Origin of the sequence: Pseudochelatococcus sp. G4_1912 (assembly GCF_047501465.1) — a bacterium.
Classification (GTDB): domain Bacteria; phylum Pseudomonadota; class Alphaproteobacteria; order Rhizobiales; family Beijerinckiaceae; genus Pseudochelatococcus.
The window spans coordinates 115344-173014 of sequence record NZ_JAZDRL010000002.1 but is presented as its reverse complement, the minus strand read 5'-3'; the positions used below and the strand labels follow the sequence as shown (position 1 = coordinate 173014).

General features: G+C 51.6%; 54 protein-coding genes and 1 pseudogene (2 of these 55 cut by a window edge). 20 read left to right on the top strand and 35 right to left on the bottom strand.

Going from position 1 to position 57671, the window contains the following annotated elements; genetic code table 11:
* Positions 1–350, top strand: the 3' end of a protein-coding gene (locus tag VRZ32_RS08005) for a YdcF family protein (RefSeq protein WP_414525226.1). 412 nt of this gene lie to the left of the window's left edge; 350 of the gene's 762 nt are visible here — the last part of the coding sequence; its start codon lies beyond the left edge, outside the window; the stop codon is at positions 348–350.
* Positions 351–465: 115 nt separating this feature from the next.
* The gene (gene hflX / locus VRZ32_RS08000; protein WP_414525225.1) at positions 466–1848 is read left to right on the top strand and encodes a GTPase HflX; all 1383 of its coding nucleotides are present in this window, start codon (positions 466–468) and stop codon (positions 1846–1848) included.
* Between the two features lie 70 nt (positions 1849–1918).
* Here the strand turns inward: hflX and mazG are convergent, their stop codons facing one another.
* From mazG to ssb, 3 genes are all read right to left on the bottom strand, one after another.
* Positions 1919–2734, bottom strand: a complete 816-nt coding sequence (gene mazG / locus VRZ32_RS07995; protein ID WP_414525224.1) for a nucleoside triphosphate pyrophosphohydrolase — start codon at positions 2732–2734, stop codon at positions 1919–1921.
* 140 nt (positions 2735–2874) lie between these two features.
* Positions 2875–3990, bottom strand: coding sequence for an NADH:flavin oxidoreductase/NADH oxidase (locus VRZ32_RS07990; RefSeq protein WP_414525223.1), 1116 nt, complete (start codon positions 3988–3990; stop codon positions 2875–2877).
* A gap of 222 nt (positions 3991–4212) precedes the next feature.
* Positions 4213–4734 (bottom strand): single-stranded DNA-binding protein, encoded by a 522-nt coding sequence (gene ssb / locus VRZ32_RS07985; RefSeq protein ID WP_414525222.1) that lies wholly within the window; start codon positions 4732–4734, stop codon positions 4213–4215.
* A gap of 336 nt (positions 4735–5070) precedes the next feature.
* On the opposite strand from ssb, the gene uvrA reads away from it, so the two are divergent.
* The 3 genes from uvrA (at position 5071) to trmFO (ending at position 9994) form a co-directional block, all read left to right on the top strand.
* Positions 5071–8001: an excinuclease ABC subunit UvrA gene (uvrA, locus tag VRZ32_RS07980; RefSeq protein ID WP_414525221.1), complete on the top strand. Its 2931-nt coding sequence runs from the start codon at positions 5071–5073 to the stop codon at positions 7999–8001.
* A 202-nt stretch (positions 8002–8203) separates the two neighbouring features.
* Positions 8204–8359 carry a DUF1127 domain-containing protein gene (locus tag VRZ32_RS07975; protein ID WP_414525220.1) on the top strand — a complete coding sequence of 52 codons (156 nt, stop codon included), beginning with the start codon at positions 8204–8206 and terminating at the stop codon, positions 8357–8359.
* A gap of 201 nt (positions 8360–8560) precedes the next feature.
* Entirely contained in the window at positions 8561–9994 is a 1434-nt protein-coding gene (trmFO, locus tag VRZ32_RS07970) for a methylenetetrahydrofolate--tRNA-(uracil(54)-C(5))-methyltransferase (FADH(2)-oxidizing) TrmFO (protein WP_414525219.1), read from the top strand.
* Here the strand turns inward: trmFO and VRZ32_RS07965 are convergent.
* The 5 genes from VRZ32_RS07965 to yajC form a co-directional block, all read right to left on the bottom strand.
* The gene (locus VRZ32_RS07965) at positions 9971–10861 is read right to left on the bottom strand and encodes a phytoene/squalene synthase family protein (protein ID WP_414525218.1); all 891 of its coding nucleotides are present in this window, start codon (positions 10859–10861) and stop codon (positions 9971–9973) included. The genes trmFO and VRZ32_RS07965 overlap by 24 nt on opposite strands.
* A 67-nt stretch (positions 10862–10928) precedes the next feature.
* Positions 10929–11315 carry an Mth938-like domain-containing protein gene (locus VRZ32_RS07960; protein WP_414525217.1) on the bottom strand — a complete coding sequence of 129 codons (387 nt, stop codon included), beginning with the start codon at positions 11313–11315 and terminating at the stop codon, positions 10929–10931.
* A 15-nt stretch (positions 11316–11330) separates the two neighbouring features.
* The gene (gene secF / locus VRZ32_RS07955) at positions 11331–12281 is read right to left on the bottom strand and encodes a protein translocase subunit SecF (protein ID WP_414525216.1); all 951 of its coding nucleotides are present in this window, start codon (positions 12279–12281) and stop codon (positions 11331–11333) included.
* Positions 12282–12335: 54 nt separating this feature from the next.
* Positions 12336–13943: a protein translocase subunit SecD gene (gene secD, locus VRZ32_RS07950; RefSeq protein ID WP_414525215.1), complete on the bottom strand. Its 1608-nt coding sequence runs from the start codon at positions 13941–13943 to the stop codon at positions 12336–12338.
* A gap of 117 nt (positions 13944–14060) precedes the next feature.
* Positions 14061–14444, bottom strand: a complete 384-nt coding sequence (gene yajC, locus VRZ32_RS07945) for a preprotein translocase subunit YajC (protein ID WP_414525214.1) — start codon at positions 14442–14444, stop codon at positions 14061–14063.
* A gap of 111 nt (positions 14445–14555) precedes the next feature.
* Between yajC and VRZ32_RS07940 the strand changes: the two genes are divergently transcribed.
* Positions 14556–15443: an ATP-binding protein gene (locus VRZ32_RS07940; RefSeq protein ID WP_414525213.1), complete on the top strand. Its 888-nt coding sequence runs from the start codon at positions 14556–14558 to the stop codon at positions 15441–15443.
* A 59-nt stretch (positions 15444–15502) separates the two neighbouring features.
* Here VRZ32_RS07940 and VRZ32_RS07935 read toward each other — a convergent pair whose 3' ends face one another.
* The 7 genes from VRZ32_RS07935 to VRZ32_RS07905 form a co-directional block, all read right to left on the bottom strand.
* The gene (locus tag VRZ32_RS07935) at positions 15503–16732 is read right to left on the bottom strand and encodes a peptidoglycan DD-metalloendopeptidase family protein (protein ID WP_414525212.1); all 1230 of its coding nucleotides are present in this window, start codon (positions 16730–16732) and stop codon (positions 15503–15505) included.
* A 185-nt stretch (positions 16733–16917) separates the two neighbouring features.
* The gene (locus tag VRZ32_RS07930) at positions 16918–17622 is read right to left on the bottom strand and encodes a protein-L-isoaspartate O-methyltransferase family protein (RefSeq protein ID WP_414525211.1); all 705 of its coding nucleotides are present in this window, start codon (positions 17620–17622) and stop codon (positions 16918–16920) included.
* A gap of 12 nt (positions 17623–17634) precedes the next feature.
* Positions 17635–18408, bottom strand: a complete 774-nt coding sequence (gene surE, locus VRZ32_RS07925) for a 5'/3'-nucleotidase SurE (protein WP_414525210.1) — start codon at positions 18406–18408, stop codon at positions 17635–17637.
* A 43-nt stretch (positions 18409–18451) separates the two neighbouring features.
* Complete coding sequence (gene serS, locus VRZ32_RS07920; RefSeq protein ID WP_414525209.1) at positions 18452–19747, bottom strand: serine--tRNA ligase; 1296 nt, start codon at positions 19745–19747, stop codon at positions 18452–18454.
* 86 nt (positions 19748–19833) lie between these two features.
* On the bottom strand, positions 19834–20676 hold the full coding sequence (gene tatC, locus VRZ32_RS07915) for a twin-arginine translocase subunit TatC (RefSeq protein WP_414525208.1): 843 nt from the start codon (positions 20674–20676) through the stop codon (positions 19834–19836).
* The gene (tatB, locus tag VRZ32_RS07910; RefSeq protein ID WP_414525207.1) at positions 20673–21365 is read right to left on the bottom strand and encodes a Sec-independent protein translocase protein TatB; all 693 of its coding nucleotides are present in this window, start codon (positions 21363–21365) and stop codon (positions 20673–20675) included. The genes tatC and tatB overlap by 4 nt, the downstream gene beginning before the upstream one ends.
* A 150-nt stretch (positions 21366–21515) precedes the next feature.
* Positions 21516–21755 (bottom strand): twin-arginine translocase TatA/TatE family subunit, encoded by a 240-nt coding sequence (locus tag VRZ32_RS07905; protein ID WP_414525206.1) that lies wholly within the window; start codon positions 21753–21755, stop codon positions 21516–21518.
* Positions 21756–22024: 269 nt separating this feature from the next.
* Between VRZ32_RS07905 and rpmG the strand changes: the two genes are divergently transcribed.
* Complete coding sequence (rpmG, locus tag VRZ32_RS07900) at positions 22025–22192, top strand: 50S ribosomal protein L33 (RefSeq protein WP_414525205.1); 168 nt, start codon at positions 22025–22027, stop codon at positions 22190–22192.
* A gap of 105 nt (positions 22193–22297) precedes the next feature.
* Here rpmG and VRZ32_RS07895 read toward each other — a convergent pair whose 3' ends face one another.
* The 4 genes from VRZ32_RS07895 to VRZ32_RS07880 form a co-directional block, all read right to left on the bottom strand.
* Positions 22298–23473 carry a GNAT family N-acetyltransferase gene (locus VRZ32_RS07895; protein WP_414525204.1) on the bottom strand — a complete coding sequence of 392 codons (1176 nt, stop codon included), beginning with the start codon at positions 23471–23473 and terminating at the stop codon, positions 22298–22300.
* Positions 23470–24213: a glycerophosphodiester phosphodiesterase family protein gene (locus VRZ32_RS07890; protein WP_414525203.1), complete on the bottom strand. Its 744-nt coding sequence runs from the start codon at positions 24211–24213 to the stop codon at positions 23470–23472. Before VRZ32_RS07890 ends, VRZ32_RS07895 begins: the two co-directional genes overlap by 4 nt.
* Positions 24213–24683 carry a RidA family protein gene (locus tag VRZ32_RS07885; protein ID WP_414525202.1) on the bottom strand — a complete coding sequence of 157 codons (471 nt, stop codon included), beginning with the start codon at positions 24681–24683 and terminating at the stop codon, positions 24213–24215. Before VRZ32_RS07885 ends, VRZ32_RS07890 begins: the two co-directional genes overlap by 1 nt.
* Before the next feature lie 261 nt (positions 24684–24944).
* Positions 24945–25250: a DUF3572 domain-containing protein gene (locus tag VRZ32_RS07880; RefSeq protein ID WP_414525201.1), complete on the bottom strand. Its 306-nt coding sequence runs from the start codon at positions 25248–25250 to the stop codon at positions 24945–24947.
* Between the two features lie 474 nt (positions 25251–25724).
* On the opposite strand from VRZ32_RS07880, the gene VRZ32_RS07875 reads away from it, so the two are divergent.
* From VRZ32_RS07875 to VRZ32_RS07860, 4 genes are all read left to right on the top strand, one after another.
* Complete coding sequence (locus tag VRZ32_RS07875) at positions 25725–26096, top strand: response regulator (RefSeq protein ID WP_414525200.1); 372 nt, start codon at positions 25725–25727, stop codon at positions 26094–26096.
* A gap of 247 nt (positions 26097–26343) precedes the next feature.
* Positions 26344–26778 carry an HIT family protein gene (locus VRZ32_RS07870; protein ID WP_414525199.1) on the top strand — a complete coding sequence of 145 codons (435 nt, stop codon included), beginning with the start codon at positions 26344–26346 and terminating at the stop codon, positions 26776–26778.
* Positions 26779–26890: 112 nt separating this feature from the next.
* Complete coding sequence (locus VRZ32_RS07865) at positions 26891–27349, top strand: type III secretion system chaperone (RefSeq protein ID WP_414525198.1); 459 nt, start codon at positions 26891–26893, stop codon at positions 27347–27349.
* Between the two features lie 298 nt (positions 27350–27647).
* Positions 27648–27911 carry a hypothetical protein gene (locus VRZ32_RS07860; protein ID WP_414525197.1) on the top strand — a complete coding sequence of 88 codons (264 nt, stop codon included), beginning with the start codon at positions 27648–27650 and terminating at the stop codon, positions 27909–27911.
* 22 nt (positions 27912–27933) lie between these two features.
* Here the strand turns inward: VRZ32_RS07860 and VRZ32_RS07855 are convergent, their stop codons facing one another.
* Together VRZ32_RS07855 and VRZ32_RS07850 are read right to left on the bottom strand one after the other, a co-directional pair.
* A complete protein-coding gene (locus VRZ32_RS07855; protein ID WP_414525196.1) occupies positions 27934–29154 on the bottom strand; it encodes a pyridoxal phosphate-dependent aminotransferase in 1221 nt (406 codons plus the stop codon).
* 231 nt (positions 29155–29385) lie between these two features.
* Positions 29386–30009: a nucleoside deaminase gene (locus VRZ32_RS07850; RefSeq protein WP_414525195.1), complete on the bottom strand. Its 624-nt coding sequence runs from the start codon at positions 30007–30009 to the stop codon at positions 29386–29388.
* 498 nt (positions 30010–30507) lie between these two features.
* On the opposite strand from VRZ32_RS07850, the gene VRZ32_RS07845 reads away from it, so the two are divergent.
* Positions 30508–34047 carry a NahK/ErcS family hybrid sensor histidine kinase/response regulator gene (locus VRZ32_RS07845; RefSeq protein WP_414525194.1) on the top strand — a complete coding sequence of 1180 codons (3540 nt, stop codon included), beginning with the start codon at positions 30508–30510 and terminating at the stop codon, positions 34045–34047.
* Positions 34048–34054: 7 nt separating this feature from the next.
* Here the strand turns inward: VRZ32_RS07845 and VRZ32_RS07840 are convergent, their stop codons facing one another.
* The 8 genes from VRZ32_RS07840 to def all read right to left on the bottom strand — a co-directional run bounded on the left by VRZ32_RS07840 (position 34055) and on the right by def (position 40296).
* The gene (locus tag VRZ32_RS07840; protein WP_414525193.1) at positions 34055–34600 is read right to left on the bottom strand and encodes a hypothetical protein; all 546 of its coding nucleotides are present in this window, start codon (positions 34598–34600) and stop codon (positions 34055–34057) included.
* A complete protein-coding gene (locus VRZ32_RS07835; protein WP_414525192.1) occupies positions 34597–35670 on the bottom strand; it encodes a mannosyltransferase family protein in 1074 nt (357 codons plus the stop codon). Before VRZ32_RS07835 ends, VRZ32_RS07840 begins: the two co-directional genes overlap by 4 nt.
* A 53-nt stretch (positions 35671–35723) precedes the next feature.
* Positions 35724–36407, bottom strand: a complete 684-nt coding sequence (gene nfi, locus VRZ32_RS07830) for a deoxyribonuclease V (RefSeq protein WP_414525191.1) — start codon at positions 36405–36407, stop codon at positions 35724–35726.
* Positions 36408–36432: 25 nt separating this feature from the next.
* Positions 36433–37530, bottom strand: coding sequence for a redox-regulated ATPase YchF (ychF, locus tag VRZ32_RS07825; protein WP_414525190.1), 1098 nt, complete (start codon positions 37528–37530; stop codon positions 36433–36435).
* Between the two features lie 108 nt (positions 37531–37638).
* Positions 37639–38253 carry an aminoacyl-tRNA hydrolase gene (gene pth, locus VRZ32_RS07820; RefSeq protein ID WP_414525189.1) on the bottom strand — a complete coding sequence of 205 codons (615 nt, stop codon included), beginning with the start codon at positions 38251–38253 and terminating at the stop codon, positions 37639–37641.
* A gap of 91 nt (positions 38254–38344) precedes the next feature.
* The gene (locus VRZ32_RS07815) at positions 38345–38953 is read right to left on the bottom strand and encodes a 50S ribosomal protein L25/general stress protein Ctc (protein WP_414525188.1); all 609 of its coding nucleotides are present in this window, start codon (positions 38951–38953) and stop codon (positions 38345–38347) included.
* A gap of 223 nt (positions 38954–39176) precedes the next feature.
* A complete protein-coding gene (locus VRZ32_RS07810; protein WP_414525187.1) occupies positions 39177–39734 on the bottom strand; it encodes a GNAT family N-acetyltransferase in 558 nt (185 codons plus the stop codon).
* 46 nt (positions 39735–39780) lie between these two features.
* The gene (gene def, locus VRZ32_RS07805; protein WP_414525186.1) at positions 39781–40296 is read right to left on the bottom strand and encodes a peptide deformylase; all 516 of its coding nucleotides are present in this window, start codon (positions 40294–40296) and stop codon (positions 39781–39783) included.
* 120 nt (positions 40297–40416) lie between these two features.
* Between def and VRZ32_RS07800 the strand changes: the two genes are divergently transcribed.
* Positions 40417–41535: a DNA recombination protein RmuC gene (locus tag VRZ32_RS07800; RefSeq protein ID WP_414525185.1), complete on the top strand. Its 1119-nt coding sequence runs from the start codon at positions 40417–40419 to the stop codon at positions 41533–41535.
* Positions 41536–41665: 130 nt separating this feature from the next.
* Here the strand turns inward: VRZ32_RS07800 and VRZ32_RS07795 are convergent, their stop codons facing one another.
* Both VRZ32_RS07795 and VRZ32_RS07790 read right to left on the bottom strand, forming a co-directional pair.
* A complete protein-coding gene (locus tag VRZ32_RS07795; RefSeq protein ID WP_414525184.1) occupies positions 41666–44002 on the bottom strand; it encodes a hypothetical protein in 2337 nt (778 codons plus the stop codon).
* A 354-nt stretch (positions 44003–44356) separates the two neighbouring features.
* Positions 44357–45856, bottom strand: coding sequence for a short-chain fatty acyl-CoA regulator family protein (locus tag VRZ32_RS07790; RefSeq protein WP_414525183.1), 1500 nt, complete (start codon positions 45854–45856; stop codon positions 44357–44359).
* A gap of 287 nt (positions 45857–46143) precedes the next feature.
* Between VRZ32_RS07790 and VRZ32_RS07785 the strand changes: the two genes are divergently transcribed.
* The 4 genes from VRZ32_RS07785 (at position 46144) to trxA (ending at position 50467) form a co-directional block, all read left to right on the top strand.
* Positions 46144–47664 carry an MmgE/PrpD family protein gene (locus VRZ32_RS07785; protein WP_414525182.1) on the top strand — a complete coding sequence of 507 codons (1521 nt, stop codon included), beginning with the start codon at positions 46144–46146 and terminating at the stop codon, positions 47662–47664.
* 3 nt (positions 47665–47667) lie between these two features.
* Positions 47668–48843 (top strand): 2-methylcitrate synthase, encoded by a 1176-nt coding sequence (prpC, locus tag VRZ32_RS07780; protein ID WP_414525181.1) that lies wholly within the window; start codon positions 47668–47670, stop codon positions 48841–48843.
* Positions 48844–49024: 181 nt separating this feature from the next.
* Positions 49025–49948, top strand: a complete 924-nt coding sequence (gene prpB / locus VRZ32_RS07775) for a methylisocitrate lyase (RefSeq protein ID WP_414525180.1) — start codon at positions 49025–49027, stop codon at positions 49946–49948.
* 198 nt (positions 49949–50146) lie between these two features.
* Complete coding sequence (gene trxA, locus VRZ32_RS07770) at positions 50147–50467, top strand: thioredoxin TrxA (RefSeq protein WP_414526167.1); 321 nt, start codon at positions 50147–50149, stop codon at positions 50465–50467.
* An 87-nt stretch (positions 50468–50554) separates the two neighbouring features.
* On the opposite strand, the gene miaA is transcribed toward trxA, so the two are convergent.
* A complete protein-coding gene (gene miaA / locus VRZ32_RS07765) occupies positions 50555–51454 on the bottom strand; it encodes a tRNA (adenosine(37)-N6)-dimethylallyltransferase MiaA (RefSeq protein WP_414525179.1) in 900 nt (299 codons plus the stop codon).
* An 11-nt stretch (positions 51455–51465) separates the two neighbouring features.
* On the opposite strand from miaA, the gene serB reads away from it, so the two are divergent.
* Positions 51466–52404 carry a phosphoserine phosphatase SerB gene (gene serB, locus VRZ32_RS07760; protein ID WP_414525178.1) on the top strand — a complete coding sequence of 313 codons (939 nt, stop codon included), beginning with the start codon at positions 51466–51468 and terminating at the stop codon, positions 52402–52404.
* Between the two features lie 156 nt (positions 52405–52560).
* Here the strand turns inward: serB and VRZ32_RS07755 are convergent, their stop codons facing one another.
* On the bottom strand, positions 52561–53889 hold the full coding sequence (locus VRZ32_RS07755) for a Do family serine endopeptidase (RefSeq protein ID WP_414525177.1): 1329 nt from the start codon (positions 53887–53889) through the stop codon (positions 52561–52563).
* On the opposite strand from VRZ32_RS07755, the gene VRZ32_RS07750 reads away from it, so the two are divergent.
* Complete coding sequence (locus tag VRZ32_RS07750) at positions 53870–54196, top strand: hypothetical protein (RefSeq protein ID WP_414525176.1); 327 nt, start codon at positions 53870–53872, stop codon at positions 54194–54196. The two genes, VRZ32_RS07755 and VRZ32_RS07750, sit on opposite strands and share 20 nt — an antisense overlap.
* Positions 54197–54218: 22 nt before the next feature.
* Here VRZ32_RS07750 and VRZ32_RS07745 read toward each other — a convergent pair whose 3' ends face one another.
* Both VRZ32_RS07745 and VRZ32_RS07740 read right to left on the bottom strand, forming a co-directional pair.
* Positions 54219–54416: a DUF2065 domain-containing protein gene (locus VRZ32_RS07745; protein WP_414525175.1), complete on the bottom strand. Its 198-nt coding sequence runs from the start codon at positions 54414–54416 to the stop codon at positions 54219–54221.
* Positions 54417–54725: 309 nt separating this feature from the next.
* Positions 54726–56720 (bottom strand): BCCT family transporter, encoded by a 1995-nt coding sequence (locus VRZ32_RS07740; RefSeq protein ID WP_414525174.1) that lies wholly within the window; start codon positions 56718–56720, stop codon positions 54726–54728.
* A gap of 377 nt (positions 56721–57097) precedes the next feature.
* Between VRZ32_RS07740 and VRZ32_RS07735 the strand changes: the two are divergent.
* Positions 57098–57671, top strand: a pseudogene (locus tag VRZ32_RS07735) (IS5 family transposase); its annotated part runs 154 nt beyond the window's last position; the annotation flags it as partial.

Below are 57671 nucleotides of genomic sequence, written 5' to 3'. Positions count from 1 at the left end.
TTCGTGCGGGTGTAGATTCTGCTAATGTGATAGCAGAAGCCGATAGTATGAATACTTGGCAGAACGCACAGTTTTCAAGCGCGATATTGCAGAAATATAATGCTGACAACATTCTGCTTGTATCATCTGGACTTCATTTGCACCGCAGTATGCTGTATTTTGAACACTTTGGCGTTAAGGTCAGTCCTATACGTTCAGACTATCTGGGTGCATTGCCGTCTTTGTTGCCATCATCGTTCAATCTTGCAGCTGCTGACTTTGCGATACATGAATATATCGGTATCATTCGCTATTATCTGTATAATGCATTTGGCAAGAATCCCGCACGAGTGTTACCAGGTGAAGCATGAGGTTTAAAAGTAGATATTTTTATCTATGAAAGACCTAATATAACGCTGCAATGGTGCTTCCTAAAATATTGAATCCATACCTTCTTTAGGTATGTTCGTTGATTGGCGATATGGAATGTCACTAACAGAACAACAAGCGCCGACTGCGAGCGGTACACGTACTTTCGTGGTCGGTCCCTATCTCACGCGCCGCAAAGTTCGAGTGGGTACTGTACCCCTTAGTGCGGATGAACTTGCTTCTGCGCGTGATCCTGAAGCGCGTATGGAAGAGGCAATAGGGCTCGCGCGTGCTATTGAGCTTGAGGTTGTGCGCTCTATTATCCTCAGCCTTGATGCCGTGCGACCCTCAACCTTTCTTGGCAAGGGGCGTGTTGAGGAGATAACCGAAGCTGTGAAGGCTGAGGAGATCGGCCTTGTAGTGATGGATTGCGCGCTTTCGCCTGTGCAGCAACGCAATCTTGAGCGTGCATGGGGCGTGAAAGTCATTGATCGCACAGGACTTATTCTTGAAATCTTTGGCAGTCGCGCGCACACGCGAGAAGGTACGCTTCAGGTGGAGCTTGCGCATCTGACTTATCAGAAGAGCCGTTTGGTGCGCTCATGGACCCACCTTGAGCGCCAACGCGGTGGTTTCGGGTTTCTTGGCGGTCCGGGTGAAACGCAGATAGAAGCGGACAGGCGGATTATTCTTGAGCGGATGACACGTCTTGAACGGGACCTTGATACAGTCAAGCGCACTCGTTCGCTGCATCGCGCTAGTCGTCGGCGTGTTCCTTATCCGATCGTGGCGCTTGTCGGCTATACAAATGCAGGCAAATCAACGCTTTTCAATCGGCTGTCTTCGGCAGAAGTCATGGCTGAGGATATGCTGTTTGCCACGCTTGACCCAACTGCGCGTTCCGTGAAACTGCCGCACGGTGGCAAGGCAATTCTGTCGGATACAGTCGGATTTATTTCCGACTTGCCGACAATGCTGGTCGCAGCTTTCCGTGCCACGCTGGAAGATGTTATTGAGGCTGATGTGCTGCTTCACGTGCGTGATGTATCGCATGGCGATACGCAGGCGCAAGCAGCTGATGTTAATGCCATCTTGCACGAACTTGGTATTGATGACACGGCAGATGCAGAAAATGGTGGCCGCATTATCGAGGTGTGGAACAAGGTTGATTTGTTAAATGAAGATGAGCGCACGCGTCTGATCAACATCGCTGAAGGACGGTCCGCTAATCAGCGTCCAGTATTAATTTCTGCCCAAACAGGTGAGGGGACTGAGCGCCTGCTGGCAGCCATAGAAGCGCGGATAGCGAAGGGCAGGCGGGTTTATCTTGTCAATTTGCAACCGACAGAAGGCGCCTTGCTGAATTGGCTGCATGAAGAAACGGAAGTGCTGGAACGGCGTACCGATGCAGAAGGACGCTTGATGGTTGTTGTGCGGATTGCGCCTGAAAAAGAGCCGCGCTTACTTAATCGCTGCCCGGATGCGCGTGCCATCCGTTAAAATAGAGTGAGTATTTTTCACTCTATTTTTCAATGTAATCAGATGAACTCAGCTAAAGCTCTGGGCTATGTTACGCGGCAGCAGTCGGCAGCTGTTTTTTAGCTTCACGCCAGAGGTTTTCCATCTCTTCCAGTGATGCCTCGTTAATTGTTTTTCCCGTTTTATCAATATGCTCTTCAATGTATTTAAAGCGTCTCTCGAATTTTCTGTTTGTCGAACGTGTGGCTTCTTCCGGGTCTATACCCAAGTGACGCGCCAGATTGGCAACGGAAAACAACAGGTCGCCAATTTCGTCTTTAACAGCTTTAGCATCACCGATTTGAATGGCTTCCTCAACCTCAGCCAGTTCTTCATGTACCTTGGCGATAACGTCATGAGTATCGGTCCAGTCAAAGCCCACCTGCGCTGCTTTGCTTTGCAGCTTTTCAGCGCGCATAAGGGCTGGCATGTTCTGCGGCACTCCGTCGAGTAGACTGTCGGGTGCGTCATCACTGCCTTTGCGCGCCTGCTTTTCCAGAGCCTTAATGTTCACCCAGAGTTCTTTTACCTCGTCTGGAGAGAGCGTGCCGATATCACCAAAGATATGAGGATGGCGCCGAATGAGCTTTTCGGTGATTGCTTCCACGACATCACCGAAATTAAATATTCCGCTTTCTTCGGCTATCCGAGAGTGGAATACGACCTGAAGTAGCAGGTCGCCTAATTCCTCGCGCAGGTCGTCGAGATTATCGCGGGCGATCGCATCAGCAACCTCGTAAGCTTCTTCGATGGTGTAGGGTGCGATGCTGGCAAAGTCCTGGTTGATATCCCAGGGGCAGCCCGTTTCAGGTTGACGCAATGCCTCCATAATGTCCAGCAGACGGGCAATGTCACGCGATGGGGTCATTCGAATATCCTTATACCGCTACCTTTGTAGCGCCAAATCAGTCAGTACATGCTCTCAAAGAATGAATCGCATAATCGTGATTATGGAACCATTAGGTTGGATTCTGTTATGATGAAAGACTTGCAATGGTATACATTCATTTATGAGGCGTCGTTAAGTGCGCTTGGACGATGCGCGCGGGCGTAGCGTGGGGGCTTGGGCAGATCGAAACCCAAACATTCCGCTGCGCGCCATCCCCAATGCGGATCAGTCAGAAATGGTCTCGCTAGCGCTACAAAGTCCGCTGCGCCACTTGTGAGGACGCTTTCGGCCTCATCTGGCGTGCGGATCATGCCAACGGCACGCGTTGTAATGCCCGATTGTTTGCGTACTTCGCGGGCCAGCGGAATTTGATACAGTGGTCCAACAGGAATATTGGCGCCAGGTGCAATCGAGCCACTGGAGACGCATACAAAAGCTAGCCCCGTATCTTTAAGTGCGCCAGCAAGGCTAACGGCGTCATCGACTGTGATGCCACCTTCAATCCAATCAGTTCCAGTGATCCGCGCGCCGAGTGGCATGCCCTTCGGCAATGCCTTGCGTACGGCTTCCGCGACGCGTAGAGGAAAAGCATGTCTGCGATCACGTATGCCGCCATAGGCGTCGTCACGATGGTTTGAGATGGCAGAGGTGAATGAATGCAACAGATAGCCATGCGCCAAATGAAGTTCGATAACATCAAATCCGATGCGGTGAGCGCGCAAGGCTGCGGCTACGAATGCATCTTCTATGCGCTGCAAACCTGGATCATCCAAGGCCAATGGCATCTGCCAGCCTTCATCAAACGGAATTGCTGAAGGAGCAAATGGATGCCAGGATTCCTCGCCCAGTGATGGATCTACAGACAGTGGGCCGCCGCCTTCCCAAGGTAGTTTACTGGCTGCCTTACGTCCTGCATGAGCAATCTGGATGCCAAAGCGTGTGCCTGGTAGTGCTACCGATTTAGCTGCTGCAAGAGTTCTTGCCAGCGCATATTCACATGCATCGTTATAGAGGCCGAGGCAGTGGCGTGAAATACGTCCGGCACGCTCAATAGCTGTAGCTTCAACCACTACAAGGCCCGCGCCCGACATTGCAAGGCTCATGAGATGTTGAAGATGCCAGTCGCTTGCAACCCCGTCATTGGCTGCATATTGGCACATTGGTGCAACAACAAGGCGATTAGGCAGCTCGACATCATCAAGCGCAATGGGCGAAAATAATGCTGACGTGGACATCCACTGTGCTCCTTGCATGCATCAATCTTCACGCTACGCTGATAGAGGCAGAAGTTTTTATGTATCCATGCCTCATGGATAGAAGTTTAATGCGCTCCGCTTCTCTAAAGCCGCCGATGCTCTAAACAGCGCTCATCATTACCGTATGCGCTTCAGTCCCAGCGTGCGAAACCGCACAGATCAGAAAATCTGCGGGTTCCGCAGCTTGAGACTTGATAACCCTTAGAACGGAATATCGTCGTCCAGATCATTTGAGTAGGATGGTTGGCTGCTGCCCTGCCCGCCGGATGATCTATCGCTCATAGCTGGACGTGAGGGCTCTGCACCGCCAAAGCTGCCGCCGCCATAACCGCCAGCGCCACCTGCACCCATATCGTCGCCACCCCCGCCGCTGCGGCTGTCGAGGATCGTCAATTCACCACGGAAGCGTTGCAGAACGACCTCTGTCGTGTAGCGCTCCTGGCCATCCTTATCCTGATACTTGCGGGTTTGCAGCTGGCCTTCAATATAAACCTTGGTGCCTTTACGCAGATATTGTTCTGCAATGCGAGCCAGGTTTTCGTTGAAAATGACAACGTTGTGCCATTCCGTCCGCTCCTTGCGCTCTCCAGAAGCCTTGTCACGCCATGTTTCAGACGTGGCAATGCGCATGCTGACAACTGGTTCGCCCGAATTCATGCGCCGTACTTCTGGATCGCGCCCCAGATTTCCGACGAGAATAACCTTGTTCACGCTGCCTGCCATACCAATCTCCTCCTGATGCGGATATCACTCATGATCCGGACAATACTCAAAACCCAGATGTCAGCTAGAGCCAACATGCAATTCAATGTGCTTATCCCCGCCCTGAATGCGCTTTATGCGCCATATCGAGCAAATAGGACGTGACGCTCTCAATCCATCTTCAGGTATTGCCAGAAAGCAGCCTGTGTAAAACGATGAAAATTGTTCTTGAAATGTTCCTAACTCAATGCAACATTGATTGCAAGGCCGCTTTTCAGCAAATGCACAGCGCAAGTTGATGCAAATGTCGTATAATTTGCGCCCTTGAGATGAATGAACGCAAACAGCCGGTGACCAATGGCCTCTCTTGATGACTTTTTCGATGGATCGACGCTGGCAGCTACGGCCTCTCGCCATGTTATCAGCATTCGTGGTGCACGTGAGCACAACCTTAAGAATGTCGATCTGACGATCCCGCGTGACAGGCTGGTTGTGTTTACGGGGCTTTCAGGTTCTGGAAAGTCGTCGCTTGCGTTTGATACCATCTATGCCGAGGGCCAGCGGCGCTATGTTGAGTCGCTTTCGGCTTATGCGCGTCAGTTTCTGGAAATGATGCAGAAGCCCGACGTTGATCAGATCGACGGGCTATCGCCCGCCATTTCCATCGAGCAGAAAACGACGTCGCGTAATCCGCGTTCGACCGTGGGAACGGTTACCGAGATTTATGACTACATGCGCCTTTTATGGGCGCGGGTAGGTATTCCCTACTCTCCCGCTACGGGCCTGCCGATTGAAAGCCAGACCATCAGTCAGATGGCGGATCGTGTTATGGCGTTGCCTGAAAAAACGCGCGTTTTCCTGCTCGCGCCTGTCGTCCGCGGGCGGAAGGGCGAATATCGCAAGGAGCTTGCGGATTTTCTCAAGCGCGGATTTCAGCGGGTGAAAATCGACGGCGAGTTCTATGAAATTGCAGATGCTCCAACACTCGATAAGAAGCTAAAGCACGATATTGATGTGGTGGTTGACCGCCTTGTGGTGCGGGCTGACATGTCGGCGCGTCTGTCTGAATCATTGGAGGCGGCGCTTGAATTGGCTGATGGCATTGCTGTGCTGGAATTTGCCGATGAGAAGGACGACAAGGGCGCCGCGCGGCGTATGATCTTGTCGTCCAAATTCGCATGCCCTGTTTCAGGCTTTACGATACCCGAGATTGAGCCACGGCTATTTTCATTCAACAACCCTTATGGCGCATGTCCCAAGTGCGATGGCTTGGGGCGGGAAATGCATGTATCGGCAGATCTTGTCGTGCCTGATGATACACGCACCTTACGCGATGGCGCTGTTGCACCGTGGGCTAAATCGACATCTCCCTATTACGGCCAGACGCTTGATGCGCTCTCAGCCCATTTCGGCGAGGATACCACAACGAAATGGTCGGAGCTTTCCGATGCACTGCGTAATGCGATATTATATGGCACGGGGCGTGAGAAAGTGCGCATCCTCTATGCGGATGGCAATAAGTCTTACGAGGTCAACAAGGCGTTTGAGGGTGTAATCCCTAACTTGCAACGCCGTTGGAAAGAAACGGATAGTGAGTGGGCGCGCGAGGATATTTCCCGCTTTATGTCGGAAACGCCTTGTGAGGCTTGTAATGGTTATCGGCTGAAGCCGGAAGCGCTTGCGGTGAAGATTGCCGGGCTGCACATTAGCCAAGTCGGGCAAATGTCAGTGAGTGAAGCGCGGGATTGGTTCGAGGCCACGCCAGCAACGCTTACTGAACAGCAAAATGCCATTGCGGTGCGCATTCTGAAGGAAATCCGCGATCGCCTGACCTTCCTGCTCGATGTTGGGCTTGAGTATCTGACATTATCCCGCGCATCTGGTTCGCTGTCAGGGGGCGAGAGTCAGCGCATCCGGCTGGCTTCCCAGATCGGCTCTGGGCTCACGGGTGTGCTTTATGTATTGGATGAGCCCTCGATCGGCTTGCACCAGCGCGACAACGAGCGGTTGCTGCAGACATTGAAGCGTCTGCGCGATCTCGGCAATACGGTTATCGTGGTGGAACATGACGAGGATGCCATTCTGCAGGCTGATTATGTTGTCGATGTTGGGCCAGGGGCCGGCATTCATGGCGGGCAGATTGTGGCGCAGGGCAAGCCAGAGGCGCTGCTGAAGGATACCAATTCGCTGACAGCCAAATATCTGACTGGTGAGTTGTCAGTGCCCGTGCCAGACAAACGCCGCAAGCCTAAGAAAGACCGCATGTTGACGCTTAGTGGCGCGCGCGGCAACAATCTCAAAAATGTGAAGGCGGCATTTCCGCTAGGCACTTTTACGTGCGTTTCAGGTGTATCTGGTGGTGGCAAATCAACGCTTGTCATTGATACGCTTTATCAGGCCGTTGCCAGGCGCTTGAACGGGGCGATAACCCACCCTGCCCCGTTTGATACCCTTGAAGGGCTTGAGCATCTCGATAAGGTAATCGACATTGATCAATCACCTATCGGCCGCACGCCGCGCTCCAATCCGGCGACCTATACGGGGGCGTTCACGCCTATCCGCGAATGGTTCGCTGGATTGCCTGAAGCAAAAGCGCGTGGCTATCAGGCAGGTCGCTTTTCATTCAACGTAAAGGGTGGACGGTGCGAGGCGTGTCAGGGGGATGGCCTCATCAAAATTGAGATGCATTTCCTGCCGGATGTTTACGTCACCTGCGATGTCTGCAAAGGCAAGCGGTATGATCGAGAGACGCTGGAGGTCAAGTATCGCAACAGCTCCATCGCTGATGTGCTCGATATGACGGTTGATGAGGGGCTTGAACTATTCAAGGCCGTGCCCGCTATCCGGGATCGCTTGCAGACACTTTCGCGCGTTGGTTTGGGTTATGTGAAAATCGGCCAGCCAGCGACTACCCTTTCCGGTGGGGAGGCGCAACGTGTCAAACTTTCAAAGGAATTATCAAAGCGTGCTACTGGCCGCACGCTTTATATTCTTGATGAACCCACTACCGGCCTTCATTTCCATGATGTCGCTAAATTGCTTGAAGTACTCCATGAGTTGGTGGAACAGGGCAATACTGTGATTGTCATCGAACATAATCTTGAAGTCATTAAAACCGCTGATTGGGTTATCGATATGGGGCCTGAAGGCGGCGATGGTGGAGGGCAGATCGTGGCGCAAGGAACGCCAGAAGCCATAGCCAGCAATGGTTTAAGCCATACAGGGCGGTTTTTGAACGAGGTGCTGGAACGACGCCCTCTTCGCAAGCGCACACAAGCTGCGGAATGACGTGAGTGCAATGCTTACAAGTGAAACTAAGCTTATTTTTGCCATCTATGTGAGCAAAATAAGTGTTAATTGCCTATTAGCCATGCAATAACTGCTTAACTGCTCTTCAAAATGCTCTCTCCTTAATCATGAGATGATGATGTATATTGCATTGCAATAGGGAATGGCATTTGGCCGCCCCTAGATGATTAAGGAGAGTGTAATGATCGTTTCTTATGTTTTGTCGAAGGTTCGTGCGTGGTTCTTGTATCGTGAGACCGTTCGTGAGCTGTCGCAGTTGTCGGATCGTGAACTGAGCGATGTTGGTCTTTCGCGTTGGGAAATCCCATACGTTGCAAAGAAGTACTCCAATGCATGATGCCCGCACGCGTAAGCGTGAAATCGGGTCCGTGAAGGATGCATCGAAACGCCCGTCCTGTTGAAGACGGGCGTTTCTCATTACTCATTATTGCGAACATTTATCGTTTTTTGATTGCGTTATGATGTATTGCTGACGGCAGGCATTTTCCGCTGCTTAAAGCCGCTTGACGTGTCCTCGCGCGCGAGACACAAAGACGGCATGACGAATCCGGTTCACATAATTGGTGGCGGCCTTGCTGGCTCGGAAGCTGCATGGCAGATCGCCTCACAGGGCGTGCCTGTCGTGCTGCACGAAATGCGCCCCGAAAACACCTCCCCTGCGCACAAGACCACGGCCTTGGCCGAGTTAGTGTGCTCCAACTCGTTCCGCTCGGATGATGCCGAGACGAATGCGGTTGGGCTGCTGCATCAGGAAATGCGCGCGCTCGGATCCTTGATCATGGCGCAAGCCGATGCGCATCAGGTGCCAGCCGGCGGGGCATTGGCCGTTGATCGTGATGGCTTTGCAAATGCTGTGACGGCGGCGCTTGAAGCGCATCCGCTGATCACTATTGTGCGTGAAGAAGTGAAGGGCCTGCCGCCTGAAGAATGGGGGCAGGTCATTATCGCAACAGGTCCCCTCACCTCACAAGCATTGGCCGAATCTGTGCATGAGGTAACGGGTGAAGGCGCACTTGCGTTCTTTGATGCTATTGCGCCAATCGTGCACGCCGATTCCATCAACCGTGATATCGTCTGGGCGCAATCGCGCTACGACAAGGCGGGACCTGGCGGCACGGGGGCGGATTATCTGAATTGCCCTATGAATGAAGAGCAGTATAACGCCTTTGTTGACGCACTACTGGCAGGTGAAAAGACCGAGTTTCGCGACTTCGAGAAGGACACGCCATATTTCAACGCCTGCCTGCCCATCGAAGTGATGGCAGAGCGTGGACGTGAAACGCTGCGCTTTGGCCCAATGAAGCCTGTGGGGCTAACCAATCCTAATGATCCGACCGTCAAATCGTACGCTATCGTGCAGCTGCGGCAGGATAATGCTTCGGCAACGCTCTATAATATCGTTGGGTTCCAGACCAAGCTGAAGTATGGCGCGCAGACGCATATCCTGCGGATGATACCAGGTCTCGAAAACGCGGAATTTGCGCGTCTTGGCGGTCTTCACCGTAATACGTTCATCAACTCGCCAAAGCTGCTGGATCGCACCTTGCGCCTCAAGGCGCTGCCGCGCTTGCGGTTCGCGGGACAGATGACGGGCTGTGAAGGCTATGTTGAAAGCGCTGCTGTTGGCCTGATGGCAGGGCGTTTTGCTGCGGCCGAACTGCTTGGCAACGCTTTGCCGATGCCACCGCAAACGACAGCTATTGGCGCGCTTATTGACTATATCACCGGTGGCCACGTTAGTGTTGAAACAGAAGCTGGCGAGACTGAAACTGCCAAGCCTTCATCATTCCAGCCGATGAACATTAACTTCGGCCTGTTTCCACCACTGACCGAGGCTTTGCGTTCGGAAGATGGCAAGCGCTTGCGTGGTTCAGCAAAGGCTGGTGCACGTAAAAAGGCCATGACCGACCGTGCGCGGGTTGATATGGCCGCGTGGCTCAATGCACTTTCAGAGCGCACGCCAGCGGCGTGAGGCGCGCCAAATCGTCCATAGCCGATGCCATTGCGGCAGATTAATAAGTGAACGACGAGGTGCATAGCCTCGTCGTTTTGTTTGCGACAGGTATGCGGGGATCGTTGCAATTGGCAGAAAAGCCGCGCGCGCTTCTGGTGCGACAGCGCTTATAGAATCTTGGGCTTCCATGAAATGCGCCTGCGCTATATCGCGCATCCGTGTCACAACCGGTAGCAAGGCGGCATCACTGGTAGAAGCCAAGATACTATCCCGATTAAGACCAGATTCTGCTAAAATATCGGCAGGCAAAAACACCTGCCCGCGCCGCAAGTGCCAAGGTAATGCACGCAGTAATCCGGTTATAGCGTAGGAAACGCCGGCATGTCCGGCAACGTCTGCGCCGCCTGGCTCATTGCCATTGCATAAAATGATACTCGCCAATCTGAAAAGTACTGACGATGTTTCACCGCAATAACCTTCAAGATCGTTGAGTGATGGCATCATGTCGTCGTAGAGGTCGAAAACGCGCGCGTCGATAAGGTCATGCAGGGCCTGTATAGGCAGCTGAAACTGCATGATAGTTGCAATCAGCGCTTCAGCAATCGGATGCGCTGCCCCATCTGCAGCATAATCACCGGGATCGCCTGAAGTGATACCATCCAGCACGTCACGCCACCATTGGTAGCGGATCTCACCCGGTAATGGCGCGCTGATGCAATCGCGAACACGCGAGATTTCGATACTGAAAGCGTATAGCGCAAACAAGTATGGGCGTTTGTCGGCCGGCGCGAATAAAGAGGACCAATACCGATCAGGATCTTGCTCGCGTACAAGTGCTTCACAATGGGAGAAGGCACTCTCCAGCCGCGATACTGCTGGCGCCATTGGTTGCGCACTCCCCCAAGCATTTTGTTAATTTACAATAAGAAGACGCCAATGCGCGCGGATAGTCTCAAACAGCAATAAGAATGGCAGCCACATGTCGATCTTCAGCAAGCAGAATATTGTAGGTGCGAATAGCCGCTCCCGTCTGCATAACCTCACAACGAACACCTGCCTCCAATAATAAAGTCCGCAGAGGTGTTGTTAGCGGGTGCAAGTTGTTACCTGTGCCTACAAGCAGCAGCTCAATAGAATCGCGCTCTTCAATCACCTTGGATAGCTGTTCTGCTGATAATTCTGCAACAGTATTTGCATCAATTGCCATGATACCGGATGGCAGCAATAGCAGAGAGCCGCGGTGCGACATCTCTGCAAAGCGAAAACCGCCATCACCATAAGCTGCTATTGGATGCTGCCCTGGCAAGAACCCCTCATAACGCGCTTCAGGCTTTGCCATCGGCAGAACCTTTCATTATGGCACCTGCTTGGCAGCGGCTGATTCCGTCGCGGTTTCGCTTACTGCATTTGGACGGGAGCGCAAGCCGAGGTATATCAGGATCGGCGATGATACGAAAACGGCCGAATATGTACAGATCACCACACCGAACAACATCACCTCAGCAAAGCCACGTATCGCCTCTCCGCCGAACAGCACGAGTGCCAATACTGCCAAAGATGTTGTCGTAGCGGTCATCGCAGTACGTGACATGGTGGTGTTGACGGATAGATCGAGCAGCTCTTCCACCGATATGGTCTTGTAGCGACGCATGAGCTCACGCGTACGGTCAAACACCACAACCGTTTCGTTCAGTGAGTAACCTACAATGGTCAAAATCGCTGCAATCGAGGTCATGTTGAATTCAGATTGCGTAACGATAAAGAAGCCAACAGTCAGGATAATATCATGAATGGTGCCGATAATAGCACCGATAGCGAGTTGTAGCTCAAATCTGAACCACAGATAGACCATCACCGCGCCAATCGCTAGCACAACGCCTAGTGTACCAGAACGCACAAGCTCACCCGATACGCGTGGACCAACCGTTTCCACACGGCGGAATTCGTAATCGGACTCGAACGTGTTGCGCGCCTGTTGCACGACATTGCTTTGTGCTGATTCGCCACCTTCCTGAATGGCAAAGCGCAGGGAAACACCACCTTGCGAGCCAAATTCCTGCACTTCGACGCCGCCGAATCCCAGCCCCTCAGCTGCCTGACGGATAGTGCCAACATCCGCATGGCCAGACTTGGCTTGCAACTCAATCAGAGTGCCGCCGCGAAAGTCGATGCCGAAATTCAGACCCGTGGTGAAACCAAGAATAATCGTCAAGATGACGAGTAGTGCCGAAAAAGGCAGCGTTACGCGCCGAAAACGGACAAAACCGAAACGGGTATTATCGGGGTAGATGCGAAGCAGGCGCACACTATTCTCCTTCACAGGATGCCCGCAGCGCGAGCATGCCCGTCAATATATAGATCAGAACGGCAGCTTTTTAGGCCGTGCCAGCCGATACCACAACGCCACCATCATGCGTGTCATCGTAACAGCCGTGATTACCGTTGTCAGAATGCCCAGAATGAAGACCACCGCAAACCCACGCACTGGCCCTGAACCTAGGAAGAACAGGATTAATGCAGCGATTAGCATGGTGGAGTTCGAATCGATGATGGTCGCAAATGCCCGGTTAAAGCCGGCTTCTAGAGACATCACCAACGAGCGCCCACTGCGAAACTCTTCACGCATCCGCTCATAAATCAGCACGTTCGAGTCCACCGCTGTACCGATGGTGAGCACGATACCTGCAATACCTGGAAGAGTGAGTGTCGCACCAAGCAATGACATCAGTGCGAAAATGAACACCACATGGACGATAAGCGCGATGTTGGCGATAATGCCGAAAGTGCCGTATGTCGCAAACATGAACAGCGCGACGAGAACCGTCGATACCGCTACAGCGGCCTTACCAGCCTCAATGGAATCCTGGCCAAGACCAGGGCCGACAGTACGTTCTTCGACAATCGTGAGTTTGGCAGGAAGCGCGCCTGCACGCAGAAGAATCGACAGGTTATTGGCCTGCTCAACCGTAAAGCTGCCCGAAATCATCCCAGAACCGCCGGTAATTGGTGTCTGGATACGTGGGGCGGAGATCACTTCATTGTCGAGAACAATTGCCATCAATCGACCAACGTTCTCCGTGGTTGCTTGCCCAAAACGCTGTGCGCCACGCATGTTAAAGCGGAAATTGACAATTGGACGACCGGATTGAGGATCAAACGATGGCTGTGCATCAACCAGATCGGCACCATCAACAGCTTGTTGACGTTCTACCGGGAATGTCTGGCCGGGGAATTCTTGCGAAGGAATGTTATCGACATCACCAGAGCCGGTTTCCGATACAAAACGGAACTCAAGCTTTGCGGTACGGCCAAGAATTTCTTTCAGGCGTTGCGGGTCCTGAAGGCCGGGCACTTGCACCTGCACACGGTCAGCGCCTTCGCGCTGAATGTTTGGCTCAGTCGTGCCGAGGGCGTCAACGCGCCTACGCAACACCTCAATAGCCTGATCGACAGCACGACGAACCCGCTCGTTAATACCGGCTTCGGAAAGTGACAGCTGGATCAGCCCATCGCTCGTGGTGTTAATGTTGATGCTTGTTGCGCCCGTCTGCCCCAGCATGGGGTTGCCAACTGGCTGAGCCAACTCACGCAGGCGCGGCAGCACCTTATTACGTGCAGCCTCATCCGTGAGGCGGATCTGTACGCCGCGCGGCTGGATGACGATACCGCCCTGGGCTGTAACGCGCTCATCACGTAGGATCGCACGCACGTCATCGCGTAACAGATTGATCTGCGTACGCAGCAGGTCGTTGGTATCAACCTCTAGCACAACATGGGAACCGCCTTGCAGGTCAAGCCCAAGCACGATGCCACGATGAGGCACCAGCACCCGTGGAATCCACGAAGGCACTGCTTCAATGAAAGCGTCGCGTTGTTCGGGCGTGAACAGACTGGGAGCTGCGAACAAAAAGCCGAGCAGGGTCAGTACGAGAACGGCAACGACCTTGCCGGTCGAATAACGAAGCATTATCGGACGGCCTTCCTTACGATGCCGATTGACGTTCTACCCCGACAAACCAGTTTGCCGGGGCGGAGTTTTATCATTGGCTGGCGAGGTTCATATCAAATATGACCTCCACGATTATCAGGCCGCAGGCGTATCGGTCTTCACCGGCTCGCTCTTTGTGCGAACGTCTGCAATGGTTGAACGCACGATGCGAACCTTGACGCCATCAGCGATTTCGGCCTCGATTTCGCTGTCGTCAACAATCTTTGTGACCTTGGCGATAAAACCGCCTGAGGTCACAATCACGTCGCCGCGGCGCACGCCCTTGACCAGTTCTTGATGCGCCTTGGCGCGCTTTTGTTGTGGACGCAGGATCAGGAACCACATCACCACGAAGATAAGGATGAAGGGAATGAACTGGATCAACATGTCGCCGCCACCGGCAGCTGGGGTTGCGCCTTGGGCGAAGGCTTGCGAGATCACGGATAGTCCTCCAAAAGAAACGGCTCGTCCATCCAACATGGATATGGAGTCGGAAAGTTGCGCGGACTATAACCATCGCGCAAGCGAAATCAAACGCCACGTACGCGCTTTTGATGGCCGGAAGGAAATTATCATGCGGAAGTATGCATCATGACGGGTCAGCGTTCCGATACGGCAGCCATTTTGGAGCAGCTGCAGCGCCTCACAAATGCTATTGAGCGACTGACGCCCCCTCTCCCCAAAGCGCCCGATATCAAGGCAGCAGATGCATTTGTCTGGCAACCACCTGGTACGCTGCATCCTGTGCCGCACGTTAATCGTGTTGAGATGGGGCTTTTGCGGGGCATTGATCGGCTGCGCGATACGCTTGCCGATAACACGCAGCGTTTTGCCAATGGACTGCCCGCGAACAATGCCCTGCTATGGGGCGCGCGAGGTATGGGCAAGTCGTCCCTGGTGAAGGCTGTGCATGCAGAAATTAATGGGCGACGGCAATCCGATTCCTTGCCACTGAAACTTGTGGAAATTCATCGAGAGGACATCGAGACCCTGCCCGCACTCATGGGAATTCTGCGCGCTGACGCACATCGCTTCATCGTATTTTGCGATGATCTATCGTTTGATTCTGATGATACGTCGTACAAATCGTTGAAGGCGGTGCTGGAAGGCGGCATTGAAGGACGCCCCGTGAACGTCATTTTTTATGCGACATCAAACAGGCGGCATTTATTGCCCCGCGACATGATGGAGAATGAGCGCTCTACGGCAATCAATCCCGGGGAAGCAGCTGAGGAGAAGATTTCTCTCTCTGACCGTTTTGGATTATGGCTCGGATTTCACAAATGCAGCCAAGACGAATATCTTGAAATGATAAATACTTATGCTGATGAATTTAAGCTATCTGACAAGATTGATGCAGAGCAATTGCGGGCTGAAGCGCTAGAGTGGTCTACCACGCGTGGGGCGCGTTCGGGACGAACTGCATGGCAGTATATATCTGATCTCGCAGGCCGCATGGGTGTTCGGATCGAAATGTAGTCAGCGCATGAAAAAGGCCGCGGACTGAACGCGGCCTTTTCAATTGATAAGATAGATAATTACAGGCCGGCAAGATGTGGCAGCGGATCAACTGGTTTGGAGCCCTTGCGTAACTCAAAATGCAGCTGTGGCGAGGTTACGTTGCCGGTCTGGCCGGATTTTGCGATGGTCTGGCCGCGTGCGACTGTTTCTCCGCGCTTAACGTTCAGTTCGCCATTGTTGGCATATGCACTAACCCAACCATTTTCGTGACGGATCAGCACCAGATTGCCGTAGCCCTTCAATTCATTGCCAGCATAAGCAACCACCCCACCTTCCGCCGCTTTCACGGGGGTGCCTTCTGGAACGGCGATGTTGATGCCTTCATTTCCACTGCCAAAGCCATTGATCACGCGTCCACGTGCTGGCCAACGGAAGCCCGCTTTTTCTTCCGTTGCGGCTGATTTTTCAGATGCAGCAGCTTGTTCTGCAACTGGCTGTGCTGGCTTGGTGGGCGTGGGGGCAACTGCAACGGCGGCTTTCTGTTCAACTGGCTTAGGCAGCGCAGCTTCTGTCGCTGGCGGTAGAGCGGCTACCACTTGGCGAGCCGGCGCCTGTGGTGCAAGCGGAGCGTTAGCCTTCGAAATCCTTGATGCCTGTTCGTTAAGAGAGACCCCTGCTGTTTCAACGCGTTGAACGGGCTTTGCCATTGCCGGAGGCATGGGGGCCGCTGCCTGCATAGGCGCCTTGCCAGCGGTTGCCACTGGGTATGAAGCCGATGTCGGAGTTGCTGCAGTAGCCACAGGCATCGTGCTGCCAGCAGGATTATAAACCGGGATAACCAGTTTCTGGCCTGGAGCGATCTGTGATGGATTTGTCATGCCATTCGCTGCCAGAATCGCTGCAGTCGGCACGTTATAGCGGCCGGATAGCGTTGCCAACGTGTCTCCCGTGCCCACGTACACGGCTGATCCGCCCTGCGCTGACCAGCCTTTAGCCGAGCCGCTGACGGCCTCAACGGCCTGTGTTGTGTGCATCACCGCCGGTTGAGATGTCGGATAAGCAGCTTGTTGAGGTGGTGCAAGCGGCGCTGATTGTACAGGCAATGTTGGTGAATAACCGATGCTGCCTGTGGGATTCGTATCAGCAACACGCGTCTCGTTGAAGGGGTTTGAGAATGGGTTGTCGCCAAAGCGCATGGTGTCCGAACTGCATGCCGCAACCGTGCTCGCAAGCAAGCTCGCAACTGCAAGACGCTTGATTGTTCCTGCATTAACCATTGGCAGTAACGTTTTTTCGATACCCGGCATCGTCCCACCTTACCCATACACGTGAATCTTGATGTCGCTGATTAGATCGGATTTTGGTTAAGCAAGCGTTGCCAAACCCTATAAAGGAGCGATTTGATTCACCTTGATCAGTGATTTTTACTGAAATGGCACTTATGCCATCGAATGGGCGTTTTATAAGGCGAGCTGATTGCGAGAAATGGGCTTTAAAGAACCTGCGCAACCCCGTGCGCTAAAGGTGGCAGCCGAACAGAGCCTAGAATCTCTTGCGTAAATTCGGAAGAATCATCTTCTGATTCCATATTCTCCGCATCTTCCCGGCGCGTAATGCGGATGAGCTTTGAGGCACCGTAGATCATCTTTGCCCCTACAAGCAAGCCGCCCGGCTTGAGGCTATCAAGCAGTGCAGCGGGCACGTCGCCAGAAATGGTGCCGTTAAGGAGGATACGATCAAAGCGTTGATCGGCAACCGTCTGTGCAGCCAGACCATCTGCGGGCAGCAGAACGACGTTCGAAAGGTTAATCGTTGCAATGCGCTCAGAGGCTGCCAGCGCTAGCGTTCGGTAACGTTCAACCGACACAACATGCCCAGCCATGCGCCCCAAAACAGCGGAGACGTAACCGGAGCCTGATCCAACCTCGAATACCTTATGCTCCGGCTTTATCTTAAGTGCCAGTAGCATGTTGGCGATGATTCTGGGGGCTGTCATCGTCTGCCCGCATGAAAGTGGCAACGAGATATCAGCACGCGCCAGATCGCTGAAACGGCGTGGTGCGAAGAGATCCCGTGGAACCATCTCCATGGCGCGCAAGAGAGCGATATCGCGAATGCCTCTCTCGCGCAGACTCAGCAAAAATGCGACTGTGTCTTCTGCTATTGATGCCTGATGGTGAGATGAATAGTCGGTCATTCGCTGCTCAAATCAATCGCTTAAACCATGAAAAAGACTAGCGTAACGCGTCATGCTGGGTTCGTGCGTGAGGTTGATTTGCAGGGGAGTAACGGCGATGTGGTTATCGCGCACAGCCCATAAATCCGTGCCATCCTTCGTATCATGAGGCAGGCGTGCGCCCATCAGCCAGTAGTAGGGATGGCCACGACCATCCTGACGTTCTTCAACCTTCATGAAGGCAACATTCCGCCGCCCCTGCGCCGTTACGGCAATGCCTGCTACTTCATCCGGAGTGCAGTTGGGAAAGTTGATGTTCACCAGAATGCCGGGTTCAATACCCGCCTCAAGAATGCGTCGTATCACGCCTGCCGCATGCGCTTCGCTACATTCCCAATGCATCGCATCCCGGCCGTGCGGGCCATATACCTGCGACATGGCAATGGATGGAATGCCCAGAATGGTGCCTTCCATCGCCCCGGCAACTGTGCCGGAATAGATCACATCCTCTGCAACATTCTGCCCGACATTAATGCCAGAGAGCACAAGATCAGGCGGTGCATCTTTGAAGAGGTGACGCACTGCCATAATCACGCAGTCGGTCGGGGTGCCAGATACGGCAAACCGTTTTTCGCCCAGCTGCCGCATGCGCAATGGGGAATGCAGCGATAGTGAGTGAGAAACGCCGCTTTGGTCTGTTTCTGGCGCCACCACCCACACATCATCGGAAAGTTCTGATGCCACTCTCTCCAGCACTGCAAGGCCTTCGGCGTTGATGCCGTCGTCATTGGTCAGGAGAATGCGCATCGTCGGATCCCTTGCGTTTTATAATTGATGCCATGAAGGCCGTTTAATTGGCGGCCTCGATGGTTTCTATGCCGCCCATATAGGGACGCAGTGCGGGAGGAACAGTGACTGTACCATCGCCGTTTTGCCAGGTTTCCATCACCGCGATAAGCGCGCGCCCGACAGCCGTGCCGGAGCCATTGAGCGTGTGCACGAACCGTGGCCCTTTGCCGAAGGTCTTTTCATCATTGGGGCGGTAGCGCGTATTCATGCGCCGTGCCTGGAAATCACCGCAAACGGAGCAGCTTGAAATCTCGCGATAGGCATCCTGCCCTGGCATCCAGACTTCGATGTCGTAAGTTTTCTGCGAGGCAAAGCCCATATCGCCCGTGCAAAGTGTCACAACGCGATAGTGCAGATCGAGCGCTTTCAGCACAGCTTCCGCGCAGGAAAGCATGCGCTCATGCTCTTCAAGCGAAGCCTCAGGCGTGGTGATCGACACCAGCTCAACCTTGGAGAACTGGTGCTGACGCAGCATGCCGCGCGTATCACGACCTGCTGATCCAGCTTCACGGCGGAAGCATGGGGTGAGCGCTGTAAACCGCAGTGGCAACTCGCCTTCTGGCAGAATAAGCTCGCGCACCAGATTGGTTAGCGGCACTTCAGCTGTAGGGATGAGCCATTTGTTGTCAGAAACCGCAAACTGATCATCAAAGAATTTTGGCAATTGCGCCGTGCCAAACATGGCATCGTCACCCACCAGCAGTGGCGGGTTTATTTCGGTGTAGCCGTGATGCTGGGTATGCATATCGAGCATGAACTGGCCGATAGCGCGCTCAAGACGGGCCAGGTGGCCCTTCAACACCACAAAACGTGAGCCTGATAGCTTCGCTGCCGTCTCAAAATCCATTTGCGAAAGCTGTTCGCCGATTTCGAAATGCTGGCGGGGAGTAAAATCATAGCTGCGTTTGGCGCCAAACTGATGGTGTTCAACATTGGCGGTTTCATCCGGCCCATTCGGCACTTCTGCAAGCGGCAGGTTGGGAATCGCAGCAAGAACGATATCAAGCTCGGCAATTGCCGCTTTTTGCACGTCGTCCGCCTGCTGCATGGCATCTTTAAGGGCGGCAACTTCTGCCATCAGCGCCTGTGCGCGTGGCTCGTCCTTAGCCGCCTTTGCCTGCCCGACTTCTTTCGAGATTGCGTTGCGCTTTTCCTGCATCACCTGCAGCGAAGCGATGGCAGACTTGCGACTATCATCAATCGCCAGAACTGATTGTGCCGCAGGCGCCAGACCGCGACGCGCAAGCGCAGCATCAAAGCTCTCAGGATTATCGCGAATGGTACGGATGTCGTGCATGACGTTCCTGAACAGCGCAGCATTATAGTGCGCCGTTTCTCCCTAAATTTACCCTTGCCAAATCGCACCGGGGCGGCAAAACGGGATCAATCTTTCTCCCGTGCAGCCTCCTCGGCGGCGCGCTTTTTCTCGATCATACGGACCGAGACTATAGAAAGCTCGTAAAGGAGCAACGTTGGTACTGCAAGGGCGATCTGACTGATGACATCAGGTGGCGTTAAAACAGCAGCAACAGCAAAAACGATAACAATTGCATAGCGGCGCTTCGATTTCAGGTAATTGGAGTCAATTACCCCCGCGCGTGCAAGCAAATTGAGAATGACCGGTAGCTGAAAACAGATTCCAAAGGCAAAAATCAGCGTTGTGATCAATGAGAGATATTCACTGACTTTTGGCAATAACTGGATTGCTGCCTGCCCTGCTTCAGCCACTTGCTGCTGGCCGATAGAAAACCGCATCACGATTGGCATGGCGATGAAATACACCACCAACGCGCCTAATATGAAGAAGAAGGGTGTGGCAAAAAGATAGGGCAAAAATGCCCGCCTTTCATTGCGATATAGCCCGGGCGCAACGAATTTGTAGATCTGGATGGCAACGATAGGGAACGACAGAAAAGATGCGCCAAAGGCTGCTATCTTGATCTGTGTAAACAGATATTCCAGCGGTGCTGTATAGATCAGCACCACATCCGCCCCCTCGCCTGCTGCGAAAATATAGGGCCAGACAAGGATGTTGTAGATCTCCTTTGCAAAGGCAAAAGAGATGAAAAACATCACGATGAACGCTATGAGTGCTTTAATCAGACGTGAGCGCAGCTCAATGAGATGCTCAATGAGCGGGGCCTTCGTGGACTCGATCTCATCATCTTCGCTGGGAGACTTGGCGCTCAATGTTTCGCTCGCATCAAAATGGACAGGCGTGCTCATTCGTTGCCCTCTCCATCGCTAACAGGGATTGTTTGCGGCGCGCGGCGGTTGCGCGCAGGAAATGCAGCGAACTTTGTTCTTTTATATAGTCGCGAAGTTCCCAAAGATGGTCGCATGAGCGGTTTTACAGCATCCCTGGGGGCTGCGATAATCACACGCTTTGCTTTCCGAGGAGAGACTTTTTTCGGAGGTGTGGCGCTATAAGACGTCAGCGGCGGGTGTTCTTGCGCAAATGTATGCTCCAGCTCCACGTTAGGGGCGGTTTGATCAAACCTGGGGATTGGAGAGACCGCAGCCAGAGAATTTTCAACCTTCTGCCCCAGAGCAATATCCAATGTTGGATCAACACTGTAGGTTGTTGGAGCTGGTGTTGTTCCCGCGTCAGTCTTCTGAAGCGCATTCTTCAGTTCATCACGCGCCGTCCGCAAGGGGTTAAAGGCCGCGCTGACATCTGTGGCCATGGCTTGGCTTGCAGTTTGTTGCACGTCACGCACTGTTTGGCGCAACTCATCAAGCTCTGCCTCGCGCATTGCGGCATTAAACTGCGTTTGGAATTCCCCCGCCATGCGGCGTACTTTTGACAATGTTTGCCCAACCGTCCGCAAAACACGTGGCAATTCCCGCGGGCCGATGACGACCAGCGCGATGGCCCCCACGAGCAGAATTTCACTCCAACTTAAATCGAACATGCCGCGCTCAATCGCCTCATTATTTGATGCATAACATCAAAATGACGTCGTAACTCATTGCTTATGAATGTTTTATGCGTAGAGAAAGTATGCCGGAAATTGCTTCCGGCTATCAATTACTCAGCGCTATCTATTGCTACGGCTACCGAGTCAGCTAATTTTGCTGCTTTCAGGTGCCGGGGCTTTTGCAGTTTCCTGATGTGTGACAGGCTTCTTCACCTCGGTTTCGGCGACAGTTGGCTTGTCATCGTCCGACAGGCCTTTCTTGAACGCCTTGATGCCCTTGGCTACATCGCCCATCAGATCAGAAACCTTGCCACGGCCGCCGAACAGCAACAGAACAAGGCCACCGACGATGATCCAGTGCCATATGCTGCCAAACCCACCCATGCCAATTCCTCCGAAACGAATCAAAACTGCATCGGCTTGCGCACCGATGACATCTCATGTGTTCTTTAAACTAGGTATGTCATGTGGTGAAAACAAGAATTTCATCATCATACGCTTTTTTGTTAGCATAATCCCTACGACAGAGGCTGACGCGCTCTTGACACTGGCGGCTTGATGCGGCATGTCACAACTCATGAATGGCCGGGTTTCCGGCTTTTTCCATTTTTTCTGGACGCCCCCTGTGGCGTCGACCTGATAGAGGTTACGCCATGGCTAAGGCCACCACGATCAAGATCAAGCTCGCGTCGACTGCCGACACCGGCTTCTTCTATGTGACCAAGAAGAACTCCCGTACGATGACCGAGAAGCTCTCGCTCAAGAAGTATGATCCAGTTGCGCGCAAGCACGTTGAGTTCAAGGAAACCAAGATCAAGTAAGATCTTTGTTTTTGAGAGAATCATAAAAGCACCCTTGTGAAGTCATCACAGGGGTGTTTTTTATTGGCTTGAGAGTTTTGCTGACCAGTTATGTGAAGGGATGTATCAGATTTTGACGGGCTGACGAAACGGCGTTTCTTCGTTTAGCTGGGCGGCTTCAAGCTCAACGGCAGGTCGCTCGCGCTCCAGATATTCTGCAACAGCGCGTTTGAAGTTAGGATCAGCAATGTTGTGGGCCGAGCGTGTCAGCACAGGTCGGTATCCGCGCGCTAACTTGTGATCTCCCTGCGCGCCAGCCTCTACCCGCTTGAGCCCCCGCTCAATGGCGAATTCGATGGCTTGATAGTAGCAAACTTCGAAATGAAGAAAGGGGTGATCCTCGATCGTGCCCCAATGCCGGCCGAAGAGAGTTTCGCGACCAATGAAGTTGATTGCACCGGCGATATAACGGCCTTCCCGCTTTGCCATTACCAGTAATACACGGTCTGCAAATTTATCGGCTATATCGTCATAAAAAGAGCGGGAAATATAGGCTTTTCCCCACTTACGATGGCCAGTATCCTGGTAAAAGTCATAGAACGCATCCCAATGCTCACGCGTTATCGCGTCGCCATTCAGGCGCTCAATAGTAATGTCTGCATCCAGCACTTCGCGCCGCTCGCGGTTGAGAGCTTTGCGTTTGCGTGAAGTGAGCGTCGATAGGAAGTCATTGAAAGTGCTGAAGCCCTCGTTACTCCAGTGATACTGACAATCAATGCGAGGGAGAAAGCCGTTATGCTTCAGACGCTGGGATTCCCATTCCGTAATGAAATTGACGTGGGTGGAGGATGCGAGCGTTTCATCTTGCAGCATGCGCAATCCATCAATCAACGCTGTTGCGACCTCGCCTGCCTGCGGACCATCTCGCACCATAAGCCGGGGACCCGTTACGGGTGTAAAAGGAATGGCCACGAGCAACTTGGGATAATAGCTTCCCCCTGCCCGTTCATAGGCATCTGCCCAATAATGATCGAAGACATATTCACCGCGCGAGTGCCCCTTGAGATAACATGGGGCAGCGCCGACAAGTGACCCGACGTCATCATGAACAACAAGATGCAATGGCTGCCAGCCCGTGCGCGCATTGACCGAGCCGGATTCTTCAAGGGCCCGCAAAAACGTATGGCGTAGAAATGGATTATCCGGGTCAGTCCCGGGAGAACGTGCCGCAGCATCGAGAACGCAAGCGTCCCAGTCTTGTGCGGGAATATCGTTGATGCAGTCTGCTATGCTGACTTTCAAGGACGAAAACCCTCGAAGATTATCTGATCGGCAAACTGTGCAGCCTGTGCCCGATCGTCAGGGGTGCGCACGGTCCATGTCAAAACGGGTAGCCCAAAGTGACGTACGAGAGTTGGCGTGGCGGCAGGGAAATCACGTACATTCCATGCAAGGAAATCTGGCTGGCTATGCTTAATATGGGTGAAGTGGGTGAAATCGCTACGCTGTTCTGCGCTTAATATTTCCCACTCTCCATGCTCATAAGACGTTTCAGCGACAATCCCGCGTGGCAGATGAGGTGCTAACTCTCGCAGTGCCTGTATGATATTGGGATCGAACGACATCAGTGCAACATGGCTTGCCCAGCTGTTCGCAATTTCAGCTACACGGCGCGCCAGACGTAGATCGCCATCAAACCGGCTTTTAATCTCGATGATGAGCGGGACGCGCCTGGCAATCTGATGAAGATAAGTAGCCAGCGGGATAATCCGATCATCGCAGTTCTTATAGGAAAGAGCAGCAAGTGCAGAGACAGAAAGAGCATCAACGCGCCCTTGCCCGCTTGTCAGACGGTCGAGAGTGAAGTCGTGGAACACCACAGCCTCACCATCTGCCGATAGCTGCACATCACATTCAATGGCAAAACCCGCCTGCGCCGCAGCCTCGCCTGCAGTCAAGGTGTTCTCGATCACGCCGAGGCGTGCGTCATGAAGACCGCGATGGGCGATAGGTTGTGCAGTTAGCCAGGCGGGTGCGCGCATTATGCGATCTCGATCATCGCTTCAACTTCAACTGCTGCGCCAAGCGGCAGTTCTGCAACGCCAACTGTTGAGCGCGCATGTCTACCCGCGTCGCCAAGCACTGCAACGACGAGATCTGAAGCGCCATTCATTACCGGTGCAACAGCTGTAAAACCGGGAGCTGTGTTGATGAAGCCGCCAAGCCGGACAATACGCACAATGCGTGACAGATCGCCAACTGCGGCTTGTGCTTGCGCCAGAATGTTGATGGCAGCAAGGCGTGCAGCTTCAGCGGCGACTTCAGGCGTAACATTGCCACCAACTTTGCCCTTATGCTGTTCAGCGAGCGTACCATCACTTCCAAGAGGCAATTGACCAGAGATGACAAGCATAGAGCCCGACTGAACGAATGAAACGTAATTGGCAACGGGGGTTGCTGGCGTTGGCAGGGTAATACCAAGTTCTGCGAGTCTTGTATTGATAGCGTTCATTTTCGTTCTCTCATTGTATCTAGTCGTTGAAGGACGCGGATTTTTAGCTTCTTGCATCCTTGGCGCATAAATGCGCTACAGGATCGCGAATGAAAAACCCGAACAATGACGGTTTTGGCCCATGCAACCAAACGATGCAAGGCGTGAAAGTTCACGGTGACCGTCGAAAATGCCAATCCACCCATACGATTGCGATCTTGTGTGGCTTTTCAGTTAACCAGCATACAGGCGCATTTGTAGCAATGCTGCCATCCATAAGTCTTAAATGTCGTCTGTCTGGCGACTGGCACTCAGCGTTTGCAGCCGCATATGCGCCTGGGCAACTTTTTCAGGAGCTAGGCCTGCATTGGCAGCGAAAGCGACAAGCAAAGTTTCATCGTTAGCCAGATAATCCAGAACCGCTACCAGAAAACCCGGATTTGAAGCGGCTTTACGAATCGTCTCTGGACCAAGACCCGTAATCGCAAGAAACCGCCCAAGTCTCTCAGGATCGCTCGCCAGGAATGCCAGTGCCTTGATGGCAAGGGATTCAGCCTCCAAGACTGGCTGTGCATCGGGCTGGCGCATAATTTCCACTTTCTATTCATGGTTGAATGAGAATTAGATGCGATTATAAACTCTTTTCATGTCAATGGGATATCAGACTCGCATCTAGCAGTGGATATCGCCATGATTGCAGTAAAAGCAGCGGGTTTTGAGCCTATATTTGTGCCGAAATAAGGAATCGGCAATTTACTTGTCATATGCAATGATGCTGATCGCCATAATGAAGCGCGGGTAACACTTTATCGACAACTTGGCTGCTATAATGAACCTTGAAGAAGGCTATACAGATGGTGAAGATCGCATAGGCTGGCGTGATATATTAAGCGTGAACTGTGCAGAGCGGGTGTAAAAATTCTTATCCAAATATAAGTTTTTCCTGAATGTTGAGAGAAAGCGTAAAAAGTAGAGAGTGCATTTTGGTTTAAAAGCTGAAATTTGCCTTGTAGAGGTAGTTAAGTGTCTGATGCGTTTGAGTTTTGAAAATAAGGAGTGGGTATGACCAGCACAGTGCTGATCGTCGAGGACAATGAGTTGAATATGAAGCTCTTCGGCGATCTGTTGGAGGCCCACGGCTATGCCACACTCAAAGCCACCAATGGGCGCGATGCTATGGATATTGCAGCCGAGCATCTGCCTGATCTGATCATTATGGATATTCAGCTGCCTGAGATATCGGGAATTGAGGTGACGGAATGGCTCAAGGCTGATGCGAAACTGCGCGATATCCCTGTTATTGCAGTGACAGCTTTTGCCATGAAAGGGGATGAGGAACGTATCCGCGCCAGTGGTTGCGAGGCGTATCTGTCTAAGCCAATCTCGGTCGCAAAATTCCTTGAGACCGTGCGCACTTATGCGCCAAAGAGCTGATTGAAAGCGCTGTTTCCAAGAGAGATAAACAAATCAGCCTTATTTATTTCTCTTATGGCTATGCATGGTGTTATGCATAGCTGTCGTTCGTAGGCCTATTATCTTCTCATTTTCTATTTTCCCATTGTTTCAGACATGAAATCATCCATCCCCGTTGACGGGCGAGCGCTGAGTTGCGATGCCTTTTCAGAGCATTCTGCGAAGCGAGTTTTCTTCGTTCAACCGCGCGATTAGGAGTAAACGCATCATGGTCAGCTATGATTCCGCGAATATTTTTGCGAAAATTATCCGGGGCGAGATTCCTGCTGTCAAAGTCTATGAAGACGATGATATCCTGGCATTTATGGATGTTATGCCGCAAAGTGATGGTCATACATTGGTGGTGCCTAAAGCGCCGTCTCGTAATTTACTTGATGCTGATCCAGAAACTGTGACTACGCTTTTTGCTGCTGTCCAACGCATCGCCAGTGCTGTAAAAAATGCATTCAATGCTGATGGATTAATGATCGTACAATATAACGAAGCGCCAGCGGGACAAACCGTTTTTCATCTGCATGTTCATATTGTGCCGTGCTTCGAAGGCATAGAATTGCGCGGCCATGCAACGGGTGGATTCGCTGATCCTGATATATTGGCCAAGCATGCGGCACGCATTCGCGCAGCCTTGCAGAAAGACAGTTAAGCGAATTCCTGGCCAATGCGGAGTATTTCCTCCTGGTGGGGGAAGTGTTGCACTTGGTTTAATTGCAGAATTCGTGTAAAATAAATATTATTTATTAACTTGGGGCTTGATTATGTTGCCGTCAGAACATGCGGTTTATCTCGTATCTCAACTGGGCTCCCGCTTGGGGATGTGGCAGTTGTCTTTTGACGAGAATAATCTGTTGCAAGTGCGTGTTGGCGAAACATTCCTTGATATTCAATTTGACGCGAAAAAAGATCTGTTCCTGATTTCGTCAGAGGTTGCTGTTCTCTCTTCGTCGAGCATTGCAGAAGTCTATGCACACATCCTTGAGTTCAATCTTGTTGCAGGGCTGCTAGCACGTCAGGGGTTTATTGGCCTTAACCGGAATAGTGAGCAATTATTTTACATTGATCATATCGTAGCCTCGCATCTTACGGCTGATGCTTTTGAGGACTTTGTGCGTCACGCAGCGAAAATCGCTACTGCCTGGAGCAAGCTAATCAGCTCGCCAGAGTTTTTGAAGGATGCATTGGCGATTAATGCCGCGCCTGCCGGAAATGTTGGGTAAATTATTTTATAGCTCAACTTATGTCGTTATTGGCTTTAAGGCGAAGCCGACCATGGTTTTCAATCAATACGCCTTTATCTGCTCCCTTCTGAAAGCGCTATATAACGTCGAAAAAGCATATTGGTTCCAATTTCGTTATTGCATTGCAATGAAAAGAGCGTAAACTTTATTTACGATGTAGTAAAATCTTACTGCATGGCCGCTTTGAGGAAGCGCCCTTTAAGGGGTTCCGGTTAGAAAATGCTTCATGCGGTGTCGATAAGTGTTTGATTTAGTTTTATCTTTCTGGAGTGATGGTATGATACATGCGCTGCGCGGTTCTGCTCCTCTTCCAACAACAGATTATACAAGTGTTCCGCGTGCACCGGGTCTTTCAGCGTTTGTTGTGAGTACAAAGGTAGAAACCGGACAAACTGCTGCAAAGGCAGTTAGTACTGCTTTTGATGGAGAGCGCCCTCTTCCCAAGGCGGCATTGTTCAGTGGTAACTCTGCGGTTATTGGTTTACGGACTGCGTATGCAGATAGCGCAGCGGCAAATAGCCTGCGTGCATATTTCATGTAATCGCGACAAAATCACAGCCACTTTAATGGTTGGCTGTGATAAATCCGTGCAATCGCGTGACTGCTTCCCGACAATCCGTGAGGGATCCAGCATATGACAGGCGTATGTAAGCGGCACCATTCTCAGGATCAAAATCAAGTCCAGGCGTAACAGCAACTCCTGCTTTATTGAGGAGGTTTTGGCTAAGCGTGAGTGAATTATCGCTCAAATGGCTAACGTCGATGTATAGATAGAAGGCGCCATTGGCTATCGGACCCCGGCCCAGCCCGATTTTGGGTAGTTCGTTCAACAGCAAATCACGGTTTGCGGCATATCCAGCTTTAATCACTTCCAACTCGTCAGTTGCATCGAATGCTGCTTCAGCAGCAATCTGCGATAGCAATGGCGGAGATATGTAGAGATTTTGCGCCAAGCGCTCCACCCCTCTTACCAGTTCCTCTGGTAGTACGAGCCAACCAATACGCCAGCCAGTCATGCAATAGTATTTCGAAAACGAATTGACGATGATGGCTTCATCATCAAAAGCGAGGGCCGTTTCTGCCTGCATGCCATAGGTCAGGCCATGATATATTTCATCGGAAATCAGCCATATGCCGAGGGATCGGCAGTTTTGCGCTAATGCGGCAAGTGTCGCTCGTTCCATTGTGACGCCAGAGGGATTTGCCGGGCTCATGGCGAGGACGCCATCGAGTGGCTTTTGCGCGTGGAGACGTGCGATTGCTGCGCCGGTAAGCATCCAGCCATTGCTGTCATCAAGCGGTACGGGTACAGCTTCCAGTCCTAATGCTGTGAAGATATTGCGATAAGCGGGATATCCTGGTGCAGATACAGCAATCCGCGCACCTGGTTCAAATAACGCCAGAAACGATAGCACAAAGCCAGCTGATGAGCCTGTTGTGATAACAATGCGGGCTGGATGAACGTGTACGTTATGGATGTCACGATAATAACGACTGATCCGCTCGCGCAGGGAATCGCGCCCAAGGGCCTCGGTGTAGCTGATCTTGCCTATCTCAAGTGCACGCTGTGCTGCCTCACGGATGACACGTGGCGTTGGGGATGACGGCTCTCCAAGTTCCATGTGAATAACACTGCCACCTGCCCGTTCAATACTTTTTGCGGCTGACAGAACGTCCATCGCCAGAAATGGAGACACATGTGACAGGCGTTCTGCGGCACGGCGTTGGCGTGCAGGGTTGCGGCTATCGAATAGCCTGATATCCGATGCTTTTATATCCGACATGGCGGATGGAACCTTTCAGTGTGACTTTCCAGGTGCAATCCCGTCGCTCAAAAAACTGCACGAAGTCAGAAAGCAGTGACCATAACACCGGTATGCTGCGGCTTAAAGCTTCCTGTAATTGATAGAGACATGAATATAACAAAAGGCCGTGCGTTTATGAGATCGCACGGCCATAATATTTTAGAAGCTGGCTGTACCGATGCCAACAATGCTTAACCTTACTGCGGTGCTTTAGTATCGGGTCTTTTGGGGTAGCTCGCGATATTCCAGCCATACTTTCTGTGCATCTTGCTGCATAATCTGTTCAATTTTTACAGTACGATCTGCGTAGGGTCTCTCCAGATCAACGCTGATATTATAATCATCAAACAGATCTGCATAATCTGACCATGCGGCAGCATAATAGATTTTATCAACACGTGCCCAATAGGCTGTTGAGTAACACATCGGACACGGCTCGCAGCTTGAAAACATAACGGCGCCTTCCAGATTTGGGGCCCCGATTTTTTTGCAGGCAGCGCGCATTGCGTTGACTTCGGCATGTGCGGAAGGATCATTATCGCGTAGTACGCTATTGCCAGTTGCGGCCAAGACCTCACCATTACGCACAATCACAGCGCCGAAGGGACCGCCTGTCTTATCCACGACCCCAGCTTTGCGCATGAGTTGGATTGCCTCGCTCATATATTTGCGATCAGCATCGCTAACGGCTTGGCGTACATTTGTGTCTTCTGCAACCGCAGCATGCGCTCCTGTAAGAGAGCCTGCTAACATGGTTGTGCTTGCGATAAGGAAGTCGCGACGCTGTAGCACGTGCGCAGAAGAAAAAAGAGCATCCAATGGAGAGTCGGTCATTTTTGAAGTATCCATGTTGTTTTAGATAAACTTCAGCAATTCGTGCTGCTCGATAGAACCCAATAGCTGGTCCACAGCTTATATTTTTATTTTTTATGCAGGACGATGTAGCCCTGCATAAACGCGCCAATTTAAAGTGCTCAAGTTACTTCATGGCCTAAGTATATCGCTCACTATAGTATGCTACACGTTTTTGGCACGAGCGCTAGCTTGTTTTAATATGTCGCTAAATTAAAGCATTAATTGCAATTAATATTATCAATGTTTGCGATAAGTGAATGACATTTTCTTTGCGCACGTAAATTTACTGACTGATTATTAAAGTGGTTTAGCAATGCAAGAGCGAGATAAGCTCTGGAGCGAGCAGGCTTGCTGAAGCAGATATGGTATTGTGCATTACAATCAAACCAGCCCGTGTATAATTTTCATAGTCGCTGAGTTATGCTTCAGTTTGGTATTCAGGGATGTGTTAAGGTTCGCGTCAGGGCATGAATATTGATGCATTCCAAAGTGATGGTAGGTCTTGTCATGGCCGGATGGATGGTCGTTCTTATTGCCCTGCTTTACTTGTGCGGTCTTTTCGCAGTTGCGCATGCGGGTGACACGTTTGGAAAGCGACTGATAGGCGGCAATGCGCGCGCCAGCATTTATGCACTCACTTTGGCAGTTTATTGCACATCATGGACATTCTTCGGGTCCGTTGGACTTGCAGGGCGCTCCGGGCTTGATTTTCTGACCGTTTATATAGGCCCGATTCTTTTGCTAGGATTGGGCTTTCGTTTTATCGGGCGCATTGTTGGGCTTGCGAAAGCACAAAATATAACGTCGATTGCCGACTTTATGGCCGCCCGCTATGGCAAGAACGACCGTGTGGCGGTGCTGGTGACGATTATCGCTGCCATAGGCGTCATTCCTTATATCGCATTGCAGCTTAAGGCTGTTTCATCATCTTTGATGGTATTTTTCGATGCAGCCCCAGAGGTTACTTTCTTTCCTCCGGCGGCCCTTGGCGTTGATCTTGCTTTTGTTGTTGCGGCTGTATTGGCGCTCTTTGCTGTCGCGTTCGGTACGCGTCACGTAGATGCAACTGAGCATCAGGATGGCCTGGTTCTGGCTATTGCGCTTGAGTCTCTGGTCAAATTAATCGCATTTTTGACGGTTGGTGTGTTTGTTACCTACTTCATGTTTGATGGTGTTGGAGACATTCTGCTAAAGGCCGCTATCTACCACCCCGAGAATGATATCCAGCACAAAACTTCCGACATTATCACTTTTCTGACCCTTACTTTGTTATCGCTGAGCATGGCTATTCTGCTCCCGCGCCAGTTCCACATGACGATTGTCGAAAATCGCAATATCACTGATGTGCGCCGTGCTGCGTGGATGTTTCCGCTTTATCTTATAGCGATAAATCTTTTCGTTCTGCCATTAGCTATCGCTGGGCAGGTAACCTTCGCACAGGGTGCTATTGATCCGGATATGACAGTGCTCGCCCTGCCGCTTGCAGCTGGTGCGCATCTTATAGCGTTAATCGCTTTCATCGGCGGATTATCAGCTGCAACAGCGATGGTAATCGTGGACTCGGTTGCGTTGGCTATTATGATTTCGAATGATCTGGTAATTCCACTGGTGCTCCGCCAGCGCGCCCGTGCCAATACGCATAACACTGGTGATTTGAGTGGGTTTGTTCTTTTAGTGCGGCGCGGATCGATCATCAGTGTGATCCTGCTGGCCTATCTTTACTACCGTATATCAGGTGAAGCAGCCCTGGCATCAATTGGGTTTCTTTCGTTTGCGGCAATTGCGCAATTAGGCCCGGCTTTTGTTGGCGGCTTCATTTGGCGTCGTGGTACAGCGCTTGGCGCTAGTGCGGGGTTGATTGCGGGCTTTGCGATGTGGGCATATACGCTCCTGTTGCCAAGCTTCGCGAGTACTGAGGGCGAATGGGCCGCATTTATCGCACAAGGGCCGTTCGCAGTAGAAGCGTTGCGCCCGACCGCATTATTCGGCACCAATCTACCCGAGCTGACTCACGGTGTGCTCTGGAGCTTGCTGATCAATCTGGCTGCCTACATTCTTTTCTCTCTTCTACGTCCTGAAACAGCTTTGGAGCGTCTTCAGGCGAATGTGTTTGTGGGATCGGATGGTATTCCACTGGGCATGGTGCAGACATTCTGGTTACGGACATCCCCTGTTTCCGTGGAAGATCTGAAGGCCGCTGTTGCGCGCTACTTGGGGCAGGAGCGAACCGAGCGCGCCTTTGAGAGCTTTAGTGCTCATCGTGGCGGCCCGGTTTCTGGCGAGGCGGATATCCACCTGCTTCGCCATGCGGAGCATCTGCTGGCGTCTGCGATTGGTGCGGCATCTTCACGGCTTGTGCTGTCCTTGCTGTTGCGTGGGCGCAATCTATCCACGCGTGATGCCTTGCGCCTCCTTGATGATGCTTCAGCTGCTATCCAATACAACCGCGATATCCTCCAGCATGGTCTTGATCACGCACGACAAGGTATCACCATTCTGGATCGTGATTTACGGCTGATTGGTTGGAACCGTGCCTTTCGCGATCTTTATGATTTGCCCTCACACCTGGTGCGCTTTGGTGTCGGCATTGATGAAATCCTGCGTTACAACGCTGAGCGTGGCTCTTACGGTCCTGGTGATGCGGAGGAGCTTGTTGCTGTGCGGTTAGCAAGCCTCGTTACAGATATTGAGTCCGTACGTTTGCGACTATTCCCCGCCAACAGAGTGATCGAAGTGCGTTCAAACCATCTGCCCGATGGCGGTGTGGTAACGACCTATACTGACATTACGGAAGCCGCGGCCGAAGAAGAGGCGCTTGAGCAGCGTGTGCGAGAGCGAACGGAAGAACTAATGCACCTCAACCTCGCCCTCACCCGCGCCAAGGCTGAAGCCGATGAGGCCAATGCCTCAAAAACCCGTTTTCTAGCTGCCGCAAGTCATGACATTCTGCAACCATTAAACGCAGCACGTCTTTATGTTACTTCTCTTGTGGAGCGTGATCGCAAATCAGACAACGCGGCAATGGCCGAAAATGTTGAAGCTTCGCTTGATGCTGTTGAGGAAATTCTGACTGCCTTGCTCGACATTTCGCGTCTCGACAGTGGCGTGATGCAGCCCGAGATTTCCAGTCTACGCATTGATGATATGTTGCGGCAGATGCAACGTGAGTACAGCGGTGCTGCGCAGGAGAAGGGCATCAAGCTAGTTGTTATCGCGCCGTCATTAACCGTTCGTTCAGACCGGCGGCTGTTGCGACGCATGCTTCAGAACCTTGTTTCCAACGCTATCAAATACACGCCGTCTGGGCGCGTTTTAGTGGGGGCACGCAGACGGGGGGCGAATTTACGTATCGAAATCTGGGATACAGGCCTTGGCATTCCCGCTAATCAGCAGCACCTGGTCTTTCGCGAATTTCAGCGTTTGCAGCAGGGTGCAAAAGTGGCGCGTGGCCTTGGATTGGGATTGTCTATTGTTGAACGCATCAGTCGTGTATTAGGACATCCCGTCGCCCTTCGCTCTCGTCCCGGTGATGGCACGGTGTTTACTGTGAATGTGCCTCTTGCTCCATCAGTCGCGGCTGAACAACCTTCTGTTCCACTTCCCACGCAGCCTTTAACTGGGCTTGAAGGGCTCACTGTTCTGGCAATAGATAATGAGCCCGCCATTATTAAGGGTATGCAGCAATTGCTCGGTGGTTGGGGGTGCACAGTGCTGGCTGCAGATAGTCTTGAAACCGCAGTTACTACGTTGGCGCATTCAGTGCAGACTCCGCGCGTGTTGATCGCGGATTTTCATCTTGATCAAGGTGACGGCCTCACTGCCATCATCACTCTTCGTGAGCGCTTGCGAGAGCAGGTGCCGGCCATTCTACTGACGGCAGATCGTTCACCTGCTGTGCGGCAATTGGCGGAGGCGGCTGGCATTCACGTGCTGAACAAACCTTTGAAACCAGCTGCGTTACGCGCTCTGTTAACGCGCTGGCGTGCAGTTGAAGCTTTAGATGTGGTCGGTAATTGATTGCACTCTATTCAACGGTAACATGGCGAATGCCTATGCCCATAATGCGCTCATCGTTCCATGATGCACGGCCGGCGCCAGGGATATCGAGCGTTAAGCTATTATGCTGTGCCAGCAGCGTTTTAGGTATGCTTAATGTCAACGTTCCGCTCTGCATTAATTCATGCGTTTCGAGTGGCACATGATTAAAGCTGAACTTCACTTCATGTGGTTTATCATGGATCACATAATCAATTGTGATCTTGCCTTGTGCCCGCGCCAGATCTTCCTCGGTCAGGTCAAAGCGCAGTCTTGATCGCTTGCGGCGCGACCGGCGTTCGCCTTCAATCGGGTCCCACCAGCCGTCGAAAAATATGCGCTGGCTGGTAACATCTTCCCGCTGTCCCAGAATAATTGGATCGAACTGCAGTGCGCGAGAAGCCAGAATGCTGATGTCTGTTTCGTTGTCCATGTAATACGCGCGATATTGCGCGCTAACCATCGGCATTGCGATGAGATATAACACATAGAGATAGTAAAAACTAAGTCCAGCCAGTAAAAGAAGCTTGCTCATATCACAAACCACTCTCCGCCAAACCATCCGCGATACATAAACAGCAACCCTGCCAGCATCAGCGGAAGCATCATCATAGCCAGCCATCGCCGCTGCAATACTTGCGCTGCGGCCAGAAGAATGGGGGCCTGCCACCAGATATAACGCGGTAACGACCATACACCGGTAGAGAGCGGGATAAGAATGCTGATCACCGAAAACAGCGCCAATTCCGGCGTTCTGTTCCAGAGCAATTTGATGATCAACGCAGTAGCGATGACGAGATTGAATTGGTAGATCATATAGATCCGGTTGGGGCCGATACTGTCGATGAGCACTCTAAGCGGGTTTTGAAGTGAACGATCCCATGCGCGCTGGATGTGCGAAAATGCCATGGCATCGCCCATGGTGTAGTGAAGGTATGTCATGAATAATGTCATGCCAAGCGGGATCAACATGAAGCCTAACGCGATGTTCAGTCGTTCTTCATGATGTATGAAGAAGCGCTTTAGATTCACCAAGGTATATGGGAACAGCAGCACTACACCTACGGCGCGCACGCCAGATAATGCGCCGCCGAAAATCCCAGCCAAAATCGGTTGCCCACGATATATAAATATCAGCGATAAGCAGGTGAGCAACAGATACAGCGGCTCCGTATATCCGGTGTGTGCATAGATTGCATAGGGATTGAGAACGAGAACCAGCCCGCAAATCAGCGGATTAATGCGTGGCACGTAAGTGGTGCAAAATTTGATAAAAACCATGATGGCAAGGAAGTAAATGACTTTCCCTGTTATGGGCAGCGCCATTTCCGCGGGCAAGTCAAACACCCGGGATACCGCCCCTCCTATCAATGGAAACAGGGGGAAAAAGGCCCAATTTGCCGCCTCAGCGAAGTCATGTACCCGCGATTGGGGATGATAACCCCCGTTGATGATGCCAGCATACCATTCGCAATCCCACGCGCACAGGCCGGCAAAGGAGCCTCCAAACAAGTGAATCGCGATGAATTCGATCAGTAAACTGAGAAGAAACAAGACCATCGACAGAGCAATGATTTTTCTGTCGGCTACATCAAGTGGCCTCACATACGCCTCCAGGCATAAGCGCAAGAGCTCATTGTCAAGATTTCGGCCTTATTTTAAGGCGCTAACCGGCCTGCAGCCTGATGCGCTAATCGAATAGGTTCAGGCAGGCGATAACGTGTAGTGCAACGCATTGTCAACGCAACAGAAGTCGGGATATCAGCCCGATGCCCTGGTGAGACGAATACAGGTGAGACATTTGCTCGTGTCCGCACAACCATCCCGATGATTTCTTCCTGCCCACCCAGCCTCTTTACAGGTGTCCGCACCTTATCGTGCAAGGGTGTGAAAGAGCCTTTCTCAGGACCAGGTTCACCATGATAGCCGCATAACCGCGTTTTTCCGCAACCTACGCTGGGACGATCAAGTAGCAATCCCATATGTGCTGCTACGCCTATCCGACGCGGATGCGCTATCCCCTGACCGTCAAAAAGGAAAGCATCTGGCTCATGGCGTAGCTGTGAAAAGGCTTCGATGAGCACTGGCCCTTCGCGAAATGTAAGTAGACCCGGCACATATGGAAAAGGTGTTGGCAGCGTAGCGAGAGCCACTTCGATCACCTTAAAATTTGGCAAAGCGCAGACAACAACAGCCGCCTGCGATATGCCATTTTTAACACTCACATCAACACCAGCCACAAGCGCCACCGCATCAACATCGATGGGCTCATGGATGATCTGCGCCTGCAATTCTTTTTGCAGCGCAATGGCTTGAGTGGGCGTTAGGTCCCAATTATGCAATTTGCGAAGGTGCACAGCAGCTTTACTAGTTAGCAAAACGGAAGTGCAGCACGTCTCCGTCTGCAACAACGTAATCTTTACCCTCAAGCCGGAATTTGCCAGCCTCACGCGCTCCAGATTCACCCTTAAATGCTACGTAATCGTCATAGGCAATTGTTTCAGAGCGGATGAAGCCTTTTTCGAAATCCGAATGGATCACGCCAGCTGCTTGCGGTGCGCGTGTGCCGGCCGTAATTGTCCAGGCGCGTGCTTCTTTCGGGCCAATTGTGAAATAGGTCACAAGTCCAAGCAGCCCATAGCCTGCGCGGATAACCCGATTCAGGCCAGGCTCTTCAAGGCCAATGGCATCAAGATAATCTTTCTGCTCTTCAAGGGGTAAAACTGCGATTTCGCTCTCGATCTTTGCGGATACAACGACAGCCACAGCCCCTTCCTCCTTGGCACGTGCAAACACCCGCGCCGAGAACTCATTACCTGCCTCAGCCGAACCTTCATCGACATTGCATACATAAAGTACTGGCTTTGAGGTTAGCAGGCCAAGTCCTGCGAATGTGCGCTCTTCTTCCGGCTTTAGCTCGACAAGGCGAGCGGGTTTGCCGTCACGCAGCAATGGCAGGGTGCGATTAATGAGATCAAGCGCCTCTTTCGCTTCCTTATCCTGCCCGCGTGCTTTTTTCTCCAGCGCAATGACGCGCTTCTCAAGACTATCGAGATCGGCCAGCATCAGCTCGGTCTCAATCGTCTCAATATCGTTGATCGGATCTATCTTGCCTTCAACATGCGTAATGTCGCCATCTTCAAAGCAACGTACAACGTGGGCAATGGCATCAACTTCGCGGATATTTCCCAGGAACTGGTTCCCAAGCCCCTCCCCGCGCGATGCGCCCCGTACGAGGCCAGCGATATCAACAAACGTCAGGCGCGTTGGGATAATCTGCCCGGATGATGCGATGTTTGCTAGGATATCGAGGCGAGAATCTGGAACCGCAACATCGCCCACATTAGGCTCAATTGTGCAGAACGGATAGTTTGCTGCCTGCGCTGCCGCTGTCTGCGTCAGTGCGTTGAAGAGAGTGGACTTGCCAACATTAGGCAGTCCAACAATGCCGCATTTGAAACCCATGATCCTCAACAGCGACGCCCGCCGCCGCCCCTTTCGTTAAAGCAAAGCCCCAGCGGAGCTCTTATACGTGATTAATAATCAATTTTGTGGGGCGCACTTCAGTTAACGTCAACCTGATGCACGTTCACTGATGTTTTTGACATCTCCCCAACCGCGTCCTTCCATAGCCAGATGTACACGGTTTTGGAAAGTGACGTCATCGCCCTTGGCTAACAACGCTGCGTTGTCGGCAATAGCACGGGTAAGGTCATCTACCCAGTCAAATTCTGTTTTTGCAAAGTCGCCCAGTACATAACCATGAACGCGCGCCTTATCGCCAGGGTGTCCGATACCAAGGCGCACACGCCGGTATTCGTTGCCTACTTGTGCGGTAATCGAGCGCAATCCGTTATGGCCGGCATTGCCACCGCCTGTCTTGATGCGCAGCTTTGCAGGAGCCAAATCAAGCTCATCGTGCAAGACGGCGATATCATTGAGCGGTATTTTATAGAACTGTGCAGCTTCACTGACGGCGCGACCGGATTCGTTCATATAGGTTTGCGGCAATAGCAACAGCGTTCGCTCTGTCCCCAGCACAACCTCTGTTGTCATGCCCAGAAAACGTTTGCGCCATGGCGGCGCATTATGGGCGCGGGCAATTGCCTCTACCGCCATAAAGCCGATATTGTGGCGGTTGCGCGCATAGCGGTCGCCCGGGTTTCCCAGTCCGACGATGAGCTGCATAACGCCCCCTCAAGGCTTATTTATATATGGAATGCTCTATCTTTATAAAGCAGGAACAGGCGCGTTGTTTAACGCGCCTGTCCATTAGCGATTACGCTTCAGCGGTTTCCGTCGTTGCGCTAGCAATCGGAGCTGTCACGGTTACAACAGTGAAGTCGCTTTCGATTGCGCCGAACTCCGCGCCCTTAGGCAGCACGAGGCCGTCAGCGTGGATCGAAGAGCCGATTTCAAGCTTGCTCACATCAACCTCGACGAAGTCAGGAATCGCGTCAGCAGCAACAACCAGTGCAATCTTGTGGTGAACGATGTTCAGCGAGCCGCCGTTCTTGATTGCAGGGCATTTATCCTGGTTGATGAAGTGCAGCGGCACTTCAACTTCAATCTTTGCGCCCTGTGCAACGCGCAGGAAGTCAACGTGAAGTGGGAAATCCTTCACCTTGTCAAGCTGGTAGTCGCGAGGAATAACGCGGGTCTTCTTGCCATCAACTTCGATTTCGAAGAGCGTGCTGAGGAAGCCACCGGCGTAAATAAGACGCTTCGTCTCATTGAAATTCAGTGCGATTGGCTGTGCAGGTGCACCGAGGCCATAAATCACAGCAGGAACCTGACCCTGACGACGAATTGCACGGGCAGCCCCCTTGCCAACCCCATCGCGCGCCGTGGCCTTAAGCTGTTTTGCAGCCGTTTTGGCAGCGGACATATTTTTAATCCTTAAATAGTCAGTCGCAGGATCGAAGGGATAGACCACCCAATCCTTGCGGCAATACAACGAATACCGAAAACACAAACAGCCGCGCATTATGCACGGCCCTGAACCTTCGGTTCACGAAAGCGCTCGAGCCTCCAAGGGTGTCAGACGAGCACCAGTGTCTTATAGAGGCTTTTTCCTCAATTACAATACAGCTGATGCACCAATCGCGCAGCTAAATGTCGAGCGTGCGCACCATGAATTGAGCATCGTCATCATAGCTTGATAAAGTAGCTGTGATTGCATCATCCGAAATGGTCTCAAACCCCTGCCCGCGCCAGAATGGAAGGGAGTTGTTCACCGCGACCAAAGAGATATCCGCAAGACCGATAGCTTGCGCATGATCAACCAGCACATCAACAGCGCCAGCCCCCGCCCCATTGCCACGTGCCTGCGGCAGTAGTGCAAGATCATGGATATAGAAGGTTGCAGGAAAAGTTGGCATTGCCACAACCAGGCTATCAAGCTTGGGAGGCCTCATCGGATGCCAGGGGTGGCTGATAACATATCCATAAATCTCGTTATTTATCTCAAACACATAGCATCCATTCGGATATAACCGAAGCCGCTCTTGATACACTTCGATGCGCTCAGGATAGCTGGGATGAACATGCACGCCGATGGCGTGTACATGCCCCAGATCATCTGGCCTCATCGCGCGCCAAACGGATTGCTGCGTCATCTCCCGGGTTCGGTCGGATATGATCCCCGTTGCAGTGTCGAGTGTCGCCATGCCTGTGCCCGTTTCTCCTTAACTAGACATTGCCTGAGCAGCGCTGTCAGACGCCAGCCTTTGCCGCCTTGGCAAATTTACGATTGACTCTATCGCGCTTGAGTTTTGATAGATGATCAATAAACAGCACACCATTAAGGTGGTCTATTTCATGCTGCAAGCACGTAGCCAGCAATCCATCGGCATCAATTTCCTGTGTATTTCCATCAAGGTCCATATAGCGCATGCGAATGCATGCTGGTCGCTCGACTTCCTCAAAATATTCCGGAATCGATAGGCATCCTTCCTGATGGATGCGGAACTCATCATCAGATTCCCAAATGATTTCAGGATTGATGACCGTGAGTGGCTGTTGCCCCTCCTCCCGGCTACCTACGTCCACCACAAGCAAGCGCTTTGCTACACCAACCTGTATGGCTGCAAGCCCAATGCCGGGCGCGTCATACATGGTCTCGTACATGTCTGTGACGAGCTTGCGTATATCATCGGTAATAGCCTCCACCGGCTCGGAAACCATCTTTAGCCGGGGGTCGGGAATCACAAGAATGGGAAGAATTGTCATGCTGCCTCTAACCTCAATCCATGCGAGATAAGCATTCTTTTCATTCAGGTCAATATAAGGACATCACTTCATCGTTCTTTTTTTGTTCGCATTAATGCGCGAATCGGTTAAAGTAGCAATATGAATGACACTATTATCCTTTTTGGCCATGCATTTCAGCTGGCGCATCTTGTTGCGGGCGCGGGTATTGCTGCGCTCGTTCTTCTTGTCATTATTGCGTTGCAGCTTTCAGGCTTTATTCGCTCGCGACGCGATGAGACTTTCTTGGCAGATGAACGCGCCCGGGATCTGGATGCGCGCATAAATGAAATGCATAACTTGCAGGCGCAAATGACGGGGCGGATGCAAACCGTCGCGGAGATTTTCGGCACACGGCAAAATGATCTCGCCCGCTTTGTAGCTGAACGGCTGGAAGGATTGCAGCATCGTGTTGGACAGAACCTGGAATCTTCTGCGCAACAAACCGTTACACACCTTAGCAGCCTCAATGAACGATTAGCGCTGATTGATGCGGCACAGAAAAACCTCTCCGAATTAACCAGTCATGTTGTGGGGTTGAAGGATGTGCTTGCAAACAAGCAGGCGCGTGGAGCATTTGGACAGGGGCGTATGGAGGCAATCGTGCGTGATGGCCTGCCTATGAATGCTTACCAATTTCAGCCAACATTGGCCAATGGCAAGCGGCCTGATTGCCTTGTGAGTCTGCCGGGTGATGCGCCGCTCGTTATTGATGCCAAATTTCCGCTGGAAGGCATTTCAGCGTTTCGCGACGCCCAAGATGTCGAAGCTAAAAAACGTGCGATCCAGCGCGTGAGAAATGATGTCGGCATTCATATCCGTGACATTGCTGACAAATATCTCATCCCGGGAGAAACGCAGAATATGGCGCTTCTGTTTGTGCCTTCGGAATCAGTTTATGCCGATCTGCATGAGCATTTTGATGATCTGGTGCAAAGAGCAAACCGTGCGCGTGTGGTTATTGTCTCCCCCTCTCTTTTAACAATGGCAATACAGCTCGTTCAATCTCTAGTGCGTGATGCGCGGATGCGTGAAGAGGCTCAAACCATCCAGACCGAAGTGCGCCGCATGCTTGATGATGTGGGGCGTCTGCGCGATCGTGTGGAAAAGCTTGATACGCATTTCCGGCAGGCGCAGGATGATATTGGTCAAATCCGCATATCAGCGGAAAAGGTTACACGGCGAGGCGATGCAATTACCACGCTGGAATTTGAGGGGTAGACAGAAAACTAGAGACCACATGAACCATGAACACGACCCTGCTCTCCTCGTTTTTGCAAGCTGAGAGCAGGCTTCTGGCTTCACCTTTGGTTGCTTGGTCTCCAGGTTATTCTCCCGTCTGAGCTATTAATTACCAACGGATAAGGTATTTTATAAGGTTAGTGAAATAGCTCGCCCAGCTACCAATCCATGAAAATATAGAGTCAAAAATACCCGCAGTTTTCTTGGTGTCGTTTTCAGTTGGAGGAGGACCGGGAGGGGGCGAAACTTCATCTGACGAGGCAGCATTTTTCGCCGTTGATTGAATGGTATCCAGTGCAGGGATATCGTTCTGGGAGGCGATGGATTCATTTGTTGTAGCAATTGAAATTTCATCATCTTGTTCATTGAGAGATGATGTCAGAATCGTATTCTGTTCACCAGAAACTCCAAAGGAACGGCGTGCAGATGTAGAGCTTATCATATCTGAGCTATCAGATATGTCGCTCATTGATATGCCGTCTGTCGTTACAACATCGGAATTGTTATCTGCTTGTGGGGAATTCAGTAGGATATGCGCTTCCGCTTCCTGCTCGCTTTCATATTGAACATGTTCGTTTGTTGTAACGAATAAGCTTGCATCATCGTGTTCATTAAGGGAAGGCGTCAGAATCGTATCCTGAACCCCAAAGTTTCCTAAAGTGTCTCGTGAACTTGTGAGCGCATCGTTTGCCGGTGCAATATCGGTATTATTAGTTACTTGGGAGGAGTTCAGGGAGAGGTGAATTTCCGCTTTCTGTTCGCTTCCATGTTGAATGAGCTTGTTTGTTGTAGTGGCTGAATCCTCATCGAGTTTATAGAGAGAGGATCCTCGAAGCATATTCTGAACGACAGAGCCCCCAAAGATTCCACGTGAAAACGCAGAGCTTGCTGTTTCTGAGTCATTTAAAAGACTACTCATCGGCATATCATCTGCCGTTACAACATTTGTCTGTGGTACGTAGTTTCTATCTGCCTGATGTATGTTTTGCTCTACTTCAGAGGGGTTCAGGGAGATATGAACTTCTGCTCCCCTTCTCTCAATTCCATATTGATCTGAGGCAAGGCCGAGTCGCTGCGTTTCCCGCAAGATATCAGCAAGAAGATTCAGGGCTTCCTTTCGAATGCCCCGACATTTCTTGGTAGTAGCTTCTGCAATAAGTGCATTAATCTCCCTCTTTGCAGCAGGAAGGCCAAACTTTTTCATTTTCTTAGAAATATCAGAAGAGGATTGCTTGTTGCCAATGTATAAACCGGCAGGCGTTTGATCTAAATTTCCTGCTTTTTCAAATATAGATATTATTTTTTTGTATATATGCTCTAGGACGCCTTTATATAGATGTTCCTGACGAACATTTTGGGTGTTAGCGCTAGGAGTATGCGAGCCGCGTGATCCCAAGAAGCTGAAAGTATGCTCCAAATGATGCTGTATCGCAGCATAAGCGACTAAAGATGACGTGCGTAAGTCAGCATTTGTGGCACTATTGAACAACGGCGGACAGCCGGTGCTTTCAAACTTTACAAATAACTCGGATACGCCATCGTTTTCGCTGGGCTTGAGGCAATCAAAAAGTATCGTGCCGCTTTGACCAGGCATGCGCCTTTCAAAGTCTTCAATCCCATTTTGAAGAGGTTTGACGAGCACTCCTGGCACAATAAACTTCTCATCATGCCCTACGCGCTCTGCGAAATGCGTTGATATGCGCTTATACGATTCTTTATTACTTGTAAGGAATTTGTAAATGCGTTGATCCGGATCTTTCATTATAAACGTGCCGGATTCAAGCATATCACTGGCCAAACTGGCGTAGCTGGCATCTATAGTATTGCGAAGTACATCTTGAGAGGCGGCGGACGCCATCATATACCAGCTAAGCGCAAGGGTTGTGTAGCTGTTACTCTCAATTTCATATTCTTGCCCATTAATTTCTAAAACGAGCTTGCCTTCTGGGTCATGCCGGGATGAAAATAAAGCTGTGGCAATGTTCTCTCCAACAGTAATCAGTTCGATGATGTTAGAAATTTTCTCCGCCGAGACCTGATTTTCTGTTTTATTTAGAAAATCTTCAATCTTGCTCTTGATGTTGCTGCATGTAACTGCTGAATTTTCTTTTTTTACCCGAAGCGCGTCTATCAATGTATTGTTTTTAGCTATGAAGGAAGCTTCAGCTTTACGCGCTATTTCCTGACGTCCTTTATACAAATTAAAGTAGTCACTTATCATTCCTACTGGAAAAGATATATATTCAGATAGCGTGTTCCAAAGCCCCTTATCGGTTGGCTGGATGCTTACCGTTTTATGATCAATATCAGTTGATAACTCCAGACTCGAGGTCTGAAAAAATTTGCCATGCAAGCTTAACGGCCATGATGACCAACTTTCTTGATTGTTTGCGCCATCCGCCTGCTCAAGAGTTTCAGTATGCTCAAAGGCTTCACTATCAACCATGATATAGCCGCTATCATGAAGAGATGAGTTAGATAATGTTAAGGATGAATTAGATAGCGCTAATGACATGATTTAATGCCTTAATTTATTAAAAATTCACATGTAGAAATGCGATAAAATGGGGTATTGTTTGTATTTAGAATTTTATATTTCTAGAATTTATTTCTGTATGTGAGTTTAGGTAATTTTTGATAATAAATTAATGATGTAACTTTTAGTGCGAAAATAATTAACTTGTAAGAAATTAACCTCTTTGGGGGCGAAAGTCAACTTGTGAACATCCGTCGGCGATAACGGCAGAAATTGATCGTCGATTTGAACGAAAGGTTACTTTAATTTATTGATTTTTATTGCTTATTCTCTGGTCTGAAATTTAAGCTTGTCAGAATAAGGTGAGAAAACACGGCGTGTTTCATCAACTTCTAATGTTTTGCCAATGGGTGGAAACGCGCGTTGCGGGCAGGATGGCCGGTCGCATACTTTACAGCCGACGCCTATAGGCGTGGCCGCTGCCGGATTGCTCAGATCCAGTCCGTCTGAGTAGACGAGCCTTTCTGCGTGGCGCAAGTCACAGCCCAGCGCTACTGCAAATGTTTTACTTGGCGCTCTGTATCCGCCATGATCTCGGGAAACTGTGCGGGCAATCCAAAGATAGGCGCGTCCATCGGGCATGCGGGCGATCTGCGTCAGCACTTTTCCCGGGTGCGCAAATGCATCATAGACATTCCATAATGGGCAAGTGCCGCCAATGCGTGAAAAGTGAAAATCAGTTGCTGACTGGCGCTTGGAAATGTTTCCAGCGCGATCTACGCGGATAAAGAAAAACGGCACGCCTCGCGCATCTTGTCGTTGCAGCGTGCTGAGGCGATGACAGATTGTCTCGTAGCCGACGCCAAAGCGATGGCTAAGCAAATCGATATCATAGCGCAGGGCCTCTGCCGCCTGAAGAAACGTGCGATAAGGCAGGATCAAGGCCCCGGCAAAATAATTAGCTAGTCCAATCCGCGCGAGCCGTCGCGCTTCTGTGCTCATGAAGCGCCCTTGATTTACCAGGGTGCTGATTAGATCATCCTGCTCAAGTAGCGCAAGTTGTGTCGCGATCTGGAATGCCTGTTGTCCAGCCCGCAGGCGGGATGAGAGCTGCAGAATGTGCGATTGCGGATCATAGCTGCGCTGCACCTCCCGATCTGCGCCTTCTGCTTGCGTGGAGATTTCAACACGTACACCATGCCTTTGTGCAATGAGGGCTATGAGCTCTGATGCTGCATTTCCCGGCGGAAGATTTGTTACGGCTGAGAGGTTTTCAGCGGCAATATCAATCTCTTCTATATAATTGTGGCGCTCATACATAAACTCGCGCACTTCTTCAAAGGGTGCGAAGGGTAGAATTGCTTCTGGCGTGGCTCTGGCCTCTCCGGTTCTGTCGTCGCTTATTCGTGCGGCTAATGTTGCTGCTTGCTCTGCCATTTGCCGATAGCGACCATGCAGGTGAATGAAGGCCCGTGCCACCGCCGGCATTGTTGCGGCAAGCTCCTGCACTTCGGCGCGTGAAATGTGTTCGCCCAGAAAGGGATCTGCAACGGCATCGCCAAGATCGGCGATCAAGCGCGCCTCATCATCTTCTGACAAGAGCTGTATGTCATTGCCAAAGAGCGCATCAAACCGCAACAGAAGTGCCGTGGTGACCGGCCGCTGGTTATTTTCCAGCTGATTAAGATAACTCGCCGACAAGCCAATGGCGCGTGCAAGCGCCTGTTGCGTCATCTGCCTGTCTTCCCGCAGTCGACGAAGGCGCACGCCAATGAAGTTTTTCTTTCTTGCTTCCCGCTTTGTGGCTGAAGTCCTTTTTGGCAAACACCTTCTCCTGTGCGGGCTTTATATAAATTTGCAATATTCGCAAAATAGCACATGCAAGGCGTAAAAACTATGCATCACAGGCATCTTGCTGCATTGTGTATTTGCATATATTGCAAACTATACAAGCATGATGTCGATGAAGGGCATTTCCTGTCATACTGCTTTTAAGGCTTCGGTTATTCCGTAAAATGTCATGCGGTTTATCCTCGTTGGCCGCCAGAATATCAGACGGGATCGCAGCGCATCGACGCTTACTGGCTCAATTAACGTCCAAGGAGCATCCAATGGTTACCCAGCACAAGGTCCGCACTTACAAGTCGTCAGAACATCTGGCGCGTGAAGATCAGCTCGCATGGAAAATAGCCGAGGTCGCTGCTGATCCGGTCGCCGTTGAGCCTGCTGTTGTGGACATGATCGGTAACCGTATCATCGATAACGCTGCTGTTGCAGCTGCCTCCGTCAACCGCCGTCCTGTGGCGAGCGCGCGTGGGCAGGCCGTTGCACACCCATATCAGCCAGGCGCGACTGTTTTCGGTCTGGAGCAGGGTCAGCGCATCTCGCCGGAATGGGCTGCATGGGCTAATGGCGTTGCTGTGCGCGAGCTTGATTTCCACGACACATTCCTTGCTGCTGATTATTCCCATCCGGGCGATAACATCCCGGCGGTTCTCGCGGTTGCGCAGCATACTGGCCAGAATGGTGCTGATCTTATTCGCGGTCTTGCAACGGGTTACGAAATCCAGGTCGACCTCGTGAAGGGCATTTGCCTGCACGAGCACAAGATCGACCACATTGCCCATCTTGGCCCATCTGCTGCTGCTGGTATTGGTACGCTTCTCAAGCTGCCAACCGAGATCATCTATCAGGCGGTACAGCAGGCGCTTCACACCACGACAACCACGCGCCAATCCCGCAAGGGGGAGATCTCCAGCTGGAAGGCTTATGCGCCTGCATTCGCCGGCAAGCTGGCAGTTGAGGCGGTTGATCGCGTATTGCGCGGTGAAGGTGCGCCTTCACCTGCCTGGGAAGGTGAAGATGGATTCATCGCGTGGATGCTTTCCGGTCCGAAGGCCGAGTATATCGTGCCGCTACCAGCAAAGGGCGAGCCCAAGCGCGCTATCCTCGAAACTTACACCAAAGAGCACTCGGCCGAGTATCAGAGTCAGGCGCTTATCGACCTCGCCCGCCGTATGGGGCCGAAGGTTGGTGATCTGTCGAAGGTGAAAAGCATCGTCATCCACACCAGCCATCACACGCATTATGTGATTGGTACGGGTGCGAACGATCCGCAGAAGATGGATCCGAAGGCCAGCCGTGAGACGCTTGATCACTCGATCATGTACATCTTTGCGGTTGCGCTGGAAGATGGCGGCTGGCACCATGAGCACAGCTATGCACCAGAGCGTGCTAATCGCCCGGCAACAATTGCCTTGTGGCATAAGATCTCGACGGTAGAAGATCCCGAGTGGACACGTCGCTACCACTCGCATGATCCAAAGGATAAGGCATTCGGCGGCCGTGTTGTCATCACGCTTGACGATGGCAGCGTAATTGAGGACGAGTTGGCGATTGCTGACGCTAATCCGCTTGGTGCGCGTCCCTTCAAACGTGCTGACTACATCAACAAGTTCCGCACGCTATCGGAAGGCGTGCTGGATGCAGTGGAGCAGGATCGCTTCCTCGCCCTTGTTGAGCGCCTGCCAGAGCTTTCAGCCGCTGAGCTTGGTGGTCTGACCTTCACACTGCCAGCTGGTAAGTTGATCAAGCCTGCATCTGGCATTTTCGACTGGAAGGGAGGCAAGTGATTGATGAGCGTAACCGAAACGTCCTCCGAGGCCCCAAAGCCAGCGCCGAAAAAATCGGTTGCGCTTTCGGGCGTCGTTGCCGGCAACACCGCGCTCTGCACGGTGGGGCGCACCGGTAACGATCTGCACTATCGCGGATATGATATTCTCGACCTCGCAAAGGACAGTGAGTTCGAGGAAATCGCTCACCTGCTGATCTATGGGCATCTGCCAACACAAACCGAGCTTGATGCCTATAAGGCAAAGTTACGCGAGTTGCGTGGATTGCCTGCAGCTCTCAGACTGGTGCTGGAGACATTGCCCGCTTCCGCGCATCCGATGGACGTGCAGCGCACGGCTGTTTCGGTGCTTGGCAGCGTGCTGCCGGAAGCGACTGATCATAACCATCCGGGTGCACGTGATATCGCGGATCGCCTGCTGGCATCATTGGGGTCGGCGCTGCTCTACTGGTATCACTTCAGCCACAATGGCCGCCGGATCGATGTAGAGACGGATGACGATTCCATCGGTGGGCACTTCCTGCACCTGCTGCATGGCAAGAAGCCAACGCCTTCTCAGGTAAAGGCGATGCACGTTTCACTCATTCTCTATGCCGAGCATGAGTTCAATGCTTCAACCTTTACCGCGCGTTCCATTGCTGGCACGGGTTCGGACTTCTACTCTGCTATCACAGGCGCTATCGGCGCATTGCGCGGTCCCAAGCATGGGGGAGCCAACGAAGTCGCGTTCGATATCCAGAAGCGTTATGCCAATGCGGATGAGGCAGAGGCCGATATCCGTAAGCGCGTAGAGGCGAAGGAAGTGATCATCGGCTTTGGTCACCCGGTTTATACGGTATCAGACCCACGCAATGTCGTGATCAAGGAAGTGGCGCGTCACCTTTCCGAGGATGCCGGGTCCAAGGGGCTGTTTGATATCGCAGCACGGATTGAATCTGTGATGTGGGATGTCAAACAGATGTTCCCCAACCTCGATTGGTTCAGCGCTGTCTCGTATCACATGCTCGGCGTGCCCACGGCTATGTTTACGCCGTTGTTTGTGATTGCGCGCACGTCAGGTTGGGCGGCGCATATCATTGAGCAGCGCGTGGACAACAAGATCATCCGCCCGTCTGCCAATTACACAGGACCGGAAAATCTTATGTTTGTGCCGATCAACAAGCGCACTTCCCCATCATAAGTATCGATGGCCGGCGGGACTACCTGCCGGCTTTCCCCTTTAATCACTGGTTTTCGATCACGCTCCAATGCCGCTCATACGCTTTCATCCGAGCTGGTGAGAAGTTTTGGTGTTAGGCGGCTGCCTGCTATTCAGTAAAAACACGGCCAGAGCCACAACATCGGACAGAGGAAATAAAACTATGCCTTATCTAGTTGCCTCAGATCTCCCCAATGAACCCGCTGGCCTGCGCTTTCGTGCATTGGTTGAGCGTGGCGGCATTTTGCAGATTCCGGGCGCCCATAACGGGCAGGCATCGATTCAGGTGCGCAATGCGGGTTTCGATGCGGCGTACCTTTCCGGCGCTGCGATGACGGCATCGATGGGGCTGCCCGATCTGGGTATCATCACTGTTGATGAGGTGGCGTTCTTTATCCGCCAGGTTGCGCGTGCGTCCGGCTTGCCGGTACTTGTCGATGGCGATACTGGCTATGGTGAAGCGCTGAATGTGATGCACATGGTGCGCACATTCGAGGATGCAGGCGCAGGCGCAGTGCATATCGAGGATCAGCTTCTGCCCAAGAAGTGCGGCCATCTCAACGACAAGAAACTTGCCGATGCTCATGACATGGCGGCAAAGGTTGCGGCAGCTGCCAAGGCGCGCCGGCACCTTTATATCATCGCACGTACTGACGCAGCGGCGAGTGAAGGCATTGAAGGTGCTGTGGCCCGCGCCAAGCTTTATATGGAAGCTGGTGCCGATGCGATCTTCCCGGAAGCATTGAACGATGCAGAGCTTTTCCGCGAATTCGCACGCCGCATGCCTGGCGTACCTTTACTCGGCAACATGACGGAGTTTGGTCGCACGCCATATTACACAGCGAAAGAATTTGAAGATTTCGGCTACAAGATGATTATTTGGCCGGTATCATCGCTGCGCGTCGCTAACAAAGCCCAGGAAAAGCTCTATACTGCGTTGAAGCGCGATGGCTCGGTTAAGGCCGTGCTGGATGATATGCAGACGCGTGCCGAGCTTTACGACACCATCGGTCTGGCACAATATGAGGCGCTCGATTCCTCAATCGTCGCGACGATCGTTCCGCCAACCCGTCTCGATGAAAAATAATCCACGCCATGCGGATTCGGAGATAACGCTTATGCGCCGCCTCCGGATGGGCGCTTCAGGACGGTGATTCATCGTAAAAGTGTGTAAATACACGTGGGTTGAGCAATGGGGAACCTCGCCTGCTTGACCGTCAAGTTGGCCTTCCTTACCTTATTTGGTAAGAGGCGCTGATGCGCATATTCCATATTAAGGATTTTAATCATGACCAGTAAGGTGACCGATTCCAGCTTTGAAGCCGATGTGCTGAGAGCGTCCGAGCCTGTTGTCGTAGACTTCTGGGCCGAATGGTGCGGCCCTTGCCGGGCTATTGCCCCTGCCCTTGAAGAGCTTTCAACCGAGTTCAGCGGCAAGGTGAAGATCGTCAAGCTAAACGTTGACGAGAATCCAGATACGGCAGCACAGTTCGGTATCCGCTCGATTCCAACGCTTCTGCTGTTTAAGAATGGCAAGCTTGCAGCGCAGAAAGTTGGCGCATCGCATAAGGGCGATCTATCAAGCTGGATTAATGCCAACACTTAAGATCGTTTGGAGATGCACCCTGCTGGGCAAGTTGAAGCTACTTCTTACAAGTTTAATTTGCTTGCCCAGAATCGTGCATACTATCTCTCAAGCGGCAATCCACTCGAAATCGGCCAATTGATGCCGGAACCAGGTGAATTGCCGTTTGGCATAATGACGGGTGTCTGTTTGGCCACCCGCAATTGCCGTATCAAGGCCGATTTCACCCCGTAAATAACGTATAAGCCACGGCACGCCATGAGCGCGCATGGCTGGAAGTGCAGGATCGAGATTCCGTTCTGCCATACGCCGCACTTCTTCCAACGCCCCGCGCTCCATCATTGTAATAAAACGACTGTTGATGCGTTGATTGACCTCGGCGCGCTCAGGCGCAAGAAACATCTTTCTTACCGGCACACCATCAAGCAGACCTGGCCGACGGGCATGGCGGAATGATGCCAGGGGCTTTCCTGTAGCAACCAAAACCTCCATTGCACGGATGATGCGTTGTCGGTCTGTGGGACGTAGGTTTGATGCTGTTTCCGGATCGCGCGCGGCAAAGTCCGCATAGAGCAAAGATGTCTCACGTGCTTCAGCCTCAGCACGAACAGTTGCGCGTATCTCATCAGGCACGGGAGGAATATCTGATAACCCCTCAAGAAGCGCCTTGAAGTAAAGCCCGGTACCGCCCGTGATGATGGGCAGCTTGCCGTTAGCCCAAATATCATCCAGCACAGTAGAGACATCGATCAGCCATCGCCCAACCGAATAATTTTCGGCCGCATCGACATGGCCGAAAAGACGATGTGGTGCCTCAGCCTCTTCCTCAACGCTGGGACGAGCGGTGATGGTGCGTAGATCCGCATAAACCTGCATGGAATCCGCATTAACCACCACGCCATTCATGCGTTGCGCCATAGAAATCGCAAGAGCAGACTTGCCTGAAGCGGTTGGGCCTGCGATGAGAATAGCTCGAACCTTTTCCGGCTCCCCATCACCCTCAATCATTGTTGGTTCGCATGACATCTGCAACACAATCCGCCATTACCCCATTTGTCGCCACGCTCATTGCCAGCCCAGCTGTGCCAGCGGTTAGCGATGCCGTTGTTCGTCGTGCAGCGCAAGCCCTTCCAGGGGCGCCATCAGCACGTTGGCTTGATACCGATATCGCTGCCGACCTGGTGTTTACGCCAGAAAGTACCGATTCGTCGCGTGATATCGCCGATCGTGTGCGGGCAGCTGTGGGGAATGAGCCGATTGACGTGGTCGTTCAGCCCCTGCTGGGGCGTCGCAAGCGTCTATTTCTGGCTGATATGGACTCAACCATCATCGGTCAGGAATGCATTGATGAGCTCGCGGATTTTGTCGGACTGAAGGAAAAGGTATCCAGCATTACCGAACGTGCCATGCGCGGTGAGCTTGAATTCGAACCCGCACTCCGTGAGCGTGTGGCGCTGCTCAAAGGCCTGCCAGTCGCAATGATTGATCGGATCATCGCGGAGCGCATCACCCTCACGCCCGGCGCAATGCGGTTGGTGCAAACCTTGCGCGCCAAGGGCGTTTATACGTGCCTTGTGTCCGGTGGGTTCACGCTCTTCACGCAGCGCATTGCAATGCTAACCGGCTTTCATGAGCATCGCGCCAACCGTCTTCTGGTTGCGGATGATCACCTTAGCGGGCTTGTTCAGGAGCCTATTCTAGGCCGGGAAGCCAAGCGCGCCACTCTGCATGAACTGCGTGAAAAGAATGGTCTCTCTTCTCACGAGACACTTGCGGTAGGTGATGGCGCTAATGATCTTGCGATGCTGGGGGAAGCTGGTTTAGGTGTTGCCTTCCGTGCCAAGCCTGCGGTGGCTGCTGCCGCGCATGCACGGATTGAAAACTCCGACCTAACCGCCCTCCTCTATATCCAAGGATACAAACGAGAAGATTTTATAGCCGACTCTAGTCTGTTTTGAGCTGATACACGAATAAATGATTAGAGCAAAATGCCCACGTAACTTGAATGCATTTTGCTCTAATGGCATTAACGGATGGGGAAAACAGGCGTTAATGCCATATATACGTGAGGCTTTTTTACATCAGCTTATATTGTAAGATCCTTAAGCATTGGCTTATTCCAGCCGGAGAGCAACGAAGCGTACCTCACCATCACGGCCCGAGATGAGTAGAAGCGCTGATTTTTTACCTTCTTTACGTAGCAATTCTATGCGACGTTCTACGTCAGCCGGCTTCGTGACGACCTGTTGAGCGACTTCGGTTATCACATCGCCTGGCTCAATATTTTTATCGGCAGCTGGTGATTGCGGATCGACCTCTACAACCACAACGCCGTTGATATCGTCCTTGATGGCATATTGTTGTCTAAGCTCTTCGTCTATGTCAGCCAGATCCAGCCCCAAAGTGCGTCGCAAGGAAGGTTCACCCGCAGTTTTTGTTGCAGATTCCTCAATTGCAGCTTTCTCACCATCCTCCAGACGACCAAGAGCAATAACAACGTTGCGCTCCTTGCCATCGCGCATCAAGGTCACATCTACCTTGGCGCCCACAGCCATTGCAGCCACCGTGCGGGAGAGATCGCGCGGTTCCTTCACCGCTTTTCCATTGATCCGTACGACAACATCACCAGCTTTCAGGTCCGCGCCAACAGCAGGTCCTTTCGGGTCAACGCCTGCAACGAGCGCTCCCTCCGGCTGGCTTAACCCGAGTGCTTCAGCGCTGTCTTCGTCCACGGGCTGGATACGTACACCAAGCCATCCGCGACGCGTTTCCCCGAACTCACGCAATTGCGCGATGGTTGGTGCTGCCAGCTCTGCAGGCACGGCAAAGCCTATTCCTACTGATCCGCCAGAGGGAGACAGGATTGCAGTGTTGATACCGATAACTTCGCCCTTCATGTTGAACAATGGGCCGCCCGAATTGCCACGGTTGATCGCTGCATCGGTCTGGATGTAATCGTCATAAGGCCCTTGAGAGATATCTCGACTTTGCGCAGAGATGATGCCTGCTGTTACCGTTCCGCCCAGCCCGAACGGGTTGCCGATTGCGACCACCCAGTCGCCGATACGCAGCGCATCAGACGCGCCAAACCTCACAGATTTTAATGGCTTGTCGGTTTTGACCTTAAGAACCGCGAGATCAAGTTTGTCATCGCGCCCCACAACCTCAGCCTTGCGTTTGGCGCCATCTGCGAAGACAACTGTAATATCATTTGCTTCACCGATGACATGGTTGTTGGTGACAACGATACCTGATGCATCAATAACGAAGCCCGAGCCCGCAGACTCAGACCGTCGAGATCCGCGAGGAGGTCCCTCGTTGCGGCGCTTGCGAAACTCGTCAAAAAGATCGCTAAAGGGCGTTCCCGGAATAGCCGGGGGTACATCGTTCCGCTTTGCGATAGTCTCTGTTTCAGATGCAGAAATGTTGACGACAGCGTCCATTACTTCGCTCGTCAAATCGGCGATTGCTTCTGGTCCGCGTGCAGAAGCTGGCAGTGTCAATGCAATCAGCAAGGTGGCCGTCACGAGCGGGGCGCAACTGCGCGATGCAAATCTGGAGCGTACAAGCAAGCGCACGTTGCGCGCTATCGCGAGAGCATTCCTGAACATTGTGCCATTTTCGAACATTGCGCTTGGCTACCTGTTGTTTCAAAGAGGTTCTACAGCGGTTTGCATTTTTCCTGAAACATGGACAACAATGCAATCTGCTAAATTGCCTGTCTCTTTCAGCAATTTCCGTTGGGTTTGAGCGTCCAGTGGGTTGCGGGTTGTTATAGTATACCACTCCAGCGTACAGCCCAAATAATGGCAATGCCAATCACCGCGAATATGAGGCCGACACGGCGCATGCGTTCTGCTGGCGATTGAGCCGCTTCGCTGAGCACCTTACGGGCCGCATTCGGGAAAGCAGCGAAGAAAATACCTTCAAGGGCCAGGAGAAGCCCGAAAGCGGCAAGAAAATCACTCATTCGGCGCGCACCCTCTCCCGCTTCAACCTATCGAGCCATCTTATTACTCGATTTTAGTTTATCCATTATAGCGTTTTTGGAAAAAGGAATAGCGCCTTTTCAGTTTGTAAATGCATTCAATAAGTTAAAGCATGCGATGCTGTTCAATGGATCGTTCAAGGTGCATGAGACTTACAGGTAAGGACAAGCCTCATAAAAGGGTTTTATCCTTTGTGGAAACGCGGATTACAGGTTCAACCTCTCCATCATAAGAGCATTGTAGCGAGGAAGGGAGTGCTCTTGCCGGGCGCTCCCCACGCGAAAAGGTTTTCAAAGCTCGATAGGATGCTCAGGAGCTCCTTGCAGTAATTGAGATGCCGGTGATTGAACCAGGATTAAATAGCGCTCAAACTGCGCCAGTATGTCCGCGATGAGTTGTTCACGCGTCATCCCCATAACGTCATAGCCACGCCCACCATTTGCAAAATACGTGCGCGCTTCATAACGATAGCTTGGCTTGATCGCACCTACAGTTGAGTAAGTGGGAAGACGTTCGACATTAGGGCTGATCCCATAGACAAAGTCGCGTACACCATCAGCGGGTGAACGTAGCGCAACAGCGTCATTTTGTTCATCTTCAACGAGGGTTGGTCTGCCGCGATCGGTCAGCTCTTTCGCAACCTGGCTAAATGCCGAACGCACTTCCTTATTTATAAAACTCTGTACCTCTTTGAGGGAAGGTGCATGCAGTATAAGCCCCAAACGTCGCTGCCAAGTTATGCCTGCGACGGGATGATGGGGCAGTAAAAGGGGTACGTTCGCATGCGCAGCCTGTTGCGCAAGATCCGCCCGCATGCCTTGAAATAGCGCCCATACAAGTGCGATCATAACAAATGTAAATGGTAATGCGCTTACAATGGTAACTGCCTGTAACGCGGCAAGACCACCGGCAAGCAGCAAGCTAGCTGCAACCATTCCCTCAAGAGCGCACCAGAAAATACGTTGTATATTTGAGGTTTCTGTTTCACCACCTGCCGCAATGGAATCCATGACAAGAGAGCCGGAATCCGCTGAGGTTACGAAGAAAATGGCAATCAGGATAACCGCCAGTCCAGAGGTTATCTCAGTGAAAGGCAAGTATTCAAAAAATTTGAAAAGCCCAACAGAAACATCAGCATAGATCGCATCTGACAATTCACCTGCCGCTACGCCCGTGTCAATGAAAATTGCCGTATTACCAAAGACGGTCATCCAGAAAAAAGTGAACCCGGCAGGAATAAATAGAACTGCTGTCACAAACTCCCGAACCGTGCGCCCACGTGAAATGCGGGCAATGAACATGCCAACGAAAGGAGACCAGGAGATCCACCACGCCCAATAAAACAGGGTCCATGCATTAATCCAGGATGTTTGTTCATAAGCGTAGGTATTGAAGGTGCGTAGTACTAATGAATCAAGATACAGTCCGATGTTCTCTACAAAGTCACGAAACAGTTGCGATGTTGGTCCTACGACTAGTACAAAGAGCATCAACAAGATGGCGACGATGAGGTTGATCTCCGAAAGGATACGTATTCCCTTATCCAGCCCTGTTACGACTGAGATCGTAGCAAGCATCGTTATGGCGGCAATAAGGGGGATCTGTACCTCTGGACCGATCGGCCAGCCAATCAGATAATTCAAGCCAGCATTGATTTGAGAAACGCCAATCCCCAGTGAGGTGGCCAAACCAAACATTGTGCCAACAATTGCAAAAATATCCACTGCATGCCCAATAGGGCCGTTTATACGTTCTTTTAGTAAAGGATAAAGACCTGAGCGGATGGTAAGAGGTAAATTATAACGAAAGCCAAAATAAGCTAAAGACAAACCAACAACTGCATAAATTGCCCAGGCATGAATACCCCAGTGAAAAAATGTCACAGACATTGATTCTTGTATTGCTGTAATTGATTTTGGATCTGCAGCAGGCGGTTTAATAAAATGCATGATAGGTTCGGCAACCGAATAAAACATCAAACCGATACCCATGCCCGCAGCAAACAGCATTGCTAACCACGAAGCATATTTAAAATCGGGGGTAGCATCATCAGGCCCCAGCTTTAGGCGTCCATATCGTCCCAGACATAACAAAAGCATGCAGATGAGAAAGGCGCCAACCGCAAGCAGATACAGCCAGCCAAAAGCCGAGAGCACTTTCGTTTGAAGAGCGGTAAATAAAACACTGGCATGCTCAGGTATAATAATGCCGACTAATAAAAAAATGCCAATTATCACGACAGATCCAAAAAATACTGGCGGATTAATGACGACTTTAACAGGCAAAGATAAGCCCTCCTATTTCTATGTGATTGAAACGGGATATCACGGAAAAGCGTACTAATTATCCATGATGCGGGATGAGATAATAATGACTTATGGCACTTTATTATCTTAACGTGTCACACATATTCCAATTGAAATCATCGCGTCAACCTTTGAATCATATGGAATGATTTTTATAGGGTATGAAGCGTATTTTATTTGTATATATTTATGGTATTGGCGTAATTTATTGTGAATTATTAATAATAAGTAGGGTGATATATAGGTTAAGCCTTCAAATTAACGAATATTTATAAGTGTTTTGATTCACTCCCATCATCGCTTTAATTTTGAGGTTTCTGATGGGTGGATATCCTTTTTATATCAATGACATTGCCTGGTCCAAATTGCAGGATTTGTTGCCGAAGGTGAAGCGGGGACGGCGGCGTGTAAATGATCGGCGGGTCGTATCGGGGATTGTTTATGTTCTTCAGTCGGGTGTGATGTGGCGGCAGGCTCCGGCGATTTACGGACCACACAAAACACTTTACACGCGCTATCAACGCTGGAACGCTCAGGGCGTCTGGACGCGTATTTTTCAGGCTTTATCCGAAAAAGACGCGCAAGATGAGACACTTATGATAGATTCGACCACGATACGGGTACAGCGTTCGGCTCTTGGCGCCCAAAAAAAGGATGTCCTGCCACAGGTCGATCTTGCGGCGGTTGGACGAGTAAAATCCACCTGGCCTGTAACGGGCGCGGCAAACCCGTCGCATGGTTGATCACGGGTGGCAACATTCACGATGTTTGCCTCGCCCCGCTGCTGATCAACGCCTGCAATCATCCAAATTTACGCCAGATACTGGCGGATACAGGCTATGTTTCCAAAGACATCCGCGCCTGCGTTGAAGCCGCAAACATCACATATTGTGTGCCAGACCGAAAAAATGCAAAAGTCAAAAATACAAT

Bases quoted from the DNA above. Each gene is read 5' to 3' on its own strand.
- VRZ32_RS07785 (WP_414525182.1), top strand. From the start codon at position 46,144: ATGGTTACCCAGCACAAGGTCCGCACTTACAAGTCGTCAGAACATCTG.
- VRZ32_RS07750 (WP_414525176.1), top strand. From the start codon at position 53,870: ATGTTGACGACAGCGTCCATTACTTCGCTCGTCAAATCGGCGATTGCT.
- def (WP_414525186.1), bottom strand. From the start codon at position 40,296: ATGACAATTCTTCCCATTCTTGTGATTCCCGACCCCCGGCTAAAGATG.
- VRZ32_RS07870 (WP_414525199.1), top strand. From the start codon at position 26,344: ATGGTCAGCTATGATTCCGCGAATATTTTTGCGAAAATTATCCGGGGC.
- VRZ32_RS07745 (WP_414525175.1), bottom strand. From the start codon at position 54,416: ATGAGTGATTTTCTTGCCGCTTTCGGGCTTCTCCTGGCCCTTGAAGGT.
- miaA (WP_414525179.1), bottom strand. From the start codon at position 51,454: ATGATTGAGGGTGATGGGGAGCCGGAAAAGGTTCGAGCTATTCTCATC.
- hflX (WP_414525225.1), top strand. From the start codon at position 466: ATGTCACTAACAGAACAACAAGCGCCGACTGCGAGCGGTACACGTACT.
- secD (WP_414525215.1), bottom strand. From the start codon at position 13,943: ATGCTTCGTTATTCGACCGGCAAGGTCGTTGCCGTTCTCGTACTGACC.
- VRZ32_RS07960 (WP_414525217.1), bottom strand. From the start codon at position 11,315: ATGGCAAAGCCTGAAGCGCGTTATGAGGGGTTCTTGCCAGGGCAGCAT.
- prpC (WP_414525181.1), top strand. From the start codon at position 47,668: ATGAGCGTAACCGAAACGTCCTCCGAGGCCCCAAAGCCAGCGCCGAAA.
- rpmG (WP_414525205.1), top strand. From the start codon at position 22,025: ATGGCTAAGGCCACCACGATCAAGATCAAGCTCGCGTCGACTGCCGAC.
- VRZ32_RS07940 (WP_414525213.1), top strand. From the start codon at position 14,556: ATGACGGGTCAGCGTTCCGATACGGCAGCCATTTTGGAGCAGCTGCAG.
- VRZ32_RS07990 (WP_414525223.1), bottom strand. From the start codon at position 3,990: ATGTCCACGTCAGCATTATTTTCGCCCATTGCGCTTGATGATGTCGAG.
- ychF (WP_414525190.1), bottom strand. From the start codon at position 37,530: ATGGGTTTCAAATGCGGCATTGTTGGACTGCCTAATGTTGGCAAGTCC.
- VRZ32_RS07810 (WP_414525187.1), bottom strand. From the start codon at position 39,734: ATGGCGACACTCGACACTGCAACGGGGATCATATCCGACCGAACCCGG.
- trmFO (WP_414525219.1), top strand. From the start codon at position 8,561: ATGACGAATCCGGTTCACATAATTGGTGGCGGCCTTGCTGGCTCGGAA.
- VRZ32_RS07850 (WP_414525195.1), bottom strand. From the start codon at position 30,009: ATGACCGACTCTCCATTGGATGCTCTTTTTTCTTCTGCGCACGTGCTA.
- VRZ32_RS07935 (WP_414525212.1), bottom strand. From the start codon at position 16,732: ATGCCGGGTATCGAAAAAACGTTACTGCCAATGGTTAATGCAGGAACA.
- VRZ32_RS07845 (WP_414525194.1), top strand. From the start codon at position 30,508: ATGCATTCCAAAGTGATGGTAGGTCTTGTCATGGCCGGATGGATGGTC.
- ssb (WP_414525222.1), bottom strand. From the start codon at position 4,734: ATGGCAGGCAGCGTGAACAAGGTTATTCTCGTCGGAAATCTGGGGCGC.
- VRZ32_RS07880 (WP_414525201.1), bottom strand. From the start codon at position 25,250: ATGCGCCAGCCCGATGCACAGCCAGTCTTGGAGGCTGAATCCCTTGCC.
- prpB (WP_414525180.1), top strand. From the start codon at position 49,025: ATGCCTTATCTAGTTGCCTCAGATCTCCCCAATGAACCCGCTGGCCTG.
- VRZ32_RS07875 (WP_414525200.1), top strand. From the start codon at position 25,725: ATGACCAGCACAGTGCTGATCGTCGAGGACAATGAGTTGAATATGAAG.
- serB (WP_414525178.1), top strand. From the start codon at position 51,466: ATGACATCTGCAACACAATCCGCCATTACCCCATTTGTCGCCACGCTC.
- VRZ32_RS07890 (WP_414525203.1), bottom strand. From the start codon at position 24,213: ATGCGCGCACCCGCCTGGCTAACTGCACAACCTATCGCCCATCGCGGT.
- VRZ32_RS07800 (WP_414525185.1), top strand. From the start codon at position 40,417: ATGAATGACACTATTATCCTTTTTGGCCATGCATTTCAGCTGGCGCAT.
- VRZ32_RS07885 (WP_414525202.1), bottom strand. From the start codon at position 24,683: ATGAACGCTATCAATACAAGACTCGCAGAACTTGGTATTACCCTGCCA.
- uvrA (WP_414525221.1), top strand. From the start codon at position 5,071: ATGGCCTCTCTTGATGACTTTTTCGATGGATCGACGCTGGCAGCTACG.
- yajC (WP_414525214.1), bottom strand. From the start codon at position 14,444: ATGTTGGATGGACGAGCCGTTTCTTTTGGAGGACTATCCGTGATCTCG.
- VRZ32_RS07795 (WP_414525184.1), bottom strand. From the start codon at position 44,002: ATGGTTGATAGTGAAGCCTTTGAGCATACTGAAACTCTTGAGCAGGCG.
- VRZ32_RS07755 (WP_414525177.1), bottom strand. From the start codon at position 53,889: ATGGACGCTGTCGTCAACATTTCTGCATCTGAAACAGAGACTATCGCA.
- VRZ32_RS07865 (WP_414525198.1), top strand. From the start codon at position 26,891: ATGTTGCCGTCAGAACATGCGGTTTATCTCGTATCTCAACTGGGCTCC.
- VRZ32_RS07930 (WP_414525211.1), bottom strand. From the start codon at position 17,622: ATGACCGACTATTCATCTCACCATCAGGCATCAATAGCAGAAGACACA.
- tatC (WP_414525208.1), bottom strand. From the start codon at position 20,676: ATGAGCACGCCTGTCCATTTTGATGCGAGCGAAACATTGAGCGCCAAG.
- VRZ32_RS07860 (WP_414525197.1), top strand. From the start codon at position 27,648: ATGATACATGCGCTGCGCGGTTCTGCTCCTCTTCCAACAACAGATTAT.
- VRZ32_RS07815 (WP_414525188.1), bottom strand. From the start codon at position 38,953: ATGTCCGCTGCCAAAACGGCTGCAAAACAGCTTAAGGCCACGGCGCGC.
- VRZ32_RS07905 (WP_414525206.1), bottom strand. From the start codon at position 21,755: ATGGGTGGGTTTGGCAGCATATGGCACTGGATCATCGTCGGTGGCCTT.
- mazG (WP_414525224.1), bottom strand. From the start codon at position 2,734: ATGACCCCATCGCGTGACATTGCCCGTCTGCTGGACATTATGGAGGCA.
- VRZ32_RS07855 (WP_414525196.1), bottom strand. From the start codon at position 29,154: ATGTCGGATATAAAAGCATCGGATATCAGGCTATTCGATAGCCGCAAC.
- VRZ32_RS07965 (WP_414525218.1), bottom strand. From the start codon at position 10,861: ATGGCGCCAGCAGTATCGCGGCTGGAGAGTGCCTTCTCCCATTGTGAA.
- serS (WP_414525209.1), bottom strand. From the start codon at position 19,747: ATGCACGACATCCGTACCATTCGCGATAATCCTGAGAGCTTTGATGCT.
- tatB (WP_414525207.1), bottom strand. From the start codon at position 21,365: ATGTTCGATTTAAGTTGGAGTGAAATTCTGCTCGTGGGGGCCATCGCG.
- surE (WP_414525210.1), bottom strand. From the start codon at position 18,408: ATGCGCATTCTCCTGACCAATGACGACGGCATCAACGCCGAAGGCCTT.
- VRZ32_RS07975 (WP_414525220.1), top strand. From the start codon at position 8,204: ATGATCGTTTCTTATGTTTTGTCGAAGGTTCGTGCGTGGTTCTTGTAT.
- VRZ32_RS07840 (WP_414525193.1), bottom strand. From the start codon at position 34,600: ATGAGCAAGCTTCTTTTACTGGCTGGACTTAGTTTTTACTATCTCTAT.
- pth (WP_414525189.1), bottom strand. From the start codon at position 38,253: ATGCAGCTCATCGTCGGACTGGGAAACCCGGGCGACCGCTATGCGCGC.